This is a genomic window from Mycoplasma imitans ATCC 51306, from assembly GCF_000518305.1.
GTDB classification, from domain to species: Bacteria; Bacillota_I; Bacilli_A; order Mycoplasmatales; family Mycoplasmoidaceae; genus Mycoplasmoides; species Mycoplasmoides imitans.
On record NZ_JADI01000013.1, the window covers coordinates 1 to 44,466 of the forward strand.

25 protein-coding genes, 1 tRNA gene, 1 other RNA gene and 3 pseudogenes are annotated in these 44,466 nt (G+C 30.5%); 21 read left to right on the forward strand and 9 right to left on the reverse strand.

All coding sequences use genetic code 4. The features are described 5' to 3' along the window. A pseudogene (locus P690_RS0101835) lies at nt 1-215 on the reverse strand (IS256 family transposase); the annotation flags it as partial. Nucleotides 216-393: 178 nt separating this feature from the next. Here P690_RS0101835 and P690_RS0101840 point away from each other — a divergent pair. From P690_RS0101840 to rpsU, 3 genes are read left to right on the forward strand one after another with little or no spacing between them, the layout of a single operon-like run. Further along, nucleotides 394-2,160, forward strand: coding sequence for an APC family permease (locus P690_RS0101840; RefSeq protein WP_027122097.1), 1,767 nt, complete (start codon nt 394-396; stop codon nt 2,158-2,160). Nucleotides 2,161-2,216: 56 nt separating this feature from the next. Next, nucleotides 2,217-3,263: a DUF5454 family protein gene (locus P690_RS0101845; RefSeq protein ID WP_027122098.1), complete on the forward strand. Its 1,047-nt coding sequence runs from the start codon at nt 2,217-2,219 to the stop codon at nt 3,261-3,263. Between the two features lie 46 nt (nt 3,264-3,309). Beyond that, entirely contained in the window at nt 3,310-3,492 is a 183-nt protein-coding gene (rpsU, locus tag P690_RS0101850; protein WP_011113556.1) for a 30S ribosomal protein S21, read from the forward strand. Nucleotides 3,493-3,635: 143 nt separating this feature from the next. Here the strand turns inward: rpsU and P690_RS0101855 are convergent. Further along, nucleotides 3,636-3,712 (reverse strand) — tRNA-His (locus P690_RS0101855). Nucleotides 3,713-3,862: 150 nt separating this feature from the next. On the opposite strand from P690_RS0101855, the gene P690_RS0101860 reads away from it, so the two are divergent. Further along, nucleotides 3,863-6,541, forward strand: coding sequence for a hypothetical protein (locus tag P690_RS0101860; protein WP_245576665.1), 2,679 nt, complete (start codon nt 3,863-3,865; stop codon nt 6,539-6,541). Here P690_RS0101860 and trmB read toward each other — a convergent pair whose 3' ends face one another. Then, complete coding sequence (gene trmB, locus P690_RS0101865) at nt 6,542-7,183, reverse strand: tRNA (guanosine(46)-N7)-methyltransferase TrmB (protein WP_027122100.1); 642 nt, start codon at nt 7,181-7,183, stop codon at nt 6,542-6,544. Nucleotides 7,184-7,188: 5 nt separating this feature from the next. After that, entirely contained in the window at nt 7,189-7,680 is a 492-nt protein-coding gene (locus tag P690_RS0101870) for a tRNA (cytidine(34)-2'-O)-methyltransferase (protein ID WP_027122101.1), read from the reverse strand. Nucleotides 7,681-7,752: 72 nt separating this feature from the next. Here P690_RS0101870 and ileS point away from each other — a divergent pair, with 72 nt between their 5' ends. From ileS to P690_RS0101905, 7 genes are all read left to right on the forward strand, one after another. Further along, a complete protein-coding gene (ileS, locus tag P690_RS0101875) occupies nt 7,753-10,449 on the forward strand; it encodes an isoleucine--tRNA ligase (RefSeq protein ID WP_027122102.1) in 2,697 nt (898 codons plus the stop codon). Further along, nucleotides 10,450-10,962, forward strand: a complete 513-nt coding sequence (locus tag P690_RS0101880) for a flavodoxin domain-containing protein (RefSeq protein WP_027122103.1) — start codon at nt 10,450-10,452, stop codon at nt 10,960-10,962. Nucleotides 10,963-11,119: 157 nt separating this feature from the next. After that, the gene (locus P690_RS0101885; protein WP_027122104.1) at nt 11,120-13,492 is read left to right on the forward strand and encodes a fibronectin-binding protein; all 2,373 of its coding nucleotides are present in this window, start codon (nt 11,120-11,122) and stop codon (nt 13,490-13,492) included. Nucleotides 13,493-13,518: 26 nt separating this feature from the next. Continuing rightward, a complete protein-coding gene (gene hmw2 / locus P690_RS0101890) occupies nt 13,519-19,296 on the forward strand; it encodes a terminal organelle tip protein HMW2 (RefSeq protein WP_027122105.1) in 5,778 nt (1,925 codons plus the stop codon). 1 nt (nt 19,297) lies between these two features. Further along, a complete protein-coding gene (locus P690_RS0101895; protein ID WP_027122106.1) occupies nt 19,298-22,396 on the forward strand; it encodes a hypothetical protein in 3,099 nt (1,032 codons plus the stop codon). A 10-nt stretch (nt 22,397-22,406) separates the two neighbouring features. Next, nucleotides 22,407-23,633: a hypothetical protein gene (locus tag P690_RS0101900; RefSeq protein ID WP_027122107.1), complete on the forward strand. Its 1,227-nt coding sequence runs from the start codon at nt 22,407-22,409 to the stop codon at nt 23,631-23,633. Between the two features lie 12 nt (nt 23,634-23,645). Then, complete coding sequence (locus P690_RS0101905; protein WP_027122108.1) at nt 23,646-26,477, forward strand: hypothetical protein; 2,832 nt, start codon at nt 23,646-23,648, stop codon at nt 26,475-26,477. Nucleotides 26,478-26,586: 109 nt separating this feature from the next. Here P690_RS0101905 and P690_RS0101910 read toward each other — a convergent pair whose 3' ends face one another. The 5 genes from P690_RS0101910 to P690_RS0101930 form a co-directional block, all read right to left on the reverse strand. Next, nucleotides 26,587-27,240 carry a hypothetical protein gene (locus tag P690_RS0101910; protein WP_027122109.1) on the reverse strand — a complete coding sequence of 218 codons (654 nt, stop codon included), beginning with the start codon at nt 27,238-27,240 and terminating at the stop codon, nt 26,587-26,589. A 9-nt stretch (nt 27,241-27,249) separates the two neighbouring features. Next, nucleotides 27,250-27,540: a hypothetical protein gene (locus P690_RS0101915; protein WP_027122110.1), complete on the reverse strand. Its 291-nt coding sequence runs from the start codon at nt 27,538-27,540 to the stop codon at nt 27,250-27,252. A 310-nt stretch (nt 27,541-27,850) separates the two neighbouring features. Continuing rightward, entirely contained in the window at nt 27,851-28,942 is a 1,092-nt protein-coding gene (locus tag P690_RS0101920) for a zinc-binding dehydrogenase (protein WP_027122111.1), read from the reverse strand. Between the two features lie 174 nt (nt 28,943-29,116). Then, on the reverse strand, nt 29,117-30,331 hold the full coding sequence (locus P690_RS0101925) for an arginine deiminase (RefSeq protein ID WP_027122112.1): 1,215 nt from the start codon (nt 30,329-30,331) through the stop codon (nt 29,117-29,119). Between the two features lie 54 nt (nt 30,332-30,385). Beyond that, a complete protein-coding gene (locus tag P690_RS0101930; protein WP_027122113.1) occupies nt 30,386-31,372 on the reverse strand; it encodes an NAD(P)/FAD-dependent oxidoreductase in 987 nt (328 codons plus the stop codon). Nucleotides 31,373-31,434: 62 nt separating this feature from the next. On the opposite strand from P690_RS0101930, the gene P690_RS0101935 reads away from it, so the two are divergent. From P690_RS0101935 to P690_RS03970, 10 genes and pseudogenes are all read left to right on the forward strand, one after another. Continuing rightward, entirely contained in the window at nt 31,435-33,126 is a 1,692-nt protein-coding gene (locus P690_RS0101935) for a hypothetical protein (RefSeq protein ID WP_245576667.1), read from the forward strand. Between the two features lie 17 nt (nt 33,127-33,143). Continuing rightward, an RNA gene (gene ffs / locus P690_RS04245) (signal recognition particle sRNA small type) lies at nt 33,144-33,229 on the forward strand. Nucleotides 33,230-33,266: 37 nt separating this feature from the next. Continuing rightward, nucleotides 33,267-35,435: a hypothetical protein gene (locus P690_RS0101940; protein ID WP_027122115.1), complete on the forward strand. Its 2,169-nt coding sequence runs from the start codon at nt 33,267-33,269 to the stop codon at nt 35,433-35,435. A gap of 290 nt (nt 35,436-35,725) precedes the next feature. Then, nucleotides 35,726-36,526 carry an alpha/beta fold hydrolase gene (locus P690_RS0101945; protein WP_027122116.1) on the forward strand — a complete coding sequence of 267 codons (801 nt, stop codon included), beginning with the start codon at nt 35,726-35,728 and terminating at the stop codon, nt 36,524-36,526. 94 nt (nt 36,527-36,620) lie between these two features. Continuing rightward, a complete protein-coding gene (topJ, locus tag P690_RS0101950; RefSeq protein ID WP_036459534.1) occupies nt 36,621-40,379 on the forward strand; it encodes a terminal organelle assembly protein TopJ in 3,759 nt (1,252 codons plus the stop codon). Nucleotides 40,380-40,395: 16 nt separating this feature from the next. Beyond that, entirely contained in the window at nt 40,396-41,409 is a 1,014-nt protein-coding gene (locus P690_RS0101955) for a nucleotide exchange factor GrpE (RefSeq protein WP_027122118.1), read from the forward strand. Nucleotides 41,410-41,889: 480 nt separating this feature from the next. After that, a complete protein-coding gene (locus tag P690_RS04360; RefSeq protein WP_156920498.1) occupies nt 41,890-42,057 on the forward strand; it encodes a hypothetical protein in 168 nt (55 codons plus the stop codon). A gap of 38 nt (nt 42,058-42,095) precedes the next feature. After that, nucleotides 42,096-42,509 (forward strand): hypothetical protein, encoded by a 414-nt coding sequence (locus P690_RS0101965; RefSeq protein ID WP_334199078.1) that lies wholly within the window; start codon nt 42,096-42,098, stop codon nt 42,507-42,509. Between the two features lie 120 nt (nt 42,510-42,629). Next, nucleotides 42,630-43,957 (forward strand): annotated as a pseudogene (locus tag P690_RS04500) (hypothetical protein). A gap of 277 nt (nt 43,958-44,234) precedes the next feature. Then, a pseudogene (locus P690_RS03970) lies at nt 44,235-44,466 on the forward strand (IS256 family transposase); the annotation flags it as partial.

Consider the following 44,466-nt stretch of genomic DNA (forward strand, 5'->3'; position numbering starts at 1 on the left):
GATCCGTTTTGATACACGTTTTCATCATTATCAGCATTTTCTCTCAATAATTCTAGTTTGCCAACGTGTTCACCATCAACCAGAGCCTGTAAAACAGGCTTAGCAATATAATCAGTGATGTTTAATAGTTGCTTTCCGCTATTAGGACCAAATTGTTTTACAAATTCAACGATTAATTTTTGAATCTGTTTCATTTGTTCGTCTTTTGAATTCATTTTTGTTTACCGTTTATAAAATTATATTAACCTTTCTTTTTTGAGTTAATTAATTGTTTTACACAAAATTGAATTCGGTGCCTCAAAAAAATAAATAATTGTTTGTTTTTTTTTATAAAATAAAAAAGTATAAATTTTTACTATTTATTAATAAAAATTGAATGTACAAAATTTTATTATGATAAGACTCAAGAAAAACAAAAACAAAATTGGGTTATTCGCTTCGCTATCAATGATGATTGGAGCAGTGATCGGTGTCGGTATTTTTGTTAAGAATATCGGAGTGTTTCGAGAAACCGGAAATGATCCAACTTTAATTATTGCTGCGTGAGTAATTAGTGCGATTATTACGCTATTATTAGCATTATCATTTATTGAAGTAACGACAACTGGAAGTTCTAAATTTGGGGTTTCTGGTTATTGTGATATCAGTTTAGGTAAAAAAGCAGGACGCTTCTTCAAGATTTCTCAATCACACTTTTATAACGGAATCATTGGAGTGGTGTTATTCATGTATGCTGGTGAATTGTTTTTATTCATGGTTGACTCAAACGGCACCATGGGATTGTTAAACGATTTTAATAATAAATCACCGCGAGCATCAATCTTAATGACAATTGGGATTGCATTTGTCTTCTTTTTAATTTTCTTCGCGATTAATTCATTATCATTAACCGCATCAAAAGCTTTTCAATCAACTAGTGTAATTATCAAGTTTTTACCAATTCTGATTGTTACAATCGTAGGAATTATTGCTGGTGCTAATAACTACAATCAATCTTTATTAAACCAATCAAGTGCTGCTGCTCAAGCTGCTAACAAATTGGGCAACAGTCAATCAATTACGACAATCTTAGTAGTTTTACCTTCAATCTTATTTTCTTTTGACTCATTCTTAGGATTTACTTCAATTCAAGATAAGATGGCTAAACCGCAAAAATACACTAAGATCATCTTATCTTTTGGTGTTATTACAGTTTCTGTTGCATATATCTTGATCACATTAGGAATGATTTTTTTAGGTAACGGTTTTGCTGTTTCAAGTATTAACGAAAACTTATTAACTACTGTATTTAAGGTTGATGCTGAAAGAGCTAAAACAATTTCTTATGCATTTAGAATTATCTTTAACATCTTCTTATTAATTTCAATTCTTGGGGTAGCTAATGCGTTTATGCTAGTAACTATCTCAAACCATCAGGGACTTGTTAATGATGATTTAATCTTTGGTTCTAAATGATTGAAACGTACACTTAATGGGAAGTTCAATACTGTATCTGAACAAGATAGACTATACAACTTCAAAAGCCAAATTATGGGTATAATATCTTACCTATTTATTGTGGTCATCTTTGGAACGATAATTGCAGCGATTAGTATTGGGATGGGAAATGATCGAATCGCTGATGGTATTACCAATTTCCCAACACTATTTTTCTTTATTGTTTATGCATTAATTCCGTTTGCAATCTTTATCAAACGTATGAAGGTAATGTTTAAAAATAAGGATAAACAATTAACTTCTGAAGAGAAAAAAGAATTAAGATTATTAGCTAAAACCCAAACACTTGATGGCAAGCAACAAGCTAGATTAAATGAATTAAAACAAAAAGAAGCTGATTACATTGAGTTGTTTAAATTAACAAAAGAACACAAGATAACTAAGTTCTTTATGTTTATAGCTCCGGTTGCTTCAATCTTGGTATTCATAACTTTTGCATACCAAGGTATCTGAGTGTTTTTAATTAATCCAATTATTACTTCAGTTAAAGATCCATTAAGTATTACAGGTGCTTGAGGTGGATTTATTGAAGCTGATAAAACGATAGCAGGTAAAGGTTTACCGACTTACATGTTAACTGTTATTTACTTTGGTTTATTAGGTTTATTCTTATTTATTCCTTGAATTAACTCAGTTTTAAAGAAGCGTTATCCTAACGTTTAATCGTTAAGTTGAACAGTCAATTTGAAGATTTAGCTTTAGTATAATTATTAAAGAGTATGAGTGATAAGATCGATCAAAACTTAACCAATAGAAGTTCATCATTTGATAAACTTTCTAAGTGAGAAGCGTTTCTAGAAGGGTATAAGAACTTCTATGGTTTTGATTTTGAATGATCAAAATACATCAAGGATTGTAAACTTTATTATGGATACTTTAATATCCATAACTTCATTAAAACTTACGGAAAAGAATGTGAAGAAGACTTTAAAAAGTTTAAGCAATCAATAGCTTTAAAAAAGCAAGAAGAAATTAATAAAGAACAGATCGAACAAGAGATTTCAAAAGATCTGTTTAGTGTTTATGATCAGTTGTTTTATGCTGATAGCTTAAGAAGTCGTTTATTAATTAATATTCTTAACCCCACAAACAGTTATGATAAGAAAGAGCTGAAACGTTCTTGAAAAAATGCTAAGGCTCAAGGTTATACTAAAGCCGAATGAATGAAGATGCTTCTAAACATTCCTTTCAAAAAGGGTGAAGAAGATCCTAACGATTATCAATACGATCTTGATCGGGTTTACAAAATACTTGACCAGATCAAAGAACTTAAGAAAAATTATCTAAATAAACAGATAAAAGAAAAGGCTGATCGTTTTTCAACAACAAAGATTAACGATTTTCAAGAAGATATTAATGAAGCATCTTTAGTAGTTGATTTCCACAATGATTTTGCTACTAAACTAACTCCCAAAAAAGATGCTACACTTTCAGAAAAGGATTATGAAAACTACCAACAAGTAGTTAATAATTATCAGGTTAGCAATAATAAGCAAACAGAATTACAACCAAGAACTAAAAAAGAGTTTGCTACACTAAATCCTTTTAACGAACAACAAGAGATTGATAAACGAATTCAAAGAAAGTTTGATGAAAAAATCAATGAGATGAAATTAACCTCTTCGATGCTAGATTCAGAATTTAAAAAAGCTGAGCAAATTCGTAGACAAAACGAACTAGAATACCAGAAAAATAAAGAAGCTAGAGAGAATCTAACTAAAGAAATTGAAAATATTAATCAATCTTATACACATAAAAAAAGATAATATCTTATAATATACAAGTGAAAATTTTAGAAAAGGAGGTAATTTTGTGCCAAAAATCGAAGTAAAAGACGGAGATCTTGAATTAGCATTACGTAAATTTAAACGCGTTGCTAGCGAAACTAAGAGATCATTCCTTAAACACGAATACCACCTTAGAAAAGGCGTTAAAAGACGAGAAAAAGAAAAAGCAGCTCGTAAACGTTTACAAAAAAAACACCGAATGTACTAGTCTTTTAACCAATTAAGAAAATATAGAAAAGTTATAGCATTGCTATAACTTTTTTTATTAAATATTAGGCAAATTTATATACGAAATAAAAAATAGGGAATTCAGCATTCCCTATCGTATTTATATGAAGTTTTATATTTTAATGGGGCGATTGACGGGATTTGAACCCGTGCATGCCTGATTCACAGTCAGGTGCGTTAAACCGCTTCGCCACAACCGCCATAATCACGAAACATATTATACTACATAATATTTTTATCACACTAGAAATCTGCATTTTATCTATCTTATGTTTATTTTGTATATGTACAAGAATAAACTTAAATGTTATAATTAATAAATACAAAATATAAGTTAACTATTTCTGGATATGAAATTATTTAAAAAAGTTCTTTTTGGTGCTAGTTTATTCGGTGTTGGAGTCGGTTCAATCATGAGTGGACTATACTTCTATCAAAGAGATATAAGTATTGATAAAATATCACCAGTTGAACGACAAAGCAATGAGGTTATGTCAGAAGAAAGTAACCTAAATGGTTATGATCCTAACAACCCTGATGCTTTTTTAAGAAGCAATATTTCTTTTAATAATCGTAATTTCTGCGACGAAAAGCAAGCTGCTTCTTATTACTTATCAGTAGCAAATAATTTTGTTGACCGCAAATTGATGATTGGTGAGAATATTCAAAAAGACCAAGTGACTGGTGAAATCATCAACACAGATGGTCTTAAATCAATTACAGACCCATCATTTGCAGCTAATAACTACAAGCCAGCTTACTTATTAGAAGATAACAAATACACTTCAGTTCAATCTGAAGCTGCGCTTCAAAGAATTAAAGCTCCTGAAAAATACATTAAGAGTGCTAACGGATTAATCTACACTCAAAGTGAAGCTAACAATATCCCAACTACTACAACGCAACCAACTAATGCGCAAAAACAAGCTTCAATCGATGAACAATTAAACCGATTGTTTAAAGATGTTTACTATTACCAGTTTGAAAACGTAACTGGTAATGGTCCAGCAGTTATTGATGTTAACCCACTTAACTTAATTGATATCCTAAGAGTTAAGAATTTAGCAATCGATTCATTAAACTTAGATAATAGTCCGTTCGATATTAAGTTATATGAATTAAATAGTGATAAAAGCCAATACAGCAAGGTTGATAACACTGCTTTATACAATAAGCAAACAATTTCTGATATTGGTAACCGCATCTACACAATTATTAATAACTTCTTAATGAATGGTTTATATATCAACGTTAAGGGTACAATTAATAATAACAACAAACCGTTTACAATCTGATATGGTATTCCATACCTATCAATTAGTAAAACTTCTTCAGTTGAATACCGATTACCAGCTTATCTAAGATCTGATACAGAAAATATCAATAAGTATCATGCGTTTTCTAATATCAATTCATTTATTGATAGTATTCAAGCGTTTACAGATCCAGGCACATTTAGAAAACAATTTTCATCATTAACACCGATTCGCACAGCTTTCAACAAAGTTGTAGCTAATAATTATAACCTTAACTATGATGTAGCTAAAGCTAATGGTTTATTCAACGGTTTCCAAGACAACACAATTCGTGCTACTGTTCATGGTGATGGAAATGGTATCGGTTGATCAGGTGATGTTCAAGGTAATAACAACGTAGGGATCTATACTAATCCAAGAGCTAAGTTTGTTGATATGTCAATTAGTCTTAACGTAAGTCAAAATGGAATTCAAAGTTACCGTGTTCCAGCTGATTTAGTTAACCAATTAAGATCACAATTAAAAGCAGCTATCCCATCTGAAAGCACACAGAAAGAACAGTTAATTAACCAATTAGTATCTGCAGCACAATCAGTGCTAACTAAAAAGATTTTTGATGGCTTTGATATCAGTTCAAACACTTCACGTGATGATATTAAAACTTACATGAGTTCAGTTATTCTTAACCAACTAAACTTACAATTAGCATCAGCACTAATACAATCAGGTCAAGCTATTAATGTTAATGCACAAAATGCGTTACAAAATTTAGTAAACAATTTATTTTCGCTAAATGAAACCCTAAACTCTAAAGATAAGATGTTTGTAATCCAATACAACAATCAACCGTTGTTCTCACTAAACATCTTAAGTGATGAAAACTTGAAGAGTTTATTTATGGACAGATATAATGCTGATCCAAATAGTAGCGCGATCAATGTTTTAGCGCAAACACTAAAAGAATATAAAAAGCAATTCCCTAACCGTGTTAATACATTATTAGTTAATGTATCTAACTCTGTAAGTTATGATCCTGCTAAAAAACAAGTTACATTAAAACCTCTTAATGATAACAACTTATTTGTTAAGTATAATAGTCAAAACTTTAGTTTAAGTAATTTATACCAACAATTAGGTTTACAACAAATTAGTCGAGGTATTCGTATCTTAAATGATCGTGGTGATACATCTAATAGTGATGTTAACCCTGATGGAATTATTGGACCAATTAGCACAACATTATTTAATTCAGATAATAATGCCAACATGCAACATCTAGTTAACGTTTATGATGTAATGTTAGCTTGAAAAAAAGATGGAACAATTAAACAAACACGATTAGCCAAGATCTTTAACCAAACTGTTAACCCTTCTGTAAGCAATACTAAATTAATTAAATACCGCAGTGAGATCAAGCCTGAGATCGCTTCAGTTACCCAAGAATCTAAAGATGTTTTAGTTTTAAGAAACTGATTAGGTGATATCATCTATGAAGGTACTTATGATAAAGCTAACTGACCAAGTGATGAAGAGATTAAAAACATCACAGCAACAGCAGCTAGCACGATGACGATTAACCCTTCAACAAGATTCTTATACGAAAACGATAAGTTAACACAAGTAGCTAACCTTAACTTAATTTATGAAATTCGCCTAAAGAACACAACCAAATTATTTGATAGTTATAAAGATGCATTTAACTACATCTGAAGAGTAATCAAAGTTAGTGCAGTTAAAATTAATAATCAACCAACTAATACCAACAATAATTAATTAGATAAACTTAAATACAACCTTATTAATATTTTTATTCAAGTTAATAAAGCGTTGCTCGTATTCGGTAATTACATTATCTTTTAATAGATCATCGTTTATATCAAGACTGTGCAAGTCAAACGTATAAGCGATGATTTTTATTTTTTCAACACTTTGAATCATTTCAAGTGCATAAGCAAATAAAGCATCATTATCAGTTTTGAATTCGATAATGCCGTCAGGTTTGAGAATTCTTTGATATTTACTTAAAAAATTAATATCAACAAGACGCTTTTTAGCATGACGCTTTTTTGGTCATGGGTCTGAAAAATTTAGATAAATTTTATCAAATGATTGGTTAGCTATCTCATGATCAATCAATGCAAAATCACCGTTGATAATATATAAATTTGTTAATTGTTCAAGTTGTTCACATTTATTGATCATCTTTAAGATCACAGTAGCGTTTTTTTCAATTCCGAAGTAGTTCACTTCACGATTGTTTAACGCTTTTTGGTAAATAAATCCTCCTTTACCTGAACCGATCTCCAAAACGTTGTTTTGATTGGAATCTAATTTAACTTTTAACTGATCAATACTAATAATGTTTTTGGCTTTGTTGATCTTTAAATGAGCATCTTTGATATTTCTAATTCGCATAAATTTTATTCAATGTTCTTAAATTCGTTTTGTCGACTCAGTTCATATAAAGCACAGATGACACTATTAGCAAGATTGAAACTTCTAATCGCATTGTGCATGGGAATTTTGACTAAATTATCTTTATATTTGGTCAACAAATCATTAGGTAAACCATTTGTTTCTTCACCAAAAATTAAATAAACAGCTTTATTATGATCCAAATATTCTTTAAAATTAATATCTGATAAATAGTTATCAGCTTTTTTAGTAAATAAAAACAAATTGTCATCAATCTGATTTTGCTTAATGAATTCATCAAAATCAGCATATTGTTTTAATTTTAGATTATCTCAATAATCTAAACCAGCTCGTTTAAACCGTTCATCCGTTATAAAAAAACCAAACGGATGAATCATATGTAAGGTAGCGTTAAAACCAACACAACTTCTTGCTATATTACCAGCATTTCTTGGGTCTTGTGGCTGATATAAAACAACATTAATTTTAGATGACATGACGATATAATTTTAATTATTTAAAATAAAAGTGCTTTTTATTTTTAAAATAAAATAAGTCAAAACCTGGTTATGAATAAAAATTATAAAGATACATTATTAATGCCATCAACAACTTTTGAAATGAAGGCAAATTTAGCGACTAAAGAAAGTAAGATCCAACAAAAGTGGTTAGATGATAAGATCTACCAACTAAGATTAGAAAAAAACAAGAACAACATCCAAAAGATTTTACATGACGGACCACCTTATGCTAATGGTGATATTCATGTTGGTCACACAATGAACAAAATTCTAAAAGATGTGATCGTAAGAAGATGATTAATGCAAGGGTATTACAGTCCGTTTATCTTAGGGTGAGATACGCACGGTTTGCCGATTGAACATGCAGTGCAATCTAAATTAGGTCAAAAGGAGTTTTTCAAATTATCAGTACTAGAACGTATTGAAGTTTGTCGTGATTTTGCTTTTAACCAGGTGCAAAAGCAAAAAGAACAGTTTGCCAGTCTTGGGTTGGTAACTGATTTTAAAGTTTGTTATCACACATACGATAAGCAATACGAAGTTGATCAATTAAAGGTGTTTGCTAAAATGATCAACGAAGGTTTGGTATACCAAGATTACAAACCAATTTATTGATCTTGATCATCTAAATCAGTTTTATCAGATGCCGAGATCGAATACAAAGAAACAAAAAGTCCAAGTATTTACGTATCTTTTAAAACATTAGATAACGATCTTGTTGGCAAAGATGTTAATTTGGTGATTTGGACAACCACACCTTGGACTTTACCATCAAATTTAGCGATCTCAGTTCATCCAGAACTAGAATACACCTTATTTGAAGTTAATAATAATAATAAGTATTTAGTAGGTGCTAACTTATTTGATCAATTAGTTGAAAAATTTAAGTTTAATAACCCAAAAATTATTAAGAAACTTAAAGGTAACTTATTAGATAAGATTAAATACCAACACTGTTTATATGAAAACAAAACAGGTATTGTTGTTCTAGGCGAACACGTAAGTGATTCTGATGGTACAGGTTTAGTTCATACAGCACCAGGGTTTGGTCTTGATGACTTTTTAGTATGTAAGAAGTATGGAATTGATGCTTATGTACCAATCAACGACGATGGTTGTTTTGATCAAACAGTACATGATAAACAACTTGTAGGGGTATTTTATGATGATGCTAACAAGATCATTACCAAGCAACTTGAAGCAAAAAATTCTTTACTATCATTTGGTTTTATCAATCACCAAGCAGCTCATGACTGAAGATCAAAAAAACCAGTTATTTATCGTGCTACAAAGCAGTGATTCATTAATATTAAATCAATAAAAGATCAGTTAATAAAAAATATTAATAACGTTAAATATCCAAACGATCGTTATGCTAAAAGAATGTTAAATATGGTGGCTGAACGTTCAGACTGATGCATTTCACGTCAAAGAACTTGAGGATTACCAATTCCAATTATCTTTGATGATAACCACGAACCAATTCTTGATAAAGAATTAATTGACAACACGATTAGAATTATGGAAGCTGAAGGCGTTAAAGCTTGATACGAACATGATGCTAAGTATTTTTTAACTAATAAATATGATCCAAGAAAAGAATATTATAAGGAAACTGATATTCTTGATGTGTGGTTTGATTCTGGTACATCATTTAATGTTTTAAAAGAAAACGGCATTAATACCAAAGCAACAATCTACTTTGAGGGTAATGATCAGTATCGTGGTTGATTCAACTCTAGTATGATTTGTGCGACAGTTTTAAATAAAACTGCTCCTTATCAAGAATTAGTTTCACATGGATTTACTCTTGATGAAAAGGGTATGAAAATGTCAAAATCACAGGGTAATGTGATTAATCCTTTAACGATCATTAAAAACAAAGGTGCTGACATTTTAAGACTGTGAGCGGCATCAATTGATTATTCAAACGATCACAGAATTGGTAATCAAATAATTGATCAAAATAGTGAAATTTACCGTAAAATTCGTAATAGTTTATTTAGATTTATCTTAGGAAATCTAAATGATTTTGATTTTAAACCATTAGGCGAATATCAACTAAGCTTAGCTGATTTACTTACAATTAATCATGTGAATAAATCGTTTAAAAAGATCGATCAAGCTTATCTAAATTATGACTATTTAGATATTACTAAAGAACTAAATCAAATGGTTGTTGAACTATCAGCTTGATACTTTGAATTAATCAAAGACAGCTTATACTGTAATAGCAAAAATGATTCAACTAGAAAAGCAATTCAAGCTACACTAAACTACATCTTTATTAATGCACTATTTAGAATTGCGCCAATTTTAGTACATACTTGTGAAGAAGCTTATTCACACTACCAAGTCCCTAATAAAGAAAAATCGGTTTATCTAATTGATCAACCACAATTGTTTGAAATTAAATCTGATTTAGATCTTGAAAGTTTAGCAAACCAATTTAATAAACTAAAAGATGATGTTTATGCTCAAATTGAAAAATTAAGAAAAGACAAAGTGATTGCTAAATCAAATGAAGTGGTAGTTTATCTATCAAAACAATATTTAGATATAAACAAACATTTAGTTAAATCATTAAAATCTTGGTTAAATGTTGCTGAAGTTTATTTCACCAAAAATGATGAAATTACCGTAGAAAAAACTGATTTTAATAAATGTTTAAGATGCTGAAATTACTTTAAAGAATTAAGTAAAACCAACAACGAGATCTGTGATCGCTGTAGTAAATTAGTTTAGATGAAAAAGATTGTGATTGTTTATGGCACTAATCTTGGAACAACGGAATTAATTGCCAAAAAAATTGAAGCAGAGATTAAATATCCAACAACATTAATCGATGTTACTAAAACCAACGTGGATTTCATCAACGAATTTGATGTGATCATTTTTGGCACATCTACTTGGGGAACGGGTGATATCTTAGATGTTTGGTTAGAATTTGATTTCAAACGTCTTGAAGTAGAAAACAAAACATTCTTACTATTTGGTTGTGGTGATTGCCAAACTTATCCTTACACTTTTTGCGATGGAATGGGACGTTTGTTTGAGATCTTAAATCGTAAGAAAGCTCACATTATTGGTGCAACTGATATTAAAGAATACGAATACGATTTCGAAGAGTCAAGAGCGCTTTATAAAAACAAAGTGGTTGGTTTAATGATTGATCAAGATTCTCAACCTGAAAAAACTGATTTTCGGATCAAAAAATGAACTACTTGAATTAACGAAAATTTAGGCAGAATATTATAATTGCTATTTGCTTTTATTTAGGTAATATCAAACTTTATTTTGTTATAATATTTTATGATAATGGACACAACTCTGATTTTTCATTATTTCAGAGGCTTTTACCATATATCTAGAATATTATTTTTATTACACTTAAAATTGCAATTGGCAAAATATAATGGATAACAATCAAAACAATTTTAATCAACCTGGACAAGAAGGATTTGATCAATACCAACAACAACAATCAGGCGGACTAGTATCATATGGATATGATGCTAACGGTAACCCTGTAAGTGACCCTTCATTAGCAGTTTACGATGCTAATGGAATGATGATCAATCAAAATCAATATGATCAAAACCAACAACAAGAATACGATCAATACGGTAATCCAGTAGGCATGTTACCTGTTGGAAATGATCAATACGATCCAAACCAAATGCAATATGATGAGTATGGTAATCCAGTAGGTATGTTGCCTGGTGGAAATGATCAATACGATCCAAACCAAATGCAATACGACGAGTATGGTAATCCTGTTGGTATGTTACCTGGTGGAAATGATCAATACGACCCAAACCAAATGCAATACGACGAGTATGGTAATCCTGTTGGTATGTTACCTGGTGGAAATGATCAATACGATCAAGGATATGATCAAAACCAAGGTGAATATGATCAATACAACCAAGATCAACAATGAGATAATTATGATCAAGCTAATAACCAATTAGCGGTTGTTGATTCTAATTATGAAGAAAAACAACAAGTTGAAGCGGATGAAGAACCTACTCACGAAAAGGATCTAAGAGATTTCTTAAACAGCAACAGTGGTACAGAATTAGTTTCTTATTACGATGAAGAAGATGAAGTAAAATCACGTAGTAAGAAAAAACAAGCTCAAGCGCCTCAAACAAGAGGGTTATTACCTGAACTTGCAACAGTTAACCAACCTGACCAAACACCAATCACACCTCATCTAGAAGCGAAACCGACTTATGATGAAAGCGAAGAGTTAGGATCAGATGATGATATTAATTTAAGTCAGGGTGAGTTAGTTAACCAAGATGAAGAAGAAGGTGTAATCAATATTCCGTTTGAAGATATCGAATCTGCATTATTACCTAAGTTTGAAGAAATTAGAAAAAATAACCTTCAAGAGATTGAGAAATTTAAGTTAGAGGCTGCTGAGAATTTTAAGATGTTACAACGTGCAAATGAAGAACTAAAATCTAGTAACGATCAATTAAAATCAACAAACGAACAATTAAGATCATCTAATGAATCATTAGAAGATTCAAACAAACGTATTGAAACTCAATTACAAACATTACTAGAAAGCATCAATGAAATGAGAACTAAAACTCACCAACCAAGTGAAGAAGAAGTGAGTTCTAGATCTAAATTAGAAAAACGTCTAGAAGAGTTAGCAGAAAAACTAGATCAAACTAAAGAAATTATTGATGAAAGCAAGGAAAATTCAAAAGAAACAAAACAAACTTTTGAACAATCAAACCATCAGTTAATTGATAGCTTTGAAAAGAAGATCCAATTATTAACTGAAAAATTAAACCAAACTCAAGAATCGTTCAATTACAGTCAAAAAGCTAAGCAAGAACAAGACAAAGAGTTTGCTCAAAAGATTGAAAAAATTATCGAACAAACTAAACAAGCAAACGATTCACTACAAAACCACGTAAAAGAATCATCACAAAATCTTGAAGGTAAACTTGATAACAAATTTGAAGTATTTGCTGATAAATTAACTGAAATTACTAGCAAGAAGATTAGTGAAAAGATCAACCAACAGCAAGCTGCTAAGAAAGAAGAAATGAGCAACTTACAAAGTTCGTTACAAAATTCTTTACAAAAAGCGTTATCAGAAGTTGTATCTAAAGTTGAAAACTACGCAAACCAATCACAATTGCAATCTCAACACTTAAACCAAACATTGTCTTACCAACAACAACAAATTAACAACTCACTAAGACAATCAGCGCAAATGGCTCAGATGAACCAAATGCCGCCTCAACAAATGATGATGGGAATGAACAATCCTTATGGATTTGCTAACCCTCAAATGATGATGCCACCAGTTCATCAATACCAACAATTACCACCACCTCCAGCACCAGCTCAAGTGGTAAATAATCCATTCCAATTACCAAACGAAAACCCAACATTGTTTGAGAAATTAATGCTGGCTAATATGTTTAAACAAACAATTAACCCACCTCAACCACAAGCATTACCACAACCTCAATCTCAACAATTACCACCTCAAATTCTAGCATTACCACCAACAGTAGTTCAACAACCAAACTACTTAGTTCCTCAACCACCAAGACACAACGATTATTACAGTAATCGTTTAAATGAGCGTATGATGCTAGATGACGCTTACAACACAGGTTATGATGAAGCTGTGTATGAATTAGAAAACCAATACTATCCACCAGCTTATGAATACCCAGAATACGAGGAAATTCAACCTTCATTCAGAAGACGTGGAGGCAGAGCAAAATTCGACCCTTACAATAATCGCTAAAATTAGCTAAGTTGATATAAGTTTACATGAAACTACATTCTAATTCTGACTTTGATGCTGATCAATTGGATGAGCGCACAAATAATGTCTTTCAAGATGTTTATGACACTGGATTTGATGATGGTTATATCAAAGCAAATCAAGAAAATTTAATTGCTAATCAGTATAATAATATTGATAAAGATAGTTATCTAAATGGTAACAATAACTTTTATACTAAAGACGAATTAGAAAAATTAAAAAAACAAAGCATCCAAGTTAATCAAGACATTGATTATTACCAAAAAGCGCAAGCAGAAATCAATAATGAACGTCAACGATTATTACAAGCAATTGATGATTTAGAAGCTAACCAAGATCAGTTTCATCCGCAAGATTTTGAAGATGAAAGACAGTTCTTAATTAATGAACTAGATCGTTTAGATAATGAACTGTATCACATTGAACAATATAAGAATGATTCAATTGATTTTGTTCATAATTTAAATCAACGCTTAAGCAGTGAACAAGCTAAGATCGATTCTTATAATAATACACTTGATAAGAGTATTAGAAAAGACTATATTCAAATCGATCAACTCAAAAATAAATTAGCTGATGAAACTAGTGAATATAATGATCTATTAAATCGTTCAAATGATGAGATTTCAGAGATTGATCGTCAATCTTTAAGATTGCAAAATCTAATCGATGACCGAATTGCTAAACTAAATGATGACTCTTACGGAGTTAGCTTTTTAGATGATGCGACTCGTCAAAAAATTAAAAAAGAGATTGAAGATTTAACTGAACAGCGTAAAAAACTTCAAGGTGCTAAAAAGTTACACTTATACAATTTAAACCTTAAAAAAGAATCGATTCGTAGATACCGTTCACAGTTAGAACAATATCTAAAATCACTTAAGCAGATGCGAAGTGAGCATGATAAAAAACTAAAAGATTATGCTCACAATTTAGACAATCTTAAAAATGAGATTGAAAAAGCTAAGCAGAATTTCAACGATCAGCAATCTAAAATTTTACAATCTAAAGCTAATGCTGATCAGTATTTTGCTCTACGTAAGATCGAATTAGAAAATTCTTATAAGAAAGCTAAAAACGCAATCTTAGAAGCTAATAAAGCTCATGATCGTAATGTTCAAGAAGAACAATTACTTATAAATAAGAACAATAAAACTCAACGTTTATTGAATAAACTAAAAGAAGATTATGATCGTTTAAAGATTGCTAATTTATCATTCGAATCAATGCGCAAGCAATCTCTTGCAGCATTAAATAATCTTCAAGATGAATTAAAACAAAAACATAATATTCTTGAACGTAAAAAACACGAGCAAGATGGAATCGTTAATGAAAAGATTAACGAGCTTGAAAGTTATCGTTCTGATTTAGTTGATCAAAAACTAAAGATCGAACACGAAAAAGAAAACCAAGAAAGACGCTACAAAGCTGCTGAAGCTTCTTTAAATAAAAAACGCCAAGAGATCGATGAACTTTTCTTAGAAGCAAACACCAAGCTAAATGAGGCTGCGCTTAAAGAAAACGATCTTAACAACCAAAAACGTGAGATCTTAGCTAAATTAAGAAATCTTGAACATTTAAAAAGCGAGATTGATCAACGTCGTCGCGATCTTGACCAACGCGAATTAATTGATCAACAAACAATCAGAAAGATTCAACTTGATGTTGAATCTGAACGTGCTGATTTACAACGCATGTTGCTAATCGAACGCAAGAAAAACGATGAACGTCAACAAGAGTTGTTACAGTATGAACGTGATATCAAACGTCAGCAAACTGACTTTGAAAATAATGTTAGTTGAGAACAAAAGAAACTTTCTCAACGCGAAAAAGAACTTAAAGATGGTTATGAACAATTACAACTAAAACAATCTGAAGTTCAAGAAAAGATCGAAGAATTAAATGAAGAGATTAATCGCGCACAAAAAAGCAAACAAAACAATTTAATTCTTGAACAAAAACTAAAGAGTGATCTTGAAAACTTAAATATCTCTAAGAGTTATTTAGATAAACAACAAGAAGAATTAGATCAGAAGTCTGATAAGATGATTGAAGATCTAAAGATTTTTGAACGTGATTTAAAACGCCAAAAAGAAGATCTTTCAATTTATGAAAAGAGCTTACAACAAAAAGAAGCATCATTAATTAGTTTTCAAAACGATGTAACAGTTCAAAAAAATGAAGCGTTCCACAAATCACAAGCGATTCACCAAGAATTAGAGTTAAAAAAAGCTGCGATCGAAAACGAATTAAGAAAGTTAACATCTGAACGCAAAGCAGTTGATGCTGATAAAGAAGAGAATACTAAATTAAAGAAATTCATTGATGAAGAGATCAAAACTTTAGCTAATGAAAGAAAAGAGTTAGAGATCTATCAAAATAACATTGAGAATTTCAAAAATAACTCAGTTGAAAGACTTAATCTTTTAGAATCCGATCTTGTTAAAAAACGTAACGAATTAGAGCAACTTAAAAAAGAGCAACAAACTCAATACAACGAACTGAACTCTAATTTAACTTACGAATTACAAGAACTTGAAGAACAAAAGAAAAAGTTTGCTCAACAAAAACAACAAAAGTTCGAAGAATTACTTGAAGCTAAAAATAACTTAAGCATTAAAGAAAACGAACTAGTTTTATACGCTCAAAAAGTTAATGATCGTTACAACGAACTTAAAGCGATTGAAAAAAATAACAACGCTAAAAGTGAGATGATCGCTGCTAAGCTTGAAGAGTTTAAACATGCTGAGATCGACTATTTAAACCACCAAAACCGAATCAAACAAGAACAGATTAAGTTTGATAATCAAGTAAAGTTATTAGAATCTGAATACAATCAACGTAATGAGTTGTTATTGATTCGCGAAGAGCAGATTAAGCAAAGAAAAGCTGAACAAGAAGCTCAAGAAGAACAGATCAAAAAAGATTTCAGACGTTTACAAGAAGAAAGAAATAACTTTGATGAGCAAAAACGTGATAAGTTCAACAAGATCTCTAATCTTTATTTAGAGATTAAAAAACAACGTGATGAAGTTGAATTAGCACAACGTCAAATTGATAATCAAAAAGAAGAGTTATTTTCAAAAGCGCGTGATGGTCGTTTACAAAAACAAGAGATCGAAGACCGTTTAGGAGTTTTAGAAAAGAGCGAAAAACGCTTTAAGCAAGAAGAAGAATTGCTTGCTAAAAAACGTCTTGATCTAATTGAACGTATCGGTGTATTAAAAGCTGAAATCAACAAAAAACATGAGATCTTATCATTACGTTCAGTTCAGTTAAATGAAAAAGCACGAAAACAAGAAGAAAAAGATGCTGATCTACAACGCAAGTTTGATCGATTAGAGTCTGAAGTTGAACGTTTTAATCAAGATAAGAAAACTGAGTTTGCCAAACTTAAACTTGAACGCGAAAAACTAGCAAAACGCGAAAAAGCAGTTGTTAAGAATATGAACGATATCAATTTAGCTGTGGCTAAATTAGATTTGGTTCGTAAAACTAATAAAGTTGATAAGGCTAAGATTAATGAACGCCTAGCGCTTTTAAATGATCAAAAAGAGAAGATCGATCGCGAAAATGATTTATTGGATGCTAAAAAAACTGAAGTGATTACCCATCTAAGAAAGATGGAGAATGATCTTGAGTTTGAAAAACAAAAAGTTTCATTAGATCGTTCAAATATCGATCGTATCACTTCAGAGCAGCACGCACTTGCACGCGAATTAGAAGCTAAATACCAAACTTTAGAACGAGAAAAACGCAGCTTTTCTCAACGTAAAGAAAATGAACTAAAAGAGATCGATGATTTCTACCAACAAGTTCAACAAAAAGAACGTAGTCTGAACTTTAAGATCGAAGACTTAAAACAACTACGTTATTTACTTGAAAAAGAAAGTTATAACGTCAACGTTAATAAGAAGGATCTAAAGGTTCGTATTGAACACTACCAACGTTTAGAACGTGCGATTAAAAACGAACAGCAAAAATTAAAAAACCAAAAGAATAACTTCTTTAGCAAAGTTGAATTACTAAACGACCAACTAAATAAAAAATCAACTAAGATTGCTTTATTACGTTCTAAGATCTACAACACATACAAACAACAGCAGCAACAAAAACAAATTCTTGTAGAACAAAAACACAAAAACGCCCAACTACGTAAATCATTACTAAAAACTCAGGAAGAATTACACGAACAAAAAGAACGATTTAACGTTACTAAGAAACATGAAGAAAAGAAGCTTAAAGATCAAAAAGATCTAATCCAAAACACTTTAAGTGAAGTGATAAAACAAAAAGATCATATTACAAATATTAAGCAAGAAGTTGATCTAAAACAACAACAACTACACAATTTAGAAAAACTGATTATTAAACAGCGTAGTGATCTTCAAAAAGAATTAGAAAAAAATTCAGAAAATACGTACAAGCTGCAAAAAACTGAACGGTTCTTAGAAGAAAAGAAGCAAAATCTTAGAATCGAATATGATAAAGCCAAAAAGGTTTTATCAACCGCAAAAGCAACAGATCAGCAACTAAAAACTAAACAACAAAAGCTACAAGAGCAATTTAAAAAACTGGTGCAAATCAATAAGAAGATTATTGATGCAAGAAACAACCTACTAAAACAAAGAAACAATATTCAAAAAGAAATTAATAATCATAATATGGCAAACTTCCAAAACCCTTATCCAAACTTTTTCAATATCGCGCCAAATTCTCAAGTAGTGCCAAACCAAGGCGTAATACCAATCCAAGCGCCGCAACTTGTTGGTGTTAGTTATCCAAAACAACCAGGTTTTGATTTCAATAATCCGTTGATGCAAATGCAACAATTAATTAACCAACAACAGATCTTCATGATGCAAAAAGAGCATCAATGAGCATTGCAAGAAGCTCAAAAGAAAAATTCTAAGTTGGTTAAACAATTAAAGCAATTAAAACATCATAAACAATCATTAGCTGATAGTACTTCACAACATATGAATTATCACAACCACCTAAATGCAGATAATTCATATAAGATTAATTCATTACAAAACTTACTAAATAAAGTAGCTAACAACACCCAAAGACGTATCAACCAACTAGAAAATAAGATTGATCTAGATGATGATGCTAACCAACTAAATGAATTAAGTGCAAACTCACAATTACTAGATGAGATTAGAACAGTTTTAACCAATACAACAACTCATTCAAATGCGATTGTGCCAGCAAATTCTTATTCAAAAGAATTAAGAAGTTTATTTGATGAAATTAAGGCTGATTTTAAAAATCAAGCAGCATTATTTAATAACCAAAAAGAACTTTTCACTAATCAGATTAACCAGCTTGCTGAAGCGATCGAACAAGGTCCGATTGAAGTAAGAAAAACTTTAGAATCTCAAGACCAAAAATACCAACATATGTTTGATAACTTCAAAAATGCATACGAAGAAAATATTAGTTTACTAAGAAACGAAAACAACGAAGTGCAAAAGAAGTTAACTGATCTTTATGATGAGATTGCTGCAATTAAAACTAATACTGAAAAGATTAAAAAAGATTCACTAAGACCAGAGATTAAAAATAATCTGAATGATGGTTTGGGTAATTTTACAGCGATTAACAAAGATAAAAAAGAATACGTAGATCGCGCTTTACCAGTTCATCAAAATTTAAGAATTGACCTAAACCAAAATCGTGATCTATCTTATGCTAAAAAAGAACGCATCAACCAATTAGCAAATGAGATTAAAACGATTAAAGAACTAATCGAGAAAAGAAAACAAAGTAACTTATAAGATGAATAATAAAGATCAATTCAATTCGTTATTAACAGATAAAAAGCCAACTATTAATAAGCCTGAAGTCATCAAAAAAGGGGACAAGCAAGCTTTTAATTCTAAATTTAAATCGCCTTACCAAGCTATAAAAGCTCCAGAAGTAAACTATCGCATTAATTACGAAGTTCCATATACTACTGAAGATGAAGCGCAAGATGATGCGATTATTGCGATTTTAACTAAACAATTAGAAGACTTAAAGGCTGAATTATTAAGCGATCTAAATGCTGATCATAATAACCTTGTGAATCAACAAGAGCTTAATAATGACCCAGTTGCAATTAAGCAACAATTGAATTTTTTAGAAAATTTATACAAGAGCTTTTATCATAACGATTTTGAACATGCTGATCTTGAACAATTAGTATCAAACAAGGATTTTGCTGAATTAAAAAAACAATCATATGCGTTAAGTAAAACTTTATCAAAAGCACAGATTGTTTTTGATGAAATTAATAAGTATTCAACGATAATTGCTAATGAAATAACTAAAGTTGATATTAAACCTTGATTATTTTATCTGAATGATCAAGAGTTTAATTCACCAAATCAGTTACTAACTTATCTATTTGATCTTAAATTAGAAGCTAAAGCTAAACTTGTCAATCTTGAACAAGCAATTGATTTCATTAACAATGAACTAAATCATTTAATTAAATTAGCAAACAACAGTTCATTAGATACAAATAAATTAGAATGATTAACCAATCAAAACTTATCTAAATACGATTTAGAACTAATAAAAGAACAATTAAACAATAATTCTAATAAGATTACTAAAACTGATCTTGAACAATTACGTGAAGAATTAAAGGTTGATATTAATCAGATTAACAAGCAAGATCTAGAGTTGTTAAAACACTCAGTAATTAACACCCAATTAGAACTAATTGAAGTTAACCAAAGACAACTTAACGAGCTACGAAAAGAACACCAAGCTCAACTTGAATTGACTAAAAATTCACAAAAATATATTGTTGATCAGTTAGCAGCAGCAATTATTAGACAAGAAAAGATTTTAGAAGAAAAAATTAATCTCTTAAACGAATTGCGCCCGATCCATTTAACTGAAATGAGCGTGCCTTCAACTGAAATTAAGATTGCTCCAATCGTTAACGATGATCAAATTATTATTGCTGATCAAACCGTTAAATCAACTGATTTAGACAACCAAAATGTCCTTGTTGTAAGTGAGCAAAATAGTGAACAAGAACCAGTAATCTTAACTAAAGAGATTGATCAACTAAATCCTTTAATTGAAGATAATATTAAGATCCAACCACAAACAAAGGTTGTGCCAGAAATTATTAATCAAGAACTAGTTGATGATGAAATAGTTGTAAATCAACCGATTGCTGAAATTGATCATCTAAATATTTTAGTAAGAAATATTCAGGTAGAAAACCAAAAGTTTGATCAGATCAAAAAACAGATTAAAGATCAAGCAATTAATCTATCTGATATTGATTCTAGTTATGTTTTACAAGAAGCAATTAATGTTGAACTACCAAAAACCGAGCTAAATAAACAAACTAAAGTATCAGATAAAACTAATTTATCAAGTTTAAACATCTCAAATTACCAACAAGTAATTAAAAATATTAATTTAGAACAATTAAAACCTGAAATTCTTAAATCAAAAGTTGTTGATCAAAGTTCAGTTTTAGTAGGCAATCATCTACAAGGTGATGAGATTGATCATTTAAGACAAAAATACCAAGAAGATAAAAAACTGCTTGAATTACGCCAAGAAGAATCAAACGCACAGATTCAAGTGCTAAACGCACAGATTGATCTACTTAAAAAACAACTACTTAAAACACAAGAACAAAACCAATCTGAGATCATTAAAAAAACTAGTGAGTTTAAAGACGTTTTAGAAAACCAAAAGATAGCTTATGAAACGATCTTAAACCAACACAAACAACAATATGAAAATGAATTAATCAACAGCAAAAACGATTTAATTCGTCTGATTAATGAAAAGATTCAAGCCAAAACTAATGAGTTCTTAAAAGGTGATGATCAAGAAAATGATTTTGTTCAGATTCGCGATACTTATCTAAAAGTATTAAACGATCAACAAAAAGAATACGATAAGCAGATCAAACAAAAACAAAGTGAGATCATTGAAAAACTCAACCAACAAAAGAATCAGTTTGATGATATTATCAAACTAAAAAACTTAGAGTGAAACCAATATCAAGAGATCTTAATTAATAATAATAATAAAGCTTTAGCTGAATTAGAAAACCAAAAACAACGCTATCAAAATCTAAGTGGTGCTGATCAATCAAATATTAAATTGATTAACGATCAGATTAAACAACTAAAACTAGAACAACAGCACAACCAATCAATTATTGATCAGTACAATAACAGTAAGGATCAATTCATTGATGATATTAATACAACCTACAACAAGGAAAGTATTAATCTAATTACTGATCAGATTACAAATAAGATCTCTGAGAAGTTTAATGAAGAGATCTCTCGCATTAAAGAAAATACATACAACTACTATCCTGATCTAAGTAATTATTATGATTACTATCAATCATATGATCAATATGATGAAGGCTATGTTGATGAAAATGGAATTTATTATGAACCAGTGGATGTTGAATTAGATCCACGCATTCTTGATGAATTCAACTATGATTATGATCGTTACTATGATTCATATGAAGAGCAAAATCAAGATCAAACTGATCAAGAACAATCAGATCAAGGATTAGCTTTAGATGATAATTCAATAATCAATGATTATGATAATCTTGATCGTGTAGATGATGGTATAAATCATTACAAGACTGAAGATGTCGTGATCATGAACGATAAGATCAAAGAGCAATTAGCAAATGATCAATCACTTAAGATTAGAAAACCTGGTGGATGATTTGCTAAAAAAATCTATCTAACCCAAATTGGTGAAAAAGACACGATGCCTCAAAAAATGAGTGGTCGTAGGGGAGTATTCAAACGCGTAAACAAGGGAAGATTATCTAAAGAAGAGATTAAAAAATACGCAAACAAGATCATTAACTCAAATAAGTAGTCAAGTTATTATGCAATTCATTCACTCAGAACAGATTAAAAACTGAATTAGTCAAAATTTAACCACCAACTTTACTCGTGGGTTCTTTGTTGATGTTTTGTTTTCAGTAAAAAAGACGAAAAAAGTTTCGGTAATTTCAGGACTAGATTATTCAGGACAAACTGAAATTATTAGTGAGATTTACAGCAGATTTCAGGCGCTTGATCGTTTGAATGATCTTTACTTAGTTGATCTTAGCTCAGTTTATGTAAATGAGGAAACTAAGATTGATGATTTCTTAGATAAGATTAAAGCGATTGATAACGCGTTTGTGATTATCAACAATATGAACCAACAAGAAGGCACAAGAATTTGGTTCAAGCAGATTGCAAAAGTTGCTAAGAAACAAAATATTACCTTCTACTTGTTTGTAAATAACTCTGGAATCTTATACGATAAGATTATTGAACACTATAATTTCAACCACTTTTATTTAAAACCATTTAGATTTAGCGAATACTTAATTACAAAAGAAAAATTTGCCGAACTTGATTTTGTTGATTATTACCAATATTTAAATTCATACAGCCCGATCTTAGCGCGATTTAATGAAAAAGCTGATGCGCAAATCTTGTTCTTTAATCAGATCGTTAATTTATTCCGTCACGATGTGTACGAACTGTTTAGTAAGAAATTTTCGATCAGAACATGTATGGCGTTATTAAATATTGTTGTGTACGCTAAAATTCCATGTTTTAATCTCAACTTCTTATCAAAAGAATTAGAAATTGATTTTGAAGAACTGTTAGAGATCATTCGCGTTTTAGACAAAGCTAAGATCTTAAAGATGATCAGAGTTGTTGAAAATGATCTAACTAAAAAACGTGAACCACTATATTTCTTAGTGTTCTATCACCCAATTAACTACATTATCTTTGAACATAACGAGCATTCAATTAGCGAAATGATGAATAACACAAAAGTGTTATTATCAGCATTTATTAGTGCAAGTAATTTTATTGATCAAGTTGAGATTGTTTATGATTACCATGTTTCTTGGACCGAGCAGATTACTTTAATTGACAAACACAAGAAAAGGGGCTATATTTTAGGTATTAATCACAACGAAGTTGGTCCAATTATTAATGCGCTTAGTTGAAAATACCATTATCGAGTGAATTATTTAAATCAGAATGATTTAGTTAACTTGATTGCAAATTGAGAATTAAAAAACTTCAAGAAGTATCAAATTTTATAAGAAGTGTAAGTTATGGCTAGAACAAAGAAAAATAAATCAGAAACTAAAACCAATAAAAAACGGGTTAGAAAAACTAAGGTTGAGCAAGCAATTGAACAACCAATCGAACAATACGGACCTCAATTATTAAACGTTAAGATTCAAAGTGAATTTGAACAAGATGACGATCTTGATTTTAGTCACAAATCAATTATTAACGATGAAAATGAGATCTTTTCTGGTGAGATCAAAACTAACAAAAGCCAACTAAAAAATAAATACTTTGATACTGTTCTAGACGAAGAAGATCTATTGCAAGCTGAATTTGATGAGATTAAGCAAAAATCTAAAAAACGTCTTATTTCTAAAAAAACCAAAAAAACTGATCAAACAGCACAAGCAATCAAAGAATCAATTAATAAACGATTTGATGATTTTTTTGACGAAACAGAAAAATCGTTAATTACTTCAACAGTTTATGATGGCGATTATCATGAATTAGCAGATAAAGATTTAATTGAAAAAGCTAATGAGTTTTCAAATGCAAGCGAGTTAATTGATGAGATTATTAGTAATTCATTAACTTATGAACAAAAACAATCAGAACAAATTAACGACACCTTAGAGGTAATTGCTAATGATATTAATTTAAGTCAAGAAGAATTAGTTGAATTAGAACAGATTAATATTAATAATTTTGATTTTGATTCAAGAATTGAACAAAAAGATCTACTTGATTCGAATGATAAACATGTTTATGAAGCGATTGTGATTGATGAAGCAACACTTAAACATGATATCTATGAACCAGATGTACTTTTAAATGTTGAACAACCAATTGAGATTAACCAACAATTAAGTATTCAAACTGAGATTAAACAAGAAGTTCACCCAGATTTTGTTCAAACTCAATCAAATCTTGATAATCATTTAATTAATTCAATCAATCAGACAATTAAAATTGAACAAAATGATTTGGATGCAGTTATTCCTAAGATTAATATCGATTCATTCCAAGAAGAGATTATCGATATTCACGTTCATGATCTAGCAAAAGAGGAATTAACAAACAAACAAGAACAAAACAAGATTAAACCATCTTACCAATCAACTAGTGAAGTTGTTCAATATGCTGTTGATTTAAACGCAAGCGAAGATGAGATTATCAAAGTTGAGCCTTTAGTTGATAAACTATCGATTCACTCTAATGTTGATGATCGCAACATCAGATACAAAGTTTCACAAGAAGATAGTATGAAATCTAAAGAACTTCATGTTGATGTTGCTAGTTTAAACACTAAGCTTAATAGTGAAGTTAAAAAAATTACGAAACCTAAAAAGCCACTTGATCAATTAGAAGAGATTCCTGCTAATATTAGAGAAGATAAATACATTAAGCAAGAAGTAGAAAATGTTCCATTAAACGATCACCGCACATTCACTGACCTACAAAAGCCAACAGTTAATAAAAAACCATTAGATCAATTACAACAAATTCCTGTTCGTTTAGCTAAGGTTGATTTCTCAACTCCAACAACAGAGTTAAAACAACCAGTTGAAGTATTAAAATCACAAATTGAACAAGTGCAAAAAGTTGATATTAATCAATCAGTAGATCTAACTGAAGTGCAAAGATTAGTAAATCAACTTGAAGAATTAGTTAAGCAAACACAACAAGCTAAAAGTCAAACTCACCAAAATTCAATAAAAACTAAAGCAACTGAATTAAAAAACTTAGCTGGTGAAGATGAAGTTGACTTGCTTCAAAATTTAATTGATGAGTTCGATTATGAATTAGAACAACTAGAACAATTAAATAAAGAGTTTGCTCAAGAAGAAGTTGAAGAAAAATTTGAAGAATCAGATGGTTTAGTTAATGAACAACAAGTTGATCAAACTGTAGATCAACAAAAAGTTCAAGCGCAATCAGATATTCTTATTGAGGATTTACAAACAACAGTTATTGATTTTAAACCAGACTATAAAGCACTAAATGTAGAGCTATTAGACGAAACAATTCACCCAATCAAAGTTTATGATTCTGGTTGAAAACCTGAACAGATTGATATCAAATACAACTATTCAGATTTTGATTTTAGCGATTATTACAAGATTATTGATGAACAAACAGAATTTAAGATGTTCTGTAAAAAATCAATAGATTACTCAATTGCACCAACGTTAAAAATCGTTCAAGAAGATAAGACTAGTGATGATGATCTAATTGAATTAGATCATAATGCTGAAGCTTATGAACAAACTCAAGATGTTGTTGATATCGAAGTTTCAGATTGAGAAACAATCGAAAACCATCCAACAATTGATTTCCAATCATTAATTAACAAGAATTCAGAAAAATTAAAATACTACTTAGAAGATAAGAGTTCAACTACTGAATTAATTGATGATCAGCAAATTGATCAATCGCAAGAAGAAGACTTTAAGTTTGAAGGTTTAGACGAAGAGATTACTCGTTTAATTATTGAACAAAAACAAAATATTAAACACCGTTTAATCTCTCAAGGTGAATATAGTTCAGAAAAACTATCAAAAGAATTAACTAAGAAGCTTAAAGAAGAAGCTAATAAAATTGTTGTTAAAAACATTAGCAATGAATTTGTTAAGATTAATGATATTAACAAGTACAAAAAGCCATTAGTTTCAGCTGAAATTAAACCGATTCATCCATTTGCATCTAAGAGTTTAAAAGAGCGTTTAATTACTTCACAAAAACTTGAATTAGCAAAAAGCTCTAAAAAAATCTCATCTAAATCAATTCTTAACGATCTTAAGAATTATGAATTCAAAGGTGCTAACTTAATTTATCAAAAAGTTCAACCTAAGAAATTAACTAATATTAAATAAAGAAATAATCAGACTATCTGCCTGATTATTAAGAGTGGTCGTTTTGACTAAATAATTGCTAAACACTTAAAAAATACGAATAAGAATAAAATAAAAATGGTCTGTTTAGTTAATTATCAAAGAGTTTCAAATACTTGTTGTGAATTTCTAATGTTGTAACTTTGGTATCTGGTTCGTTGTAGTTTTTATAAATACTTGTCCAATTGTTCATATACTTAAAACCACCATCACGATTTTGATATTGCCCAAAAATTGAGTTATCAATTGCATCGGCATACCCCAATGGTGGTTTTGTTGTGTTTTGTTTGTAAATATTATAAAAATCTTCAATTGCTGATGATATTGAATCACCACCAACATTAGCAGCTAAACCTAGCTTTCATAAACTAGTACTAAGTTTTGTATTTTTTACTTTTTTTGTAGATTTAGTGCTAATTCTAGTAGTTTTAGCTTTTGATGAATTTAATTCGGTAGCAGCTGCTTTTATATCATGGATATCTCCATTAAAAGCTAAATTAGATAATCCAAAACCTATATCATCATCCATTCCACCAAGTAATTGTTTTAATGTGGTTGAATCAAGATCAACTTCGCTTTTCACTTTTTTATTTCTAGTTCTTTTTGTTGTTGAACTAGCAACAACTTTTTCTTGGGTCGCTAAAGGTTCAACGCCCGACAATTCTTCACTAGAAGTTTTATTTGCTTTAGTCGATCTTTTTGTAGTAGTTTTCTTACTACTAGTAGTTGATGCTTTTCTTGGCATGCTTAATTATTAAAAACCTGTATAGATTGCTGAAGCATACGGGCTAAGAAATGAATAACGCGCTCTTGAACTAGCAAAACTAGAATAAACCGGTTTTTGCGCAGCTTGGTTAGAAACTTCTACAAAATATCCATTAGGATCAGGATGATTTTTGCTATCATTGATGATATTGCTTATAGTAACAGCAGTTTTGCTAATTGAACTAAGAAACATCTGGCCGATTAGTGTTCCAGTAGCAATAGCATTAGCAACAAATCCGCCATGAAGTTTATTTTTATCACTTATAGTTAATTTCTTCATTATGTCCTCCGTTAAAGCTATGTATTTTTATGAACAAAAGAAGAAAATATTTTTTTAATTGCTTATTTGTTTTTATTAAAGCGTAAATAAAAGGTCTATGACTTAAATTTGTTTGATCTAAAAATGAAGAATTATCAAGTTCATACATCAAACACAAGGTTGATAAAATTCGTGTTAACTTGATTTTTGTGATGATTAAGCAAGTTCATATTTATAAATATTACTAGCTTTTATCGTATTTAAAAAAACACGAATTGGTTTGACCAATTTCGTGTCCAAATTAAATTTGTAACCCTCGTGTCTAAAATAATTAGAACTTGATTGCGATTTTTAAAACTCCGTCTTCTCTCTTTTCGAATAGTTCGTAAGCTTTTAAAATATCATCAAATTTATATTTGTGAGTTACTAACTTAGTTACATCGATTCTCTTTTCTTCGATTAACTTCATTAATCTTCTCATTCTTTCAGATCCACCAGGACATAAAGATGTCTTGATTGTATGATCACCAAGTCCAGCAGCAAAATATTGCATTGGAATTACTAAATCATCTGAATATACTCCGATTGATGATAATACACCACCTGGTCTTAATACTTTCAATGATGTTTGGAATGTTCCGTTTGTACCTAAACATTCAACTGAAGCATCAGCCATGCGACCATGAGTAATTTTTTCGATTTCTTTAAGTGGATCTACTTTTGTGAAGTTAATTGTGTGAGTAGCACCATATTCTTTAGCCATCTTTAAGCGGTTTTCATCACCATCGATCGCAATAATGGTAGCAGCACCTAATAATTTAGCACCAATTGTTGCACATAGACCAATTGGACCTTGAGCAATAAGTACAACAGTATCACCTAATTTAATTTCAGCGTTCTCAGATCCTTTAATTCCAGTTGATAAAATATCAGGACATAGAATTACTTGTTCATCAGTTAAGTTAGAAGGTACTTTAGCAACGTTAGCCATAGCATCCTTAACTAAAACGAATTCAGCTTGACAACCATCTTCTAAGTTACCAAATTTTCATCCACCAGTAGCTTTGTAACCAAAAGCTGTACCAACACCGTCTTGACTTGATTGACCATATTGACATGCAGCTGCTGAACCTGAAGGAGTAATCGCACCTGCTAACACTCTTTCACCAAGTTCAAATCCTTTAACGTTTTCTCCGAATGCAGCTACTGTACCAACAGCTTCGTGACCAATTGTTAAGTTAGGCTTAACTGGGTATTCAGCTTTCTTAATGTGGATGTCTGTTCCACAGATTGTAGTAGTTGTTACTTTGATTAATAGATCATTTGGGCCAACAACAGGAATTGGTTTCTTGATTATTTCTAAATGGTTTTTTGCCTTGAACACCAACGCCTTCATCTCTTTAGGTAAATTGATAGACTTCATATAATTCCTTTCTATATTAATTTAAGACCTATATCAATTTTAAAACAAAATAAATTTTATTTTATATAAAAATAAAAAAAGTGTATAAAAATAACACGGAAATTAAAAAATGCTTATAAATCAAATTAAAATACCGTGTTTGAATTAATAATTAGAAAATAAAAAAAAGGGGATTTACCCCTTTTTAATTGGATCGCGATACAGCGGCATGCTCATACAACGAGCACTTCCCATTCCTAATGATAGTTGATCACCATTCCAACTTAAGACCTTGATTCCAGCATTAACTAATGCTTGGTTGGTCTTATAGTTTCGATCATAACCAACAACCACACCAGGTTGTATTACCAAGAAGTTAGTTGCATCAAAGTTGGTCTCAACATCAATTTCGATCTGAGTTGAATCTTCTCCTGCTACTGGAATTGTAGTTGCCTTCTTGCCAATTACCATTGATAAGAACTCTTCTAAAGATTCGTTTAACTCTCTCCAACTTAGTTGTTCGTGAGTTAGATCAATCTCTCAAATCTTCAACACGCCCATCATATTAGGTGAGTATAAGAATTTATCATAATCTAGCATCGTTAATCAAGTATCTAAGTGCATTAGATTGCTCATCTTAGGCACGTTGATAGCATAGATTTTTTCGAAAGTGGTTTCATAATTTTCACGTAGTTTTTCAGCTAAAAATTGTATTGCTTTCTTTTCGGTGCGTTCAGATACCCCAATAACTAAGGTTTTATCATCATACACAAAAAGGTCACCACCTTCAATACTATATTCATTTAGACGTGAATAATATTTTGGTGTTTGTTTGTATTCTGGATGATGTGAAAAAACAAAATCAGCAAAGATCGTTTCGCGTTTTCTAGTAGGATGAAACATCGAATGTAATGTTACCCCTTTACCAATACTTGCAAACGGGTCGCGAGTGAAATACAGATTTGGCATTGGGTCTGCAATTAGTTCAACATCAGATTGAACATTCACTTCTTTAGCAAGAATACCAGACATCATCTTGCGAATCATCACTTCGGGATCAGATGATAGATCTTTTAAGTAAGCATAGACTTTAATACGATTATCATCTGATAATTTTGGTAAACATTCATCTAACCAACGGTTAATGAATTTTTCTTTTACTTCTGAAGTTGCTGATTGAAACGTTTGTGCTGTTAATGTTGTTAACTGCACACATTCTACGCCTTGATCTTGCAAGATCTTAATAAATGCTTCGTGTTCTTGTCTTGCTTTAACTGGATTAAGTAAAGAACTAAACAACAGTTCATCTAATCTTTGTGGAGTTACGTATTCTAACTCTTTACCTGGAGTGTGAACTAAAACTTTTCTTAGTCTTCCGATCTCACTATATACTTTTATCTTATTAAACATAATCCTCCGAACATTATTATATTTTCTTATGGATATCTGATCTAATCATCAAACTTAATCTTTAAGTAAGTAGTCAGTTGCCCTAACATAAGGGTTGAGCGTATCATTGATATGTTTGATCGCTACAGTAGCTTCATACATCCCTGATAAAATCAAATTAGGACGCTTGCTAAAGTTACTTGCTAAACCAATTGCGTAAATATTAGGATCTGATGTTTGGTGATGATAGTTCACCACAAAATTGTTATTTAGATCTTGTTCTAAATGATCAAAACAATAGACAGCTTTTAATGGTTTTAATCCATATTGCACGATCAGATAATCAAAATCTAAATGCGTTTTTTCTTCACTTTCATTGTGTTTGAAAACAATCTTATTATCTTGAATTGTTTCTATTGTTTGATCTAGATATTGGTTAATTGGTTTTTTATTGATCTGATCAACTAATGATTGAACTGCACGGTATTTATGCTTGCGGTGAATGATCGATAAAGATTTAGCAATTTTTAGATCTGCTAACTGGTTGATTAGTTCAACCGCGCTATCACCACCACCTAAAAAACATAAACGTTTATTGTGATATAACATCATATCCTTAATATGATAATGAACGCTGTTCATATCTTGATTTTGAACCAATTCGTCTTTTAACTTAATTGGTTCAAAACCACCATTACCTGTAGCTAAGATAATCTTTTTAGCTTTAATGATCTCATCATTAGATAACTTAACTTCAAATAGTTTTTGGTCATCTAAATAAACTTGTTCTTTAACAGTAGTACTTAATAAATAAGTAATTAATCCCTGATCGATATAGGATTTTTGTTGTTGGTATAACTGATTAACAAAATCCTTAGCTAAAATACCATTAGCTCCAGGGAAATCAAATATCTTTTTAAAGGGATAAATGTGTGCAGGCTGACCACCGATCTGATTAGTCATTTCAATAACTAAACAGCTTAACCCCTTCATAGCACCATAACTAGCGCAATACATTCCACTTGTTCCAGCGCCTAAAACGATTAGGTCATATATCTTCATTTATATTTAAATATAATATAATAATTTAGATATTTATATTTTATATAAAATTTTAGTTTTTAATGTCTAATACTGATAAAGATTTTAGTTTTGACGAAAGTTCAAAAGAACAGATTCTTCAAGATTTTTATAATTACAAAGCTGAGTATTGTACCAGCACTTTTTTAGCGCAACATCCAGAAGCTTCTGAATATGATTTACATGACTTCTTAGAAAGTGCTAGAAGAAGCTATCTGCGAGCTAAACGCAATAATATGTCTGATGATTTATGGTTAGAACACTTACATAAATTCATTAAGAACTACAAGTTGGCACAACCATTACAAAGAGAATTAGATAAGTTAATTCTTAATAAGGATTTTACTAATTTAGAATTGGAAAAAGCAGAGCTAGCTAAACAAAAAGCTGAGCTTGAAAAAGAACGTATTGCGTTTTTAAACGAACAAAACGAATTTATTCAAAATGGTAGATCAAAACATTTTGATCACATTGTAACCGTATCAGAGTACGAAGCTACTAAAAAAGATTTAGAACTAAAATACTACAAAGAGATTGAAGCGATCAAAAATAAACACCAAGAAGAGTTGGTTAAAAACCAAGAAGAAACCAAGAAGATTTTTGATGAAGAAGTAAATAACATTAAGGGTTTTTATGATCGCAAGCTAGAAAAAGTTTCAGATTATTACAACAAGTTAAAAGAAAAGTTGGCTGAACTTAAAGAAGACAATAATAAATTAATTAATGAGATCTACGAGCGCGATGTTGCTAGTGAAAATAAGATCGCACTAAGAACTAAAGATTTTTATGAAGAGCTTGAAAAGATTAGAAAAGTATTAAGAAACTACGAAGTATTATCTTTTGAATTAAAAACTAAGATTAAAGAAAAAGACTATCTACTTAACCAGTTAAGAACTAAACTAAAACACAAAGATGATGAATTTAAAAAATTCATTAAAGATCAACCTGAGATCGTTAACCAACTAATTAATGATGGAATTAAAGAGGGTGTTAAGGTTAAGTTTAATCAGTTAGAAACTAAACTAAAAGAACAAGTTAAACAGTATGAAGATACTGTTGGTCGCACTTATGAAAAACATAAAAATGAAGTTGATAAGATCTTAATTGCGAACGAAACTAAAGTTGAAGTGATGAAAAACGCTTTAATTCAGGCTGAAGAAACTGCTAAACTAACAACAAACGAACTTGAACGCATTAAGTCTGAGTATGATTTAGTGATCTATACAAATCGTGAGCTTAATGAAGCGATCAAATTCGAACAAGAAAAATCAAAAGAGTTAGAAGCTAAAGTCGAAATGTTAACAGCTGAAAACAATGATCTAGATAAATTAAATAACTTGTTAGTTAAAAAATATAACGACAACGATCATTTATTATCTGTTTCAAAATCAATCTCAGAGCAACTTGATAAGATTAATGCTTCGCAATCATCATTACAAAAGATCTTACAAACTAGCAACGATGATAAGACCAACCAAAAGATAATTGACTTAAATAAAGCTATTGATCAAGTTAATGCTACTTACAAACGTTCTAAAGCAATAAAAAATGAACCAATTGAATTGCCTAAAAACGCTCCTAGTCACGGTAAGATTATCGAATATATTGATGAAGATGATGCACTAGATTCTCAATGGGCTAAACAGTTCTCAGAAGTAACTAAAAAGATCAAAGAAAAAAAACAAAACAAGAAAAAGAAAGCGCTATTAGATAAAGAAATTAGTGACTTTAAATAATAGTTATATTAAAATAAACTGTCATTACAACAATTAACACAAACCATGTCAGGTCAGAAATGAAGCAGCATTAAGTATCTTAATTGTGTGTAATGGCTTTTTTATTTATTAAAATATAATAATTAACCCTGTAAATAGCGATGGATAATAAAAATAATAATAAACGTAACCGGTTCTACTTTAATCAACGCCAACCTCAAGATCGAGCTAAGATTAACCTTAATGAGTTTGATCTGGATATTATTAAAGACTTAGGACTTGATGATGAACCATCAAGTAATAAGAAGAATAATCACGATGATGAACTTAACTTTTTGGATGACGTGATTAGTGATTATGATAATTGGAACAAGCAAGATAAACCAATAAATAAAAAAGCCATTAATGATGATCTGGCAATGACTAATCATCAAGATGATGATGAAGAAGATCTAAATTTTGAAATCCACCGCTCAAAATATTTTAGTTCAGAATCAACTAAAAATTATCCCAAAAATAACGATAAGACCCGTTTTGTTGGTGAAGATTATGATGATCAAGATGAACTAAGTAAGAATAATGATGATCATTTAATTCAGGCGTTTACTAAAAATCTAAGTTCATACATCAATCATCATGATAATGATCAAGATGATGAACAATCTGATAACAAAAAGAGTTCTCAAACATTCAGTAGTAAACCAATTGATGAATTGGTTAATGAAAAAACTGATATTATTACCAAAACATCTAAAGAAGACGATGATTTTATAATTACTCGAAATAACAGTGATTATAGTTTCGAACTTACTGATCAACCGATTGAAGAAAGACAAGTTGATCTTACCAATTTATTAGATGATCATCAACCAGATGATCAACCAACACGTGATCTACCTTCAACTAGTGAAGTGATGAATGCTAAATTCGATGATGAAGATGATTCAAGTGTTAAACGAATTGAATCAGAAATGATTATTGATCAAAGTAAGTTAGTTGAGAAAACTAGTTTACCAGAAGAGTTAGTAACTAAAAAAACGATCAATTATGATGATAAGTTAGAAGAGATTACCAATCAAGAAATTATTGAAGCGACTAAATCAGTTGACTTTGATCAGATTGAACCAGCACAAACTAAGATTCAAACTGATAGTGTTAATACTAACTTTACTGAACTAACACGTTTAGCGATGAAGGATGTTCAAGAACATTATTTATCAAACATTGAAAAACTTGATCAGTACAAAAAACAATTAGAAGAAAGATCAAGACAACTAAACGAACTAAATGAAGCACTAAACCACCGTCAGATCGAAATTGAATTAATCAACAATAATATTCAAGATGCAATTCAAACACATAAGCAAGAGATGGATTTAGAAAAACTAAATCTTGAAAAGCAAAAAGAAGAGATTATAGCTAAAGCTAATAGTCAAGCTGAAGCTATTATTAAGCAAGCTTATGAACAAGCTAATCAGTACAAGGAATTAATTAACCAAAAACAAATTGAACAAAAAAAACAAATTGAAAAACAAGAGTTAGTTAATCTAAAAGAAGGCTTTGATAACAAGATTAAACAACTATCCACTAAGATCACCCACGAACTAGAAGCGCGGCTAGTTAAAAAAGATCAGATTCTAACACAGTTATTATCCCAAATTAAGATCATGGCTGAAACTACTCATGCTAACCAATTAAGAATTAACGAACTATTCTTAGCAGCAAACAATAAGGATAAAGAATTAACTGATCTTAAACGTGATATCGCTTTATTAAAAGCAACATCTGATTCAATTCCAAATATCACTACTGAAAAAACTCGCGAGATTGCTAATAAGCACTACCAGGATTTTGAATTAAACAATTCATTTAAAGATCCTTATTTAGAAGAAAAACTAAATAGTTTAACAAAAGATTATATTAATCTTACTGGTGAAGTAATCTATGAACCTTACCAAAATGAAGAAGGATCAGCAACCAAAAAGATCTTAAAATCATTTAGTTTGTCTGATCTAAACCAATCTTTAGAAGAAGATAAAAAGATCCTAGCTTCAATTGATAAACATTTCCAACGCCCAACTGAACTAGTTAAAGTTGATAAAACCATTAACAAAGAAAAAGTTCACAAGCCAAGTATTATTAAGCGTTATCAAAAACCAGTTGAACTTGATGATGAACTAGATGATCTTAATTTTAATTTTATCGATCAAGATTTTGGTGATGACTACAATAGTGTGGTTATGAAAAACAAAGATAACACCAAAGAAGTGAATAACAACAAAAAATACACCACTAAAAAAATCCAACTAGTTTTTGATTCAGATAAATAAGATATTTAGGGTAATTCATTATTTTAGTTAGTTAAAACAGCAAATTTTTATGCTGTTTTTTTATTGCTTAGTTTAAATATTTTCAGCTATTGTTTGTTTAAATAATCCTTATCAATACAAAACCATAAAAACAGATTTTTTTATCAAATAGAATCTGTTATATCTAAGGTATTTTTAGACCTAAAAATAATTATGAGCAAATTATACTAAGAATTTATCTATTAAAATCACCCCTAACAACGCGATTAATTAAACACTTTATAATAATAAGAGTTTTATAAAAACAAATCATGGACAATTTAATTAATTCATTCTTCGCACACGAATTAAAGAAAAAACAGCATAAATACAATGCTGTTTTTGTTCATGGTTTTAGCTCTTCTCACGCTCGACATTCTGAGATTTTTACTAGATTAAACCAAGAAAAGATCAATTATTATTCTTTTGATCTACCTGGTCATGGTGAGAATCGTTTGGACGAGAATGCTGAAGATAAACCCCAATTAAAATTAGATTATTTTGCCGATCTTGTGGTAGATTTTATCAACCAAAAACAACTAGATAATGTGATCTTAATTGGACATTCAATGGGTGGTGGTGTTTGTAGCGTGGTTAACTACTTAATTCCACAAAAGATAAAAGCTTTAGTTTTAGAAGCGCCATTAAACCCAGCGATCTTCTCGCTTGATAAAAAACGAATCTTTGAATCGTTTAAATCGTTTGTTCCCAAATCTTTCTTAAGTCAACTTAAGAAAGAAGATGAACTAACAGATCAGATCTCATTATTTGGTTGGGTTAAAAAAATCTATAAAAACAACAAAGAAAAGATTCCATTGTTCTTAAATCTAATCTCGCCAAAATCTAAAAGTTTACTAGACTGTTCATATAAAACACTAAATGACAAACCGGTGTTGCTAATTTTTGGTGAAAATGATCTAGTAATTCCACCAACCAAAACAATTAAGTATATTAGTCAATATACTAATAAACTTACAACCAGAATTATTGATGAAGCAGCCCACTTACCACATTTAATGAATAAAGAATTGTATTATTACTTTATTAAGGATTTTATATCTAAACTAAATTAAATAATATTAGAATTTATAATATTTTTATTAGTTATAATAAAGAGAAAGTATATAGCATTTTACTAATCTTTAGTGGATTGAAAATGAAGGTTTTATGGCAGAAAAACGCGATTATTACGAAGTATTACAAATAGACAGGGACGCAGATGAGCAACAGATAAAACGCGCGTTTAGAAAGCTGGCTAAAAAATACCATCCTGATACAAACAAGGATGATGAAAACGCTGAAAGTCTTTTCAGAGAAATAAACGAAGCGTACGAAGTTCTATCTAACCCTGAGAAGAAAGGAAGATATGATAAACACGGACATGATGGTCTAGATCGTGAAGATGATCTAGATTTTGATCCGAACATTTTTAATTCTTTCTTTGAAACGATTAATGCTGCTGACGAATTCGATGACATCTCATTTGATGATGACTGGCTGGATGATGATGACGAATTCTCAAGAAAAAAGAAAAAGAAGAAGAAAGACAAAAAAGGTGGTTTTTGAGCAAAATCAAAAGAAGCTTCAAAAACGATTGAAACTGAACCTGAGATCATCGATGTTGGCTTTGGTCAAAGTTCAGCAAGCAAAACCAAACTATTTGATGATAGTTTAAACGATGATGAAGTAATAAGTAGCTCTTCTGTTGGTAGTGATGATGAAAAACTATTTGATGATCATAAAGAACCATCATTTACATCAGGTCTTGATGATGAAGATGATCAAGAAGAAAAAGCTCCTTCATTCACCGCAGGGCTTGATGATGATCAAGATGAACAACCATCATTCACTTCAGATCTAGATGATGATAAGAAATCTTCTGATGAACAAGAAACTCAACCAGCTCAAGAAGAATCAGAAGATCTTTCTTGAACGCGATTCATTGGTAATCCTGATTATGGTCACTATGATGAGAATAATGACTGAATCTGAGAAGGTTATTTCGATGATGATGATAACTTTGTATCAACTCGCGGAGTTGATGATGATACTCAAGAAGAAACTAAAGATAGTAAAACTCAAGAAGAATCAAACGATTCACCAACTTCTCAAACGAAAGAAGACCTATCAACAGAATCAGTGGATGATGATTATGTAATTAAAACCGAAGAATCATCATTTACATCTGATTTAGATAAACAAGAAGAAGTTACAGATAAACAAGAAGAAGATAAGACACAGCCAACAGAACAAGAAGTAGCTAAACAAGAAGAACCAACGGTTGAACAAAAAACAGAACAGCCACAACCAGAAGCTACAGCACAAGTTGAATCGACTTCAAACATCGATCTAAAACAATTACTAAAAGTAATGCAAGATCAACCTACAGTTGAAACTACTTCAACAACCGAACTTAGCGAATCAGCCTCTTCAATCCCAACAGATGATCAATCAGCTGAAGAAGAAAATGTTGAAGAAAAAGAAGAAGAACAAATAATCGATGATGCCTTTGTTGAGTCAAATATGCCAGAGATTGTTGACTTCTCAAAGCAAGCTGCTCCATCGCCAGCTGGACGTAATTCATTAGATCTATCATTCTTAATTAAGAATAGTGCAACTGCTACAAAACAAACTGAAGACACCACTAAAGAAGTAAGTGAAACTAAAGCAGTTGAACCAACTGAAAAATTAAATACTAAAGAAGTTGAACAGTTCCAAGAAGAACTAAAAGAAGTTGCTGAAGAATTAGTTAAAGACGATCTAATCGATGAGAGTTCAATGATTACCCCGCCTTCAGTAATCAAAACTAAAGAGATTGAATTTAATTCTGAATCAACAAAACATGTAAGTGCTCCACAAATTAAAACTGAAGAAGTAAAACAAGATATTAATCAACCTACAAATGAAGTTGTAGATCAATCAACTAAGAAAGCTGACATAGTTCAGATTAATCTTGATCAGTTAGAAGAACTTAAGTTTGAATTAGTTCAAGTTAACCAAGAAAAGCTGCCACCAAAATCTAACGAAGACTGAGCACAAGAATACAAACTTTGTGAACCAACACAAACTGATAAAGATTGGTATAAACAAGAAGATGCTAATGATCTTGAACAACTCATTCAAAATCAAGCTACTTTAGAGATTGCTGAACAAGAAAGTTCACAACAAGACAAATTTTCCAGTACACAAGAAGAAAACAAAATCCAAGAAGAAAAAGACGCAAACGTTAAAGAAGATTCAAGCAAAGATCAAAAAGACCAAGAAGAAAATCAAGTAATTCAAGCAATCCAAGAAGAAGAAAGTTTGATTCAAACTGAATCAAAAACCAAACTTCAAGAACAACAAGTTCTACAAACTAAAAAAGAAGCTGAATTTAGAGAACTATTTTGTGAACAACCATCACAAGAGAAATCAACCACTAAAGATCATGATGATGGTGCTTACTTATCAATCGAAGAGTTGTTAAGTCAAGAACAAGAAAAAACAACTCAGATCAACGATATTATTATTGAAAACAATCATGATAATATCAGCATTGCTGATGATCAAAATTATGAACTAACTGATGATAATAAAGAGTTCATCAATATAAGTCAACCAACAATCGTTAGTTCGAATCTAAACTTTGATGAACAATTAGTAAATCAGATCGAAGGTGATGATCTGATTAAACAACCCGATCATAATAAAGAACAATATGAAACATTTGATTATGATCCACTACAACAACCAGTGCGACCAATGCATACCTCAAATGCAGAGATGTATGATTTCCGTATCAAGTTATTAAGAAAGCAAACAGGTGCAAAAATGGAAGGTAACGATAGTTCTAATAATAAGAATCTTGCTAAGAAGATCAATGACTTATCTGACTTTAAGTCAAGATTATTAAAGCGCTTAAGTGAGACTGAACCAGTTAATCAACCAACTGGAACTAAGTATCAAGAACCGAACTTAATTCAGATCGAAAGATTAACTGAGATTAACGTTGTTAAAGAAGTTGAAGTTCATCAAGTGTTGTTATTTAACAATGCGATTAAGCGTATTAAATACACTAGACACACACCATGTAACAACTGTTCAGCTACGGGAATTGATCTAACTTCAAGTCAACCATACAAACTATGTCCAGCTTGCCGTAACGTTGAAGGTAATGTTGAATCATGTATGGTATGTAACCAATATGGTAAACTAATCAGAATTGCATGTAAGAATTGTTTAGGTAAATCTTACACAAATGAAGCAATTACATTAGACATTAAATTACCAATCACATCACAATTAAATATCTCAGTTAACTACCCTGGATTTGGTCATATTTTCCCTAATAACTTAAAGGGTGATCTAACAGTTGTGTTTAAAGTGATTCCATCTAACTTCTTTGTGATTAAGAATAACGACATTCACGTTAAGGCCTTAGTTGATCCGATGTTAGCTTCAATTGGAGGAATTATTAAAGTACCAACAATTAATAAATTAATTAATGTTAGAATACCACCTGGTACTAAAGTAGGTGATCAAGTAATCATTAAAGATATGGGTCTAGATGCACGATATGATCTAGAAACTAAAACTCATTATGATAAGGGATCATTAATCATCCAAGTAGTGTATGCTGATATCATGAAGAGCAATGATGGCTCACTAAGTTTAGAAGAAGCAGCTAAACTACCAAACGTTCAGGTTGAACACTTTAACAAGTTAGCGCTACGTGAGATTAAAGAATTAAAGTACAACCAACAAGAGTTGCAACAAGAACAACAAAACTGATCGTTCCAAGCTAATGATAATAATGGATCTGATTCAGCCAACGAACAAAAGTCAAACCAACAAACATTAGCGTTTAATCGTGTCTTAAACACGATTAAAGATATCAGAACTCTAGATGATATTAAAAAGATTCGTGAAAAGGCGAATAAAAAATAATAACTAAGACTAAAATATGAATAATCAAGAACACAAAAATAAACATAACGAAGTACAAAACGAAGTTAAAGAAGATGTAGTTCAACAAGAAGCAAGCACAGAAAGCGTAGCTAAAGAAAGTTCTTCAACACCTGAAGCTAATAACGTTAATTTAGCTAATGAAAATATTCAGATTAAATCTTCATTAGAAGATTTAAAAAACTTCGTTCAAAACCCTAAGAGTCAAAACCAAAAGATTAAAAACGTTAATCAGTTAATGTATAACGAGTTTGTCAAGATTGAAGGTGCGATTAGTAATATTAACAGTTTCATTGAAAGTTTAAATCAACGTTTAGAACTAACAAATGAAAACTTCAAAACTAAGATTCAAGAAGTTGAAACAAAAGCCCAACAAAAGATTAACGATCGCATTGAAGAATTAGATAAGCGTAAAAAAGAAGAGATTGAAAACGCCAAAAAATATGCGATTGAAAAATCAATCGATTCAGCAATTAACATCGTTGACCAATTAGAGATCGCACTTGAATTTGCCTCACTAGACCCAGCAGTTAAAAACTACGTAAGTGGTTTTAAGATGGTGTTAAACTCATTTATTAATTGGTTAGCAAGTATTAATATTCACAGAATGGATATTAAACCTGGTGATAAGTTTGATGAAAAATACATGAGTGCTTCAGATAAAGCAAGCGATCCAAATTATCCAGCTGACCACGTATGTAAAGTAATGAAGTCTGGTTATAAGTTATACGATCGTGTTGTACGTCATGCAATGGTTGTAGTATCTGATGGTGTTGGTTATGAAGAAGAAGTTCAAGCTGAACAAGTTGAAGCACAACCAGCAGCTAAAAATAACACTGCACCGATCGTGCACGAGCCAACTCCTCCGCCAACAAAAACTAAATCAACAACCCCTCCGCTACCAACTGTAAACAAACCACCAGTGGTATCAAGTCCGCCACAACAAAAACCGGCACAAAATTCATCTAACACTAAACAACCAATTACTCACCAAGTAATAAAAAAATCTTAAAAGAAATTTAGATCATAAAAAATCAAATAGAATAAATATCTATTTGTTTTTTTATGACTATTCGTTAATTTTTTATTGTTTACTATTAAACGAAATTTATTGATTGTTGCAATAAAACACTAATTTAGCTAAAAATAAAATATTTTTTTTGACTTGATAATTGACTTTTACTTATAAAGTAAACAAAAATTTTGATTAGCCATAATTTTAAAACAACGCACCGCCTCCCTTATATTTTTCTTAGCTTAATTTTATAATCTACTTACAGTTTATAAATCCACGCACTGGATAAATTCATTAATCAATGAAGTTTATAAACGATTATTTAATCATTATGTAAACGAAATTAGATAAAAAATTATTATTTTTTGATTATTTAGTTAATATCAAGTTTCTAAATGACGCTTTATCACTAAATTGTTACAAATCTTTAATCACTAATTATTAAATAACCATAAATAGAGAAATTGAAAGCGTAAGATGAAAAAGAATAATTTATTAAAATTAATCAGCCTACTAGGGATTAGTTCGCTTGTTGGTTTATCGATCTCAAGCTGTACAGGATTAGTTAGAAAAGTTTCAGATGATGATCGTACTAAAAACTCAACACAACCAGTCGTAGATTCAAATAGCAATCCTGGAACCTAAATGGTTTAAATGATAATAAGTCTAATGATGGATTATCATTACAAGCAACTAAAGCTAAACTAGTTGAGTTGATCGATCAAAGACAAGCTCAGCTAACTCCATATGATGATTATGCTAAGATCAAAGATAGTTTATCTAAAGTGTATGATGAAGCAACTACAGCCAGCCAAAGTACTCAAGCAACTATAGATACACTAAATACTGCAATCGCTAAATTGCAAACAGCAATTAGTTCAGCTAATGATGAAAAAGCAAAATTTGATTCACAAAACGCACAATTAGTTGAAGCATATAAAGCATTAAAAGATACTTTAGCAACCAAATATGCATCTTTAGAAAAAGTAAAAGATGATAAGTACGCAGCTATTAATGCTAATCTTAATAAGTTGTATAAAACTGCAGACGATCTATTAACTAAAACGTTAGATCCAACTGATGGTGAACAACTTTAAGATTCACAATTAACTCAAGCTAATACTGCAATCACTACTGAAACAACTAATTTAGAAACTCAAATACAAAATGTTGATGAATACAGTACATTCAGTAAGAAAAAATCATAAAAGAAAAAAATAACAGATGTTGATTCAGCATATAATCAACAACAACCATGAAACTATGGCTTTGTAGGTTATAGCGTAAATCTTAATACTGGTGGTAACAGTACACCAGCTCTTCCTAATTGGTATTTTGCTCAAAGAAAGATTTGACAACGTGATAATGTAGATTTAGGTGAAGAAGGTTTACAGTTATCAGATGTATCTTGAATCTACAGCTTAGCTGGAACTAATGTTAAATACACATTAACATTTGATTACTATGGACCATCGACCGCTTACTTATATTCCCTTATAAGTTAGCTAAAACCACAGAACATCCTGGTATACAATACAAATTAAATGATGGTGATGCGCACGAAATTACTTTTAGCACACCTGCTTCTGTATCTGAAACTACAACAACACAAACAACTAACACACAATCTCATTCATCTTCTATCTCTTTAGTTTCATCAGATCAATCTGATGTTTCTAGTAATCCAACACCTAACTCAAGCACACCTGTTTGAGAAAATCTAACTCCGACAATTGATAACATTAATGTTGCATTAGTAACTTTATCAAATCTTAATTTTGGATCAAACAAAATAGAATTCAGTGCACCAGCTAACAAAGTTGCGCCAATGATTGGTAATATGTATATTACTTCATACAACACTGAAGAAAATAAGAATAACATTTTAAACAGTATTTTTGGTAACTAACCTGCTCAAAACAATCCAGATTCTATTACTGTTAATGTGCTAAAAGGTTACTCTCTTGCAACTAACTACTCTACATACATTGCTAAATTTGCTAATACACAAATAACTAATGTTGAATCATCAACAGGTGATTATTATTTAATTGGTTATGTTGGTGGAACAACTCCGGCTAGTAGAGATAGAGGAAATAATTCAAGCCAACCTAATAAACGTAAATTTCCCAACCAAACGGGTGATAGCAGAACATACAAGATGTATGTAAACGCTCCTAAGGATGGCGATTATTACCTAAAAGGTATATACAATACTGGTGAATCTAGAGATTTAAAAATAACTGTAGCCAATGGAACTGCTACTAATGAAAATGTAATGACAATTACAAATCTGTTATCAAATGGAAGTTGAGATACTAGCCTAAGAGAATTTGATAGTTCTGCTAGCAGCACAACTAATCAAACGGCTGACTCTAGAGGGGTAACATTTAGTGTAAAAACGTTAAAATTAAAAAAAGGATTAAATAAAGTCATTATTACAGGGGGAACACAAAACCGTGGTGACGCTCCTAATTTTGGAAACTTTGTATTTACATTAAAAGCACCTGAAGCACAAGCATCTGATCCTGCTGCACAATCATAATGCGGATAAATTTAATTTTTTAATACGATCTTTATTAAAAACCAAATAATAGATAAAATAAATGATTAGTTATTTCTAAAACAAATATAGTTTTTTAGATCTAAATTTATTAACAAATATACAAATTAGAATATTTAAAAAAATAGAGAATTATTCAATATTTTTCCATAAAAACAGCCATTCAGTTTGTTGTTTGGCACCGAATTCAATTTTGTGTAAAACAATTAATTAACTCAAAAAAGAAAGGTTAATATAATTTTATAAACGGTAAACAAAAATGAATTCAAAAGACGAACAAATGAAACAGATTCAAAAATTAATCGTTGAATTTGTAAAACAATTTGGTCCTAGTAGCGGAAAGCAACTATTAAACATCACTGATTATATTGCTAAGCCTGTTTTACAGGCTCTGGTTGATGGTGAACACGTTGGCAAACTAGAATTATTGAGAGAAAATGCTGATAATGATGAAAACGTGTATCAAAACGGATCATACACTAGAAATGTTA